Here is a 57,671-nt window from a genome sequence, read left to right on the forward strand (position 1 = left end):
TCCGCGGACGGCCGCTCCACCGGCCGGCGGAGCGGTCGTCCCGCACGGTGCGTGCCCGGTCATTTCCGCCGCACGACCACGAAGTCCGCGAGGGCCACGAGCTGTTCGCGGACGTGCGGATCCAGGTCGACCCGGTCCAGCGCGCCGATCGCGGCGGTGTGCTGCCGCTGCGCCTCCTGCGAGGTCCAGGTGCGGCCGCCGGCCTCCTCGATGAGCGCGGCGCGCTCGGCGAACTCCGTCTCGTCGAAGTCCTCGGTGCGGTCGCTCTTGGCGTCGACGGCGAGGATGGCGGCGAGCCGGTCCGAGGCGGCTCCGCCGGCGGCGAGGGCGGCGACGACCGGCAGGGACTTCTTCCGCTGCCGCAGGTCGCTCCAGGTCTGCTTGCCGGTCGCCTCCGGGTCGCCCCAGATGCCGAGCAGGTCGTCGACCGCCTGGAAGGCGAGACCGAGGTGGTGGCCGTAGGACTCCAGGCTGTCGGCGAGGTGGTCGTCGGCGCCGCCGAGGACGGCGCCGATGGAGGTGGCGCAGGCGAGCAGGGCGCCGGTCTTGTTGCCCTCCATGCGCAGGCACTCCTCGACGGTGACGCGCTCCCGGTGCTCGTAGGAGATGTCCTGGGCCTGGCCGTCGATGAGCTTGCGGGTCGCGGTGGTCAGCCGTCTCGCGGCGCGGGCCGCCTCGGGCGTGCCCATCTCCAGCAGGATCTCCCCGGCCAGGGCGAAGAGGGCGTCACCGACGAGGACGGCGAGGGCGGGGCCGTGCACCTTCCAGACGGTGTCGCGGTGGCGGCGCTGCTCGTCGCCGTCCATGAGGTCGTCGTGGAGCAGGGAGAAGTTGTGCACCAGCTCGACGGCGACGGCGCCCGGGACGCCGGTCTCCGCGGCCGCCCCCGCCGCCTCCGCGGAGAGCAGCGCGAGCGCGGGGCGGACCGCCTTGCCGCCGTCGCCCTCGGCGGGGCGGCCCTCGGCGTCGATCCAGCCGAAGTGGTAGGCGGCGACGGTGTCCATGGGCGGTGCGAGCCGGGCCACGGCGGCCCGCAGCACCGGCGTGGCGAGCGTCCGTCCGCGCAGCAGCAGCGCGGCGACATCCGCGGTGTCGATGGCGGGTTGCGCCGTATTCACTGTCTCTCCTTCGGTTCCTCTGCGGCCGTGGGTGCCGGGCCGCGCGTCTGCCTGCTCTGTCTCCGGGGGCCGCGCCCCCGGGGCCGGCACGGGGTGCGCGGGGTGCGCGGGGTGCGCGGGGTGCGCGGGGTGCGCGGGGTGCGCGGGGTGCGCGGGCCGGGGGGTCGCGGCGTGGGACGTGCCGGTCATGCGGCCCTGCCTTCCTGGGTGCGTGCCCGCGGCGTGCGCCCCGGGGACGGGGCGGGTGGGGCGGTGACGGCCGCGGTGCCGGCCGCCCCGGACGGTCCCGGGAGCCGGGCGGCGGTACGGGCTGCCGCGCGGTGCCGGTGCTCCGCCCCGTGGCGTGGTGTCGGCATCAGGCAGCCTCCTGCTGGGGGTCCACCCGGCCGGGGCCCGGGGGCGGGTCCGGGTGGGTGCGGACGGTGCGGAGGTGGCGCAGGGCCGCCGCGGCGGCGGTGGCGCCGCTGCGGGCCGCGCCCTCCATCGTGGCGGGCCACCCGGTGGCGGTCCACGCCCCCGCGAGCTGGAGTCCGGGGGCGCGGGTGCGGGCGGGCGGGCGGAGCCGTCCGGTGCCGGGGGCGGGGTCGAAGGTGGCGGCGCGCTCGCGGGTGACGAAGAAGTCGGCGACCCGGGCGTTCCGGGCGCCGGGCAGCAGCCGCTCCAGCTCGGGCAGGAAGCGGCGGCGGAGCTCCGCGACGGGCAGGTCGATGATGTCTCCGGCGGCCGACTGCGACAGGGCGAGGTACTGGGCGCCGCCGGTGAGCCCGGAGGGCTCCGTCCGGTCGAAGACCCATTGGACGGGGCTGCCCAGCGCGGCGAGGAAGGGGCGGCGCAGCACCCTGCGATCGTAGACGACATGGACGTTGAGGATCGGCGCGGTCCCGATGTCCAGCAGCCGCCCGGGATCGTCCAGGGCGCCGTCGGGCAGCAGCCGGTGCGCCTCGTCCTGCGGCACGGCGAGGACGACGGTGTCGGCGCGCAGCGTCTCCGGGCCGCCGGGGGCGGTGACGGCGACCCGCCAGCCGCCGGAGCCGGCGTCCCGGTGGTGCAGCGCGCGGGCGCGGGTGCGGAGCAGGACGCGCACGCCGGCGCCCTCCAGGGCCCGGCGGGTGCGGGTGTCGTGGAGTTCGCCGAGCGGCACCCGGGCCCGGCCGATGTCCGCCGCGCCCGGTGCGGAGAGCAGCCCGGTGCGGAAGACCATGGCGGCCAGGGCCAGGGACGCCCGGTCGGCGGGGGCGTTGAGGGTGGCGACGCCGATGAGGTCCCACAGCGCCTCCACCGCGCGGGGTGACTGGCCCTGCCGGCGGAGCCAGCCGCCGAAGTCGGTGCCGTCGAGCGCCGGGTCGGCGGGGTCGAGGCGGCGCAGGGCGAGCGCGGCCCGGGCGGCCGCGGCGCGTTCGGCCGGGGAGAGGTGCGGATAGCGGGCGAGGGAGCCGGCGAGGTGCAGCGGTACGGGCAGCGCGGAGCGGCGCAGCCGTCCGGCCCGGTTCCGGGCGGCGTCGAGGACGGGCACGTCGAGGCGGGGCTGGACGGGCGCCAGGCCGGCGGCCCCGACGCGCTCCAGGAGCGCGCGGTAGGCGGTGCAGCAGCGCAGGTGGACGTGCTGGCCGTTGTCGGCGGTGAGGTCCCCGGCCGGGGAGGAGCGGCGGAAGGAGAAGGCGAGTCCGCCGAGGCGCGGCCGGGCCTCGGTGAGGGTGACGCGGACACCGGCGTCGGCGAGGGCGAGGGCGGCGGCCGTGCCGGCGATGCCGCCGCCGACGACGACGGCGGTGCGCCCCGCGGCCCGGTACGGGCCGGGGCCGGCGGCTGGCGCGGCGGGGCCGGGCGGGGGCGGGGACGGTTCGGGGACCGGCGGGCGCATCAGGCGCGTCCTCCGGCCCGGCCGGCGCGGTGGCGGGCGGTGCGGCGGGTGATGTGCCGGGCGTCCAGGCCGGAGAGGCCGCGCACGGCGACGTACGCCTTCTCGGGTGCGGGCAGGGAGACCCGGCCGTGCAGGACGGCCTCGGGGTCGCGGGCGATGCGGTCCAGCAGCCGCCGGTAGATGCCGGCCATGGCGGCGACGCAGGCGCCGCTGCGCCGGTCGAGGAGCGGCAGCAGCCGGAAGCCCTCGGTGAACAGGGCGCGGGCGCGCCGCGCCTGGTAGTGGACGAGGCCGGTGAAGTCGGCGCCGGCCGGCGGCACGGGGGTGTGGAAGCCGGCGGTGCAGCCGAACTTGGCGAGGTCGTCGGCGGGGAGGTAGAGGCGGCCGTGGGCGGCGTCCTCGCGGACGTCCCGGAGGATGTTGGTGAGCTGGAGGGCGAGGCCGAGGGTGTCGGCGTACTCGGGGGCGCGTTCGGTCTCGCGGGCGCTGTGGCCGTGGGGGCTCGTGACCCCGAATACGCCGAGGGACAGCCGGCCGATCGTTCCGGCGACCCGGCGGCAGTACGTCCGGAGGTCGTCCCAGGTGTCGTAGGTCTCCCCGTGCACGTCCATCAGGACGCCGTCGATGAGTTCGTCGAGCGCGGCCAGGGGGATCGGGAAGCGCTCGGCGGCGTGGGCGAGGGCGACGGCGACGGGGTCGGTGTCGTCGGTGCGGACACCGCCGTCGCGCACCCGTGCGAGGAGGGCGCGGGTGTCGTCCAGGCGGGCGAGCTTGGCGGACGCGGGGAGATCGCCGTCGCCGATGTCGTCGACGCGGCGGGAGAAGGCGTACAGCGCCGACATGGCCTGCCGTTTGCCGGGCGGCAGCAGGCGGATGCCGTAGGCGAAGTTGCGGGCCTGGTGCCCGGTGACGGTCTCGCAGTAGCGGTAGGCGGCGAGCACCGGCGCCGGTACGGAGGCGGACGCGGGTGCGGATGCGGAGGCGGACGGGGTCACGGTCCGGCTCACCCCTCTCTTCGCAGTGTGGCGGCCGCCGCGCGCAGAAGGGCGGTTCGGGTGGGCCTGGGCGGTCCGGGCAGGACGTCGTGGCCGGCGGCGGCGATGGCGGCCAGCGCCGCCCTGCCGCCCGCCACGAAGCCGGCGAGCAGCAGCTTGAGCCGTCCGGAGACGCTCCCCACGAGCGGTGCGCCCTCGTCCAGCAGGGCGCGGGCGCGGTCGGCCTCGTGGCGGACGAGGGCGCGCACCCGCGCGTTGCCGGTGGGGCGGCGCAGATCGTCCTCCCGGACGCCGAAGCGCTCCATGTCCTCGGCGGGGAGGTAGACGCGGCCGCGGGCGAGGTCCTCGGCGACGTCCTGGAGGTGCTCGGTGATCTGCAGGGCGGTGCAGACGGCGTCGGAGCGGCGGACGCGTTCGGGGCTGGTCGTGCCGGTGACGGCGAGGACGAGCCGGCCGACGGGGTTGGCGGAGAGCTCGCAGTAGGCCAGCAGGTCCTCGTAGCGGGGGCAGCGGCGCACGTGCTGGTCCCGGCGGTTGGCGGCGATGAGGTCGAGGAACGGCCCGGGGGTGAGCCGGTGGCGGCGCACGGCCGGGGTGAGGGCGCGGAGCAGGGGGTGGCGCGGGCTGCCGCCGGGGGTGAAGACGCGGCGGAGGTCGGTCTCGACGGCGTCGAGCAGGGCGAGCCGGTCGCCGCCGGCGTGCGGGCCGGCGCCGAGCAGGGCGGCGTCCGTGCCGCCGGGGGCGAGGTCGCCGTCGCCGATGTCGTCGACGAGGCGCGCGTAGCCGTAGACGGCCATGAGGTCGGCGCGCCAGAGGCGGGGCAGGAAGAACGGGGCGACGGGGAAGTTCTCGTGCGCGGCCTTCTCCAGCACGGCCCCGGGGTGCGGTTCCGTGCCGGCGGTCACCGGGGCCCGCCCGGTGCCCGGCACACGGCGCCGCGGGCGGCATGCGGCGGTGTGCGCCGCGGGACGGCGGCGTCCCGGAGCTGAGGGGTTCCCGTAGCCATGGCCGTCACATCCCCTGTTCTACACCGTCCACCCAGAACATACGATTTCGGACACGCCGCTCGTGGGACGCGCCCCGGCGCCGTACGCGCGGGCCGATGCCGCGGCGTTTGGGAGGACTTGCCCGTGAATCGGCGCGGCCCAGCCTAAGGGGTGTCCTGTAATCCGCGGTGGAGCAGCGCGCGGCGTCGGATGCGGTGCATCGCAAGGCGGAGGAGCGTCCGCATACTGGATGTATGCGGACGTTCCGACAACGCGGCGTGGGGGCACCCCGGCCGGAGGCTGGGGGAGTGCCGTAGCCGGCGTCGCGCGCCCACCGGGGATTACGGGACACCCCTCAGGCGATGCGGGCCCGGCCGGCGCACCGTGGCCGGTGGTGGCGCGGGGTGTTTCGCCCTGGGCGCGAGAGGCGGGTCGGGTCCGGCGGAGCGGGGGGGCGCCGGACCGCCGGATCCGCCGGACCGCCGGGCCCTCCACCCGTCCGGACGTCAGCCGAAGAGGCCGGCCACGACCATGCGCACGGTGCGGTCGGTGAGGGCTTCCCACTGCCCGGCCGGGAGCCCGGACAGCGGCCCGTCGAGGAGCAGCTGGGCCAGGCCGTGCACGGCGGACCAGGCCGCGATCTCCGCGCCCGGGCGGGCCGCCGGGGCCATCCGCCCGGCGGCGACGGCCGCGTCGAGCGTGTCGGTGAGCACCCGGAAGGCGCTGTACCGGGGCTCGTCACCGGGCGGCGCGGACCCCGTGAAGGCCGCCCGAACGCCGTCGGCCCCCGGAGCGTCGGCCGGGATGCGCCGAAAGGCCGTGCGGTAGAGGCCGGGGTTCTCGACGGCGAAGCGGACGTAGCCGCGGCCGATGGCGGCCAGCCGGCGCTCGGCCTCCTCGCCCGGGTCGGGGAACGGCGGCACCTCGCGCACCGCTTCCAGCATGAAGGCCGCCAGCGCCTGCTGGCCGCGGGCCTTCACCTGCCAGAGCAGGTCGCCGTGGCCGGAGAAGTGCCGGTAGGCGGCGGTGGGCGAGACCCCGACGCGGCGGGCGGCCTCGCGGAGGACGACCCGTTCGGGACCGCCTTCGACGGCGAGTTCGACGGCGGCGCCGATCAGCGCGTTCCGCAGATCGCCGTGGTGGTAACCGGTCTTGCCGCCGCTGCCTTTCGTCATGCGTTCATCCTGCCCCATGTTGACAGCAGTAACATCCTCTGCCACCTTGCATGTTACTGCCGTAAACATCAGAGGGGGATTCCCGTGTTCGACCGCATCGCCGAGTTGGCCCTGCACCGGGCCAGGCTCGTCCTGACCGTGACCGCGGTGGCGGTGGTCGCCATGGCGGCGCTGGGCTTCGGCGCCTTCGGCAAGCTGCTCAGCGGCGGCTTCGACGATCCGGCCTCGCCGTCGAGCCGCGCCCAGGTCCTGATCGACGAGGAGTTCGGCGGAGAGCCCGGCCTGCTGCTGCTCGTGCGGGCGGACGGCGGCCGCATCACCGCACCCGCCGCCGAGCGCGCGGGCCGGGACCTCGCCGCCGCGCTGCGGAAGGAACCGGGGGTCTCGGGCGTCGTGTCCGCCTGGGACGGGGAGGGTTCGGCGCTCGTCTCCCGCACCGGCGACCAGGCGCTGGTCGCCGCCCGGGTCGAGGGGGACGACTCCGAGGCCGGCGAGCGCACCGCGGAACTCGTCGAGCGCTACACCGGGGACCGGGGCCCGGTCTCCGTGGAGGCCGGCGGGCGGGAGGCCGTCGGCCACGACATCTCCGGGCAGGTGTCCCGGGACCTCGCCCTGGCCGAAGCCGTCGCCGTGCCCGTGACGCTCGTGCTGCTCGTCCTCGCCTTCGGCAGCCTGGTGGCCGCCCTGCTGCCGCTGGTCATCGGGGTGATAGCGATCTTCGGCACCTTCGCCGAACTCTTCGTCCTGGGCAGCGTCACCGAGGTCTCGGTCTTCGCCGTGAACATCACCACGGCCCTCGGCCTCGGGCTGGGCATCGACTACGCGCTGCTGCTGGTCAGCCGGTTCCGGGAGCAGCTCGCCGCCGGCGCCGAGATCCCCGAGGCGCTGCACCGCACCGTGCGGACCGCGGGCCGCACCATCGCCTTCTCCGCGGCCACCGTGATCGCCGCGCTCGCCGCCCTGCTGCTCTTCCCGCCGTACTTCCTGCGCTCCTTCGCCTACGCGGGCATCGGCGTGGTGGCCATCGCGGCCGTCGCGGCGCTCTTCGTCGTCCCCGCGCTGCTCGCCGTGCTGGGCCACCGGGTGGCCCGCAGCCGCTTCCCGTGGGCACGGGGCGGCGGCGCGCACTCCGCCGTCTGGGGCCGGCTCGCGGCCGTGGTGATGCGCCGCCCCGCGCTCACCGCGCTGCCGGTGCTCGCCCTGCTGCTGGTCTCGGCCGCCCCGCTCCTCGGGGTCACCTTCGGCACCCCCGACGAGCGGGTGCTGCCCGAGGACGCCCAGAGCCGCCGGGTCGCGGCAGCGCTGGACCGGGACTTCCCGGCCGGTGACCGGGAGGCGCTGCGGATCGTCCTGGACGGAGCCGTACCGCGGCGGGAACTCACCGGCTACGCACGGGGGGTGGCCGCGCTGGACGGCGTCACCCGGGTCACCACCGCCGGCGGCTCCTACGCCGGGACCGGCGCCGGCGCGGACGCGGCCGCCGCCGGGCCGGGGAACCCGGCGCTCGGCCGGCCCGGCGTCCAGCAGCTCACCGTCGTCCACGCCCTGGAACCCCGGTCGGACGACGCCCAGGACCTGGTCCGGGCCGTGCGGGCGGTGGATTCACCCGCGGGAGCGGAGGCGCTGGTCGGCGGCGAGGACGCACGGCTCGTGGACGCCAAGCACGCGATCGGCTCCCGGCTCCCGGCCGCCGCCGGACTGATCGCCGTCACCACCTTCGTCCTGCTGTTCCTCTTCACCGGCAGCGTCGTCCAGCCGCTGCGGGCCCTGCTGCTCAACGCGCTCAGCCTCGGGGCGGCCCTGGGCGCCATGGTGTGGATCTTCCAGGACGGCCATCTGGCGGGTCTGCTGGGCTTCACTCCGCAGCCCACCGACACCTCGATGACCGTCCTGCTGTTCTGCGTCGCCTTCGGCCTCTCCATGGACTACGAGGTCTTCCTCGTCAGCCGCATCAAGGAACTGCGGGACGCGGACCCGGAGGCTGCCCCGGCCGCCGCCGTCACCGGCGGGCTGGCCCGCACCGGGCGGATCGTGTCCATGGCCGCCGGCCTGCTGGCGGTGAGCTTCTTCGCCTTCGGCACCGGTGACGTCAGCTTCATCCAGATGTTCGGACTCGGCACCGGGCTCGCCATCCTCATCGACGCCATCGCCGTACGGGGCGTCCTGGTACCGGCCGCCATGCGGCTGCTGGGCCGGTCGGCCTGGTACGCGCCCGCGCCGCTGCGCCGGCTGCACCGGCGGATCGGGCTGACGGAGGGGGAGGCGCCGCCCGGGCCCGGGGCCGCCGGGGAGTCCCGTCCGCTCACGGGGGTGCGGACGGGCTGACACGGCGGAGCCCCCGCCGGGACGGTGAACCGACCGGCGGGGGCTCCGTGGCGCGCGTGCGCGGTGTCCGGGCTACTTCCCGGACTCCTTCTCGTACGCCTTGATCACCTCGTCGGTCGGCCCGTCCATGACGAGCTCGCCGCGCTCCAGCCACAGCACCCGCTCGCAGGTGTCCCGGATGGACTTGTTGTTGTGGCTGACCAGGAAGACCGTGCCGGCCTCCTTGCGCAGCTCGCGGATACGCGCCTCCGAGCGCTTCTGGAACTTCCGGTCACCGGTGGCCAGAGCCTCGTCGATCATCAGGACGTCATGGTCCTTGGCCGCGGCGATGGAGAAGCGCAGCCGGGCCGCCATGCCGGAGGAGTACGTGCGCATCGGCAGAGTTATGAAGTCGCCCTTCTCGTTGATCCCGGAGAAGTCGACGATGCCCTGGTAGCGCGTGCGGATCTGCTCCCGGGACATGCCCATCGCCAGGCCGCCGAGTATGACGTTCCGCTCACCGGTGAGGTCGTTCATCAGGGCCGCGTTGACGCCCAGCAGGGAGGGCTGGCCGTCGGTGTAGACCTTGCCGCGCTCGGCGGGCAGCAGCCCGGCCACGGCCTTCAGCAGGGTGGACTTGCCGGAGCCGTTGGAGCCGATCAGGCCGATGGCCTCGCCGCGGTAGGCGGTGAAGGAGACGCCCTTCACCGCGTGCACCTCCCGCATCCCGGCCGGGGCCTTGCGGCGGATCAGCCGGTTGAGGGCGGCGGTGGCGCTGCCCTTGCCGCGCGGGCCGCCGTTGACCCGGTAGACGATGTGGAGCTCGTCGGCGATGACGGTGGGGACGCGCGGTGCGGGGGCGCCACCGGCGTGGGTTTCGCTCTGCTGCTCAGCCACGGCCGTAACGCTCCTCAGCCTTCCAGAAGTAGATGAACCCGCCGATGCCGGCGACCAGCGCCCAGCCGAGGGCGAGAGCCCAGACGTGGTCGGGCAGGTACTTGTTGCCGTAGCCGTCGATCAGCGCGAACCGCATCAGGTCCATATAGACGGCGGCGGGGTTGGCGAGCATGACCTCGGCCAGCCAACCGGGAGCCTCGGCTTTGGACAGCATGTAGTCCAGCGGGAACATCACGCCTGACGCGTACATCCAGGTCCGGGTGACGAAGGGCATCAGCTGGGCGAGATCTGGGGTCTTGGCGCCCAGCCTGGCCATGACCATCGCCAGCCCGGAGTTGAAGACGAACTGCAGCAGCAGCGCGGGCAGCACCAGCAGCCACGACATCCTCGGGAAGTGCCCGAAGGCGGCCAGCACGAGCACCAGGACGATCATGGAGAACATCAGCTGCTGGAGCTGCTGGAGCGAGAAGGAGATCGGGAGTGAGGCCCGGGGGAAGTGCAGCGCCCGCACCAAGCCCAGGTTCCCGGAGATCGATCGCACGCCCGCCATCACCGAGCTCTGGGTGAAGGTGAAGACGAAGACCCCGGTCACGAGGAACGGGACGTAGACGTCGCGCTCCATGTCGCCCCGCGCACCCAGCAACAGCCCGAAGATCAGGAAGTACACACCCGCGTTCAGCAGCGGTGTCGCCACCTGCCAGATCTGGCCCAGCTTCGCCTGGCTGTACTGGGCGGTCAGCTTGGCCTGCGAGAAGGCGAGGATGAAGTGGCGCCGCCCCCACAGCTGCCGGACGTACTGCAGCAGAGAGGGCCGGGCCCCGCTCACCGTCAGTCCGTACTTCGCGGCGAGCTCGGCCGGGGACAGGCCGTCGTCGGGGGAAGGCGGGGCGCTCACCGCGACCGCACCTTTGTGCGATGTCGTCTCACTCACAAGTGGAAACTTTCGCTCTCTAGATACGCAGCCAGAAGGAACAACGCAGCCATGTGGGGCCGGCCCCGGCTCGGCCCGGTCCCCGGGATACGTCCGATGCTCTCAGGGGTAGAGCTTGTCAGATGATGGGAGGCCGGCCCAGTCGGGTCAGGCGCCATACCGTACGCCACTTCATGGGACGGCGCGGTCCGCAGGGTGACCGCCAGCCCTCGGCGAAGCCCCCGAACCAGGCGCGCAGGGCCGGGCCGGACGGGCGGCGCACCAGGGTGAGCAGCAGCCACACCCCCAGGTACAGCGGTACGAGCGGCAGCGGGAGGTTGCGGCGGGCCAGCCAGACCCGGTTGCGGGCCACCATGCGGTGGTAGACCGCGTGCCGGCTGGGCGCCGTGGTGGGGTGGAAGAGCACCAGGTCGGACCGGTAGTCGATCATCCACCCCGCGTCCAGGGCCCGCCAGGCTAGGTCGGTCTCCTCGTGGGCGTAGAAGAAGTCGTCCGGCAGTCCGCCGACCTGCTGGAAGACGGCCGTGCGGACCGCGTTGGCGCCGCCCAGGAAGGTGGTCACCCGGGAGGAGCGCATCGGGTCGGAGGCGCGCAGCCGGGGGACGTGGCGGCGCTGGGTGACCCCGGTGTCGGGGTCGGCGATCCGGAAGCTGACGATGCCCAGCTCCGGGTCGGCGGCGAAGGCCCGCCGGCAGAGTTCGGCGGTGTCGGTGTTCGGCAGCAGGCCGTCGTCGTCGAGGAAGAGCAGGACGTCGACGTCGCGGCCGCCGGGCCCGAAGGCCTCGATGCCGACGTTGCGCCCGGCCGGGATGCCGACGTTCTCGGGCAGTTCGATGGTCCTGACGGTCAGGTCGGGCACCGTCAGCTCGGGCAGTGGCGAGCCGTTGCCCACGACCACGACCTCGATCGGGTCGCCGTCCTGCTTGGCGACCGAGTCGAGCAGCGCGCGCAGCTCCTCGGGGCGGTTGCCCATGGTGAGGACCACCGCCCCGAGCCTCATCGCGGGGGCGCTCACTTCAGCCTGCTGGAGGCCAGGACGGACACGAGGTGGAGCAGCGTCTGCAGCATCGCGATGCCGGCCAGGACCGCGACGCCGAGCCGGGAGAAGAACAGGTCGTCCCGGACCGCATCGAGGACCGCCAGCGCCAGGATCAGCAGGGACGCCTCGACGCCGAGCACGAGCCGGTGGAACTTGAGCGCCGCGGCCGCCCGGCGGGCCAGCGCCATCCCGGACGAGCGCGGCTCGGACGCCGCCTCCTTGACGGGCGGCAGCCCGCCCTGGTGGCGGGCGACGCCGACGAGGTCCGTCTCGGCCTTGATCAGGACGGCGCCGAGGGCGGCCAGGGTGCCGAGGAACGCCCACAGCCAGTCGATGCGCCCCTCGCCCCACAGGTCGGCGGCGCGCAGCCCGAACCCGACGAGCACGGCGGCGTCGCACAGATAGGCGCCGACCCGGTCGAGGTAGACCCCGCCGAGGGAGAACTGCTTCTTCCAGCGGGCCACCTCGCCGTCGACGCAGTCCAGCAGCAGGTAGAGCTGGACCGCCAGCACGCCGAGCACGGCACCGGTGATCCCCGGGACCAGCAGGGCCGGGGCGGCGAGGACGCCGAAGACGGTCATCACGTAGGTCAGCTGGTTGGGTGTGACCCGCGTGTTCACCAGGTGCCGGTCCACGCGCAGCGAGAGTTCGCGCATGTAGAGCCGGCCGGCCCAGTGCTCGCCGCTCCGCCGGTCCTTCACGCCCGGGGGGTGAACGACCGGGCGGAGTTCAGCTACTGATGGCTTTGGCATAGTCGGCGTAAGCGTCCCTGATCTGGTCGGTGGAGAGGTTCCGGTGCTCCAGGATCGTGTAGCGCCCGGGGCGGGTCTTGGGCGCGAACTCCACGGCCTTGACGAACTCCTCGTCGGTGAAGCCGATCTCGCCGGGGAGCACCGGCAGACCGTGCCGCCGCAGCACCTCGACCATGTGCGCGGACTGCTCGCGGGCGCCGCGCAGATGCATCGCGAAGGCGGCACCGAGCCCGCACTGCTCGCCGTGGGCGGCGGCGCGCTTGGGGTAGAGCAGGTCGAGCGCGTGGTTGATCTCGTGGCAGGCGCCGGAGGCCGGCCGGCTGTCGCCGGCGACCGACATGGAGATGCCGGTCATGACCAGGCCCTCGGCGAGCACGGTGAGGAAGTCGTCGTCCCCGCAGCCGCCGGGGTGGCGCAGTACCGCCTCGCCGGACTGCCGGGCCATGGCGGCGGCCAGGCCGTCGATCTGCTCGCCGGTCTCCCGGTGGGACAGCTCCCAGTCGGCGACGGCGGAGATGTTGGAGATGACGTCGCCGACGCCGGAGCGGACGAAGCGGATCGGGGCCTCGCGGATCACATCGAGGTCGATGACGATCGCGATGGGGTTGGGCACCCCGTAGGAGCCGCGGCCCGCGTCGTTGTCGAGGGTGGCGACCGGCGAGCAGAGACCGTCGTGCGAGAGGTTCGTCGCGACGGCGACCAGCGGGAGGCCGATCCGCGCCGCGGCGAACTTCGCACAGTCGATGATCTTGCCGCCGCCCATGCCGACGACCGCGTCGTAGTGGCCGGACTTCATGGCGTCGGCCAGCTTGATCGCCTCGTCGAGGGTGCCGCCGCCGACCTCGAACCAGGCCGCTCCCGGCAGCGCCGGCGCGAACCGCTCGCGCAGCGCCGCCCCGGAGCCGCCGCTGATCGCGATGGCCAGCTTGCCGGAGGCGGAGATCCGCTGGTCGACGAGGAGGCCCGCCAGGTCGTCCAGTGCGCCGGCGCTGATGTCGACGACGACCGGGGACGGAATGAGACGGGTCAGTACCGGCACGCGATCTCCCGTCCACGGGCGAGGTCGTCGTGGTTGTCGATCTCGACCCACCGGACATCGCCGATCGGGGCGACGTCGATGGTGAAGCCGCGGTTGACCAGCTCCTGGTAGCCGTCCTCGTAGTAGAGGTCGGGGTCCTTCTCGAAGGTGGTCTTCAGCGCGTCGGCCAGCTCGGCGGCGGCCTCGGCCTCGATCAGCGTGACGCCGATGTACTCGCCGGTGGCCTCGGCCGGCTCCATGAGCTTGGTGATGCGCCGGACGCCCTTCCCGGGGTCCGTGATGACCTTCATCTCCTCGTCGGCGAGGGACTTCACCGTGTCGAGGGCGAGGATGATCTTCTGCCCCTGTCCGCGGGCGGCGAGCAGGGTCTTCTCGACGGAGACGGGGTGCACGGTGTCGCCGTTGGCGAGGATCACGCCCTGGGCGAGGACGTCACGGGCGCACCAGAGGGAGTAGGCGTTGTTCCACTCCTCGGCCTTGTCGTTGTCGATCAGGGTGATCTTGAGGCCGTACTTCTTCTCCAGGGCCTCCCGGCGCTCGTACACGGCCTCCTTGCGGTAGCCGACGACGATGGCGACCTCGGTCAGGCCGACCTCGGCGAAGTTGCCCAGGGCGATGTCGAGGACGGTGGTGGCCTCGGGGTTGTCCGCGGGGCCCACCGGCACCAGAGCCTTGGGCAGGGTGTCGGTGTAGGGGCGCAGACGCCGTCCGGCGCCGGCTGCCAGCACGAGGCCGATCATGCGGGTTCTCCTGTTTCGTCGTGTACGGCGGGTGCTCCGGAGGAGACCCAGAAGCGGATGCTCTCGATGAGCACCGCGAGCGCGATGACCGCGGCCAGGGCGGTCAGGGCGATGGTGAAACCTGTGGCGGGGAGGAGGGCGGCGGCGGCCGTGACCGCGAGGACCCGTCCTTCCTGTCCCCCGACCGCCCGTACCAGCCAGGCCGGCGGGGCGCCGGTGCCGCCGCGGATGCGGTACACCGTGTCGTAATGATGATAGGCCGCGGCCGCCACCAGCCCGAACGCCGCGGGCAGGGCGCCGTCCGTCTCCGCGCGGGCCGCCAGCACCAGGATGGTGCCGTACTCGGCCGTGCGGAAGAGCGGGGGGACGAGCCAGTCGAGGGGGCCGGTGAGCGGCCGGGCGGTGGCGAGGCCGGACAGGGCCGCGTAGCCGAGCGCCGCGACGGCCGGCCAGGGGGCGCCGGACGGGGTGAGCGAGGCCGTGAGCAGGATCAGCGCCGTGGCGAGCAGGGCCGCGGCGGGCGCGCCGAGGAGGGCGGGCAGCGTGCGGGCCGGGGCCCGCAGGGCGCGGGCGGCGGCCTCGGCGAGCGGTCCGGAGTCGGCGAGGTCGGCCAGCGCCCGCCCGGCGCGGACGGTGCGGGGGCCGCGGCGGGCGAGGGAGCGCAGCAGCCGTCCGGCGGTGGTGTAGCAGGCGGCGAGCGCGCAGCCGACGAGCAGGACGGTGAAGACGGTGCGGGGGGTGGTGAGCGCCGTCAGGACGGCGATCAGCGCCCAGCGCTCCCCGATTGGCAGCACGATCATGCGGCGGGCCCAGACGGTCCAGCCGACGCTGTCGAGCCTGCCGGAGAACGCGGCGGCGGGGCTGGTGTTGCCGGGTGCGTCGTGGTCCGCCTCGTTGAAGGCGAAGTCGACGACGTGCCGCACGGTCTGCAGGATCATCGCGGCCAGGGCGAGGGCCCAGACGTCGTCACCGCCCCGGGCCGCGCCGAGCGCCAGGCCCGCGTAGAAGGCGTACTCCTTGGCCCGGTCGAAGGTGGCGTCGAGCCAGGCGCCGAGCGTGGAGTACTGGAGCGAGTAGCGGGCGAGCTGGCCGTCGGTGCAGTCGAGGACGAAGGAGAAGAGGAGCAGCAGCCCGGCGGCGGCGAAGCCGGGGCGGCTGCCCGTCGCGGCGCAGCCGGCGGCGATCAGCGCGGTGACCAGCGAGGCGGTGGTGACCTGGTTCGGCGTGAGGCCGCGGCGCGCGCACCAGCGGGCGAGATAGCGGGAGTAGGGGCTGACGAAGAAGGTGGTGAAGAAGCCGTCGCGGGCCTTCACGGCGGTGCGCAGCCGCACCTGCTCGTCGTCGGTCTCCGCGAGGGCGGCGAGCGCCTGCTCGCGTTCCCCGGGGCCTTCGGGCACGGTGGCGGTCAGCACGCCGAGTTCGGGCCGGTGGACCTGTTCCCCGGCGGCGGCGAGGGCGGCGGCGGCCGCGTCGGGGACGGAACCGGCCGTCGCCCGGGGGACGGCGCCCTCCCCGGCGGAGGGCGCGGCGGGCCCGGCCGGGGGCGCGGCGAGGGCGCGCAGCAGGGCCGCGCGGGCGGCGGGCTGTGCCGTGACGGCGCCGGGGACCGCGGCGGCCGGGAAGCGGGGGTCGGTCAGCGCCAGCCGCAGCGCGTGCCGGTGGGCGACGAGGCGGGTGTCCACCACGGCCACGCGTTCCCCGGCGGGGACGGCGCCGACCCGGGCGGCCAGGTCGCCGTCGTCCGCCGCCGTGACCACGGTGAAGCCCAGCGCGCGGAGGTCACTCGGCAGGTGCTCCCCGGCGACCGGCGGACCGGTGAGGATGGCGGTCGACAGACGAACTCACTCCTTGGCAGCTGGCATGACCGGGGCGCGGCACACGGGGGCCGCGGGCAGGCTCCACCCGGCTTCTCACCGTGGGTGGCACGTCGGCAGAGGCTATCCGATCGGCGGAAGCCGCCGTTCATCGGCCGTTTACCCGTGGCCGGAGGGGGGCAGGCACTTCCGGCCATCCCGGCCATCCCGGTCATACGAAGCCTCCCGGGCCGCCGGAGCCGCGGGCGCGAACGCGCAGGCCGGAGACGATGACAACGGTGTTCGGCGCCTTGTTTGCGGATACCCCCGGCCCGTAGTTCACTGGCCGGACGGTACGGCGGGGACGGCCGCCGGCGCGCGGACGGAGGGCGGTTCGATGGGGGCAGGACACGGCCACGGGCCGGCCGGCGGTGCCTCGCCGGCCCGTACGGGCACCGCCGCGGCGGCGCACCGGGGCCGGCTGCGCATCGCCCTCGGGCTGACCCTGACCGTGCTGTTCGCCCAGCTGGCGGGCGGGCTGATCACCGGCTCCCTCGCCCTGCTGGCGGACGCCGGGCACATGGCCACGGACGTCGTCGGGCTCGCCATGGCGCTGCTGGCCATCCGCTTCGCCAACCGCCCGGCGAGCGAGCAGCGCACCTTCGGCTACGCGCGCGCCGAGATCCTCGCCGCGCTCGCCAACTGCCTGCTGCTGTTCGGCGTCGGCGGCTTCGTGTTGTACGAGGGCGTGGAGCGGCTGTTCCGGCCCACCGGGGTGGAGGGCGGGCTCGCCGCCGTGTTCGGCGGGATCGGACTGGTGGCGAACGTCATCTCGCTGCTGGTGCTGATGCGCGGACAGCGCGAGAGCCTCAACGTCCGGGGGGCCTTCCTGGAGGTGCTGGCGGACACCCTGGGCTCCGTCGCGGTGATCGTCTCGGCCCTGGTGATCACCGTCACGGGGTGGCAGCGGGCGGACGCGGTGGCCTCGCTCGTGATCGGCCTCATGGTGGTGCCGCGCGCGTGGAAGCTGCTGCGGGAGGCGGTGGACGTGCTGCTGGAGGCGGCACCGCGCCATGTGGACATGGCCTCGGTGCGGGAGCACATGCTCGCCCAGCCGGGCGTGGAGGACGTGCACGACCTGCATGTGTGGACGATCACCTCGGGGCTGCCGGTGCTGTCGGCGCATGTGGTGGTCAGCCCGGAGGTGCTGGACGCGCTGGGCTACGAGAAGCTCCTGCACGAGCTGCAGGGCTGCCTGGACCGGCACTTCGACGTGGAGCACTGCACCTTCCAGCTGGAGCCGGGCGGGCACGCGGAGCACGAGGCGGGTCTGTGCCACTGAGGCCGCCGCGCCCGGTTCCCGCGTCTTCTCCGCGTCCCGTCCGCCTCTCCTCCGTTCCGTCCGCCCGGGGCGGGACCGGCACGCGCCGGGATACCCCGTCAAGAGGTGGCAAGTGGCCCTTTTGGGCATCATTCGGGTGTACCTCCGGATACCCGGCGAAGCGGGCCGGCCGGTCCGTACGGCAGACTGGTTCGTCGTAGCCGAACCGAAGGATGGCCATGCCGACCACACCAGCCACGACGGCTGAGACCCGCTCCCAGCACCCCGCCGGGGAAGCGGGACCGGTGCCGGGGGGCACCGCTGAACCGATCATGCTCGAACTGGTCGACGAGAGCGGCGTGACCACCGGCACCGCGGAGAAGCTCTCCGCGCATCTGCCGCCCGGCCGGCTGCACCGGGCCTTCTCGGTCTTCCTCTTCGACTCCGCGGGGCGGCTGCTCATCCAGCAGCGGGCGCTGGGCAAGTACCACTCCCCCGGTGTGTGGTCCAACACCTGCTGCGGACACCCGTATCCCGGCGAGGCGCCCTTCGCGGCGGCCGCCCGGCGCACCGCCGAGGAGCTGGGCGTCTCCCCGTCGCTGCTGTGCGCGGCGGGCACGGTCCGCTACAACCATCCGGACCCCGCCTCGGGTCTGGTGGAGCAGGAGTTCAACCATCTCTTCGTCGGCCTGGTCCAGGACGAGCCGCGGCCGGACCCGGAGGAGGTCGGCGAGACGGCTTTTGTCACCGCGGCCGAACTGGAACGGCTGCACCGGGAGCGGACGTTCTCGGCCTGGTTCCCGACCGTTCTCGACACCGTGCGCCCGGCCGTCCGCGAGCTGACCGGGCCGTCGGCCGGCTGGTAGGACCGCCGGCAGGGCCCTCCCGCCGCCCCCGGGACCGCCCGGGGGCGGTGGCCGGCGGGCTCCGCGGAGGGAGCGGGCCGGAGGCGCCGCTCACCCGCCGGGCGCACCGTGCCCCTCCCCTCCGGGGCCGCCGGGGAGCGGCAGCCTGACCCACACCGCCTTGCCGCCGCTCGCGGTCCGGTCGACGGCCCAGACGCCGCCCGCTTCACGGGTGAGCGCCGTGACGAGCAGCAGCCCGCGGCCGCCCGTGTCGAGCCGTCCGGCGTCCAGGGCCGCCGGACGGTAGGGGTGATCGTCCTCGACGGCCACTCTGATCCAGTCCGCACCGGTGGACACCTCGATCCCGATCTCCGGGGTCAGCAGGGCCGCGTGCCGTGCGGCGTTGGCGACCAGCTCGGTGACGACCAGCAGCACGGTGTCCATCAGCTCACCGCGTACAGGTACCGCGCGGCGCACCAGCAGATCGCGGACCGCGGAGCGGGCCCGGGGCGCCGCGGAGTCCACGCACGGTGCGGTGAACCGCCAGGCCCCCGCGTACGGGGGCTCCTCCGGCCCCTTCCCGGGTGGCGCCGGGGGTTCTCGCGGAGCGGTGGGCTCCCGTTCCGCCTCCGTTGTCCCGGGTCCGCGTTCCCCCGGCCAACGTTCCCCGGGCACACGGGGTTCGTGCGGCGCCGGTGCCTCCCGGGGCGCCCACGCCGCGCCGGGTGCTCGCGGTGCCGACCGTTCCCGTGTGTCTCCGGGCGGAGGACCGTACTGGGGCCTGGAGGGTGGATCGCGCCGCTGGGGCGGCGGGCCTCCGCCCTCGGCCCGCGCGGGCCGGTCCGCCGGCGGAGCGGGCGGCCGGCCGCTGCCCCCCGGGCTCACCGGCCGGGCGTCCGGCGCGGGCCCGTCCTGCGGCGCCCTGTCGTCGTCCGGCCGGCCGGACGGCCCGGGCCACGGACCGGAGAGCCCGGAGGCGGGGACGGGGGGTGCGCCGGGCCGCGAGGCGGTGGGCGTCTCCCGGGCCCGCTGGTGCTCCGGCCCTCCGGAGGGCGGTCCGGGCCGCGGATCGGGGTGCCCGGCGCGTCCGCCGGGTCGCTCGTACGGTGCCTCGGAGCCGCCCGGACCGGGCGTCGTCTCCGGGGGCTGCCCGTGCTGCCGCGCGGAGAACTGCCCTGGTGGTGGCAAGGGGACTTGGTATCCCGGGTCCCCGGGGTATCCCGGGTCCCCGGGGTGCCCCGGGTGCTCCCCCGGTGGCCGCCGCCGGCGCCCGCCGGCGACCGCCTCCGCGGCCGTGGGCCGGGAACGGGGGCGCGCGGGGGGAAGCGGGTGGGGACCGGGCGTCCGCGGGCCGAGCGGCTCGGGCGGCTCCGGCGGCTCTCCCGTCCACGGGGGCCCGGGCGGCTCGGGCGGTACGGCCGGCCCGGGCGGTGCCGTCGGCGCGGGCGGTGCCGTCGGCGCGGGCGGTGCCGTCGGCGCGGGCGGTGCCACCGGGACGGGTCCCGTCGGTCCGGGCGGCGCGGGCGGTCCGGGCGATCCCATCGGCCGGGGTGGTCCGGCCGGTTCCGGCGGCAGGGCCTGGCCGGGCGGCCGCTGCGGGCGGTCCGGTCCGGCCGGTGCCTCCCGTCCCGGTTCCGGCCGCGGCGGCGCGGGGGACGGGCCGTCCGCCTCCGGCCGTCCGTCGGCGGTCCGTGCCCGGTCCGGTGGTCCGTCCTCCCAGCTCTCCATCTGCCCGCCCCCTCCGGTTCGGAGAGCTTCCCTCCCGCCCCGCGGTCGTGCCGGGGCAGCCGGGCACCTCCGCGTCGCGGCTGCTTCGCTCCCGGACCGATGTTGGCAACGGAACGGTCGAATCCGGTCTGCTGCCCGGAAGTGTGCGCCGATCGACAAGTTCTGAGCGTTCCCGTCCGCCGTCGCCGTTCTCGGCGACCGCCCCGGTGCGCCCGCCCTCCGGGCCTCCGGGGCGCGGCAGAGCGTCCATACCGCCGTCGGTGGGGTTGACGAGTTTCCTGATACCGGCGGGGCGGGAGATGACCGCCACGGCGGGCGGCCCCGGCCGGCCCGATGCCGTCCGGCTCGCCCACCTCCCCGTCCCCCCGGTCCGAGGGCCCGGATAGCATCCGGCGCATGGCGCTCTCCCCCTCCGCCGGTTCCGCCGCGGGCACCGGCCCCGCGGCCCCCGCCGGCACCCTGCTGTGCGATGTCCGCGACGGCGTCGCGACCGTCACCATCCACCACCCGGCGAAGCGCAACGCGATGACCGCCGCCATGTGGCGCGACCTGCCCGTGCTGCTGGAACGGCTCGCGGCCGACGCCTCCGTACGAGTCCTGGTGCTCACCGGCTCCGGCGGCACCTTCTGCGCGGGCGCCGACATCGCCGAGTTGAGCGGCACCGGGGTCGAGAACGGGGGCGGGGACGGGGACGGGGAGCCCGCCGGCGGCGGGCCGCAGAGCCTGGCCGTGGCCGCCGAGGAGGCGCTGGCCGCCTTCCCCAAGCCGACGCTCGCCGCCGTCCGCGGCTACTGCGTGGGCGGCGGCTGCCAGCTCGCCGCGGCCTGTGACCTGCGCTTCGCCGCCGAGGGGTCCTCCTTCGGCGTCACCCCCGCCCGGCTCGGCATCGTCTACCCGGCGACGGCCACCCGCCGTCTCGCCGGACTGGTCGGCCCGGCCACCGCCAAGTTCCTGCTGTTCTCCGCCGAGCTGATCGGCGCCGACCGTGCCCTGCGCACCGGCCTGGTGGACGAACTGCTGCCGCCGGAGGAACTGGACGGGCGGGTCGCGGAGTTCGCCCGGACCCTCGCCTCCCGGTCGCTGCTGACCCAGGCCGCCGCCAAGGAGTTCGCCAACGGCGACGCCGGGCCGGAGCGGGTGGCCCACTGGGCGGAGCAGGCCCGCGGGAGCGGTGACACCGCCGAGGGCGTCAGCGCCTTCCTGGAGCGCCGCCCGCCGCGCTTCACCTGGGCGGGCTGAGCACCGGCGGCCGCCGGGCACCCGTGCGCGCCGGGCAGCCGGGGTCCGGCAGGTGCACGGCGGGCGCGGCGGGCGGAGCAGTCGGGGCAGGCACCCCGGGCCCCGCGGGCAGCGCCGGCAACCGCCCTTCCCCGGCCTCATTACCGGCGCGTAACCTGCCGCGCATGACGACGACCTCCCTGCCCCCGCGTGCCGGACGGCACTGCCACAACGCTGTCAACCCGCTGCACTCGGCGCTCTACTTCTCCCCGGACCTCGGCCGGGAGCTGGCGGCCCTCGGCCTCGGCAGCTCCCGCGCGGCCTACTTCGCGGCCCGCTCCGCCCCGATGGGCGCCGTCGGCGCGGGCACCGTCACCGCCACCTTCTACAACTTCAGCCACGACCTGGTCGCCCGGCACGTCCCCGCGATCTGGGAGACCGCGTCCCCCGAGGCGGTGCTCGCCGCCCGGCTGCGCGCCGCCGACGCGACCCTGCGCCGGCTGCTCGGCGAGGACGTCATCGCCTCGCCCGGGATGGCCGAGGCCGCGGAGCTCGCGCTGCGCGCCACCGAGGCCTGCGGGCGGTCCGGGCGGCCCCTGTACGCGGCCCACGCCGACCTGCCCGTACCGGAGGAACCGCACCTCGCCTTCTGGCACGCGGCCACGCTGCTGCGCGAGCACCGGGGCGACGGCCACGTCGCGCTGCTCGTCGGCGCCGAACTGGACCCGCTGGAGGCCCTGGTCAGCCATACGGCCAGCGGGCGGGGCATGGCACCGGCCTGGGCCCTGCGGACCCGCGGCTGGACGGAGGCGGAATGGTCGGCGGCACAGGACCGGCTGCGGGACCGCAAACTGCTCGACGCCGCCGGGGAGCTGACCGACGCCGGCACCGGGCTGCGCAAGGCCCTGGAGGAGGAGACGGACCGGCTGGACCGGGCCCCGTACGAGCACCTGGGCGCGGCCGGTGTCGAGCGGCTGACCGCCCTGGCGGTCGAGTGGCGGAACACGGCGGTGATGGCCGGCGCCTTCCCGCCCGACCTCTTCGGCAAGGGCTGAGCGGCCACGGGCACGGCGGGGCGGGCGGGCTGTCGGGCCCGGCGGGGCGCGGGCGCATTGTTTGGACCGCCGGCATCCGGTCAGACGCGGTGTACGGCCGCACGGATCAGGAGGATCCGTGCACACGGCCGCGAAGCGGACGTAGCCGTCAGAGCACGCCCGACCAGAGGAGGATCACGTGTTCCGTGCCATCGCAGACGCACTCCGGGCCGTCGGCGGCGCCCTGGCCACCGTCGTCACCCTGCCCTTCCGCGTCCTGAGCAAGCTGTTCGGCGGTGCCTCCCGCAGCACCCGCCGGGTCTGACCGCGACCGCCGCTCCCGCCGGCCGCGCCCGGCCGACGAGTCCCCGGCCCGGCTGTCCGTGCCACCTGCCACAATGCAGGCTCCAGCACGACGACAAGGCGGAACGGGATCGTGACGACGTCGATTGAGGGCAGGATCGCCGAGGAGCTCGGCGTACGGGAACAGCAGGTCAGGGCCGCCGTCGAGTTGCTCGACGGCGGCTCGACCGTGCCGTTCATCGCGCGCTACCGCAAGGAAGCGACCGAGATGCTCGACGACGCGCAGCTGCGCGCCCTCGAGGAGCGGCTGCGCTATCTGCGCGAGCTGGAGGAGCGGCGCGCCGCCGTCCTGGAATCGGTGCGGAGCCAGGGCAAGCTCGACGCCGCCCTGGAGGCGAGCATCCTCGCCGCGGAGTCCAAGGCGCGGCTGGAGGACATCTACCTCCCCTTCAAGCCCAAGCGGCGCACCAAGGCGCAGATCGCCCGGGAGGCCGGGCTGGAGCCGCTGGCCGACGGCCTGCTGGCCGACCCCTCGGTCGAGCCGAAGGCCGCGGCGGCGGCTTTCGTGGATCCGGAGAAGGGCGTCGCGGACGCCGCCGCGGCGCTGGACGGCGCCCGGTCGATCCTCACCGAACGCTTCAGCGAGGACGCCGACCTCATCGGCGAGTTGCGCGAGCGGATGTGGACCCGGGGGCGGCTGACGGCGAAGGTCCGGGAGGGCAAGGAGGAGGCGGGCGCCAAGTTCGCCGACTACTTCGGCTTCTCCCAGGGGTTCACCGAGCTTCCCTCGCACCGGGTCCTCGCCATGTTCCGGGGCGAGAAGGAGGACGTCCTCGACCTCGCGCTGGAACCGGAGGAGCCGGAGACGGCCGGGGCCCCGACGGCCTACGAGGCGGCCATCGCCCGGCGGTTCGGGATCGCCGACCGGGGCCGCCCGGCGGACCGCTGGCTGGCCGACACCGTGCGCTGGGCCTGGCGCACCCGCGTCCTCGTCCACCTCGGCATCGATCTGCGGCTGCGGCTGCGGCAGGCGGCGGAGGACGAGGCCGTGCGGGTGTTCGCGGCGAACCTGCGCGATCTGCTGCTGGCCGCCCCGGCCGGCTCCCGCGCCACCATGGGGCTCGACCCCGGCTTCCGTACCGGTGTGAAGGTGGCCGTGGTGGACGCGACCGGCAAGGTCGCCGCCACGGAGACGATTTACCCGCACGTCCCGCAGCAGAAATGGGACGCCTCCCTCGCCACCCTGGCCCGGCTGGCCCGCGAGCACCGCGTCGAGCTGATCGCGATCGGCAACGGCACCGCCTCCCGGGAGACGGACCGGCTGGCGGCCGATCTCATCGCGCGCGAGCCGGAGCTGAAGCTGACCAAGGTGATGGTCTCCGAGGCCGGGGCCTCCGTGTACTCGGCCTCCGCCTTCGCCTCGCAGGAACTGCCCGAGCTGGACGTCTCGCTGCGCGGCGCGGTGTCCATCGCCCGCCGGCTGCAGGACCCGCTGGCGGAGCTGGTGAAGATCGACCCCAAGTCGATCGGCGTCGGCCAGTACCAGCACGACCTCTCCGAGGTGAAGCTCTCCCGCTCGCTGGACGCGGTCGTGGAGGACTGCGTCAACGGCGTCGGAGTGGACGTCAACACCGCCTCCGCGCCGCTGCTCGGCCGGGTCTCCGGCATCGGAGCCGGGCTCGCCGAGAACATCGTCGCCCACCGCGACACCCACGGCCCGTTCAAGACCCGCAAGGAGCTCAAGGACGTGGCCCGGCTGGGGCCGAAGGCGTACGAGCAGTGCGCGGGCTTCCTGCGGATCCAGGGCGGGGACGATCCGCTGGACGCGTCCAGCGTGCACCCGGAGGCGTATCCGGTGGTGCGCCGGATCGTGCGGTCGGCGGACAGCGACGTGCGCGGACTGATCGGCAACACGGCCGTGCTGCGCCGGCTGCGGCCGGAGGAGTTCGTCGACGACTCCTTCGGGCTGCCGACCGTCACGGACATCCTCAGGGAGCTGGAGAAGCCGGGCCGCGACCCGCGGCCGGCGTTCCGCACCGCCGCGTTCAAGGAGGGCGTCGAGAAGATCGGCGACCTGCGGCCGGGGATGCTGCTGGAGGGCGTCGTCACCAACGTCGCCGCGTTCGGCGCGTTCGTGGACGTCGGGGTGCACCAGGACGGCCTGGTCCACGTCTCCGCGATGTCGAAGACCTTCGTCAAGGACCCGCGGGACGTGGTGAAGCCGGGCGACATCGTCCGGGTGAAGGTGCTGGACGTGGACATCCCGCGGAAGCGGATCTCGCTGACGCTGCGGCTGGAGGACGAGGTCCCGGCGCCCGGCGCGGCCCCCGCCGGAGACGGCGGCGAGCGGCGTCCGGGCCGTGCGCCCCAGCCCCGGCAGGGCCGGCCGGGCCAGGGCGGCCGGGGCGGCCGGAGCGGCGGCGCGGGCCGGAGCGGCGGCCGTGACGCGGCCCCGGCGAACGGCGCGATGGCCGACGCGCTGCGCCGCGCGGGGCTGCTCAACCCGAAGGACGGCGGCCGCTCGTAGGGGCCGGGGCACGGCGTCCCCGCCGCCGTGCCCCGCCCGCGCCCCCAGGTGCGGAATCCGGTTTCCGGAAGACAGCGGCGGCCGTTTAGCGTGGGGCTCATGCCCGACGATCTCGCAGTTCACGACACCTCCCCCGGGCCCGCCGCGGCCACCGGCACCGGCCGTGCCCCGTCCGGACGGCGGACCGGCGGGAGAGTGCGGGCGTCGGGGCTCGTCCTGGGCAGTGCCCTGTCGCTGCAGTTCGGCGCGGCGGTGGCGGCCCTGCTGTTCCCGCGGGCGGGAGCGCTGGGGGTGGTGACGCTGCGGCTGCTGTTCGGGGCCGTGGTGCTGATGGTGCTCTGCCGGCCTCGGCTGCGCGGTCACAGCCGGGCCGACTGGGGCCTGGTGGCCGCGTTCGGGCTCGCGCTCGGCGGGATGAACACGCTGTTCTACCAGGCGATCGAGCGGATTCCGCTGGGCGCGGCCGTGACCCTGGAGGTGCTCGGCCCGCTGGTGCTGTCCGTGGTGGCGTCCCGGCGCCTGGTGAGCTGGCTCTGGGCGGTCCTGGCGCTCGGCGGCGTCCTGCTGCTGGGGCGCGGGGGCTTCGACGAGCTGAACCCCGCCGGGGTCGCGTACGCCCTGGGCGCGGGCGCGATGTGGGTGCTGTACATCCTGCTGTCCGCCCGCACCGGACGCCGCTTCGCCGGCAGCGACGGTCTGGCGCTGGCCCTGGTCGTGGCCGCCGCGCTGAGCCTGCCGCTGGGGGTGGCGAGCGCCGGACGGACGCTGCTGGACCCGGTGACGCTGGGGCTGGGCGCCGCGGTGGCCCTGCTGTCCTCGGTGCTGCCGTACAGCCTGGAGCTGGCGTCGCTGCGCAGGCTGCCCGCCGCGACGTTCGCCGTGCTGATGAGCGTGGAGCCGGCGGTGGCGGCCGCGGCCGGTTTCCTCGTCCTCGACCAGGCCCTCTCGCTGGTCACCGGCCTGGCCATCGGGCTGGTGGTGGCCGCGAGCATCGGCGCCGTGCTCACTCCCCCGGCGCCGCGCACCCCGCCCGTCAGCGCTCCGTGATCCGTCCCCCGGCGACCTCGATGCGCCGGGTGACGTGGACCGCGTCGAGCATCCGGCGGTCGTGGGTGACGAGCAGCAGCGTGCCGTTGTACGAGGCGAGGGCCGCTTCGAGCTGTTCGATGGCGGGCAGGTCGAGGTGGTTCGTCGGCTCGTCCAGGACGAGCAGGTTGACGCCCTTGCCCTGGAGGAGGGCGAGGGCCGCGCGGGTGCGCTCCCCCGGCGAGAGGGTCGCGGCGGGCCGCAGAACGTGGGCGGCGGCGAGTCCGAACTTGGCGAGCAGCGTCCGGGCCTCGGCCGGGTCCAGCTCGGGGGTGGCCGCCCGGAAGGCTTCCAGCAGCGGGGTGCCGTCCGCGCCCGCACCGCCCGCACCGTTCCCGCCGCTCGCGCCGGCGCCATCCGCACCACTGGCGCCATCCGCACCGCCGGCACCGTCCGTGCCGAAGAGCCGTCCGCGTGCCTGGTCCACCTCGCCGACGACCACGCCCGGCCCGAGCGCGGCCTGCCCGGCGTCGAGCGGGAGGCGGCCGAGGAGGGCGGCGAGCAGCGTGGTCTTGCCGGAGCCGTTGGCGCCGGTGACGGCCACCCGGTCCGCCCAGTCGATCTGCAGGTCGACCGGGCCGAAGCGGAAGTCGCCGCGCCGCACCTCGGCGGCGCGCAGGGTCGCGACGACGGCGCCGGAGCGGGGCGCGGCGGCGATCTCCATCCGCAGCTCCCACTCCTTGCGCGGCTCCTCCACGGTCTCCAGACGCTCGATGAGCCGCTCGGTCTGCCGGGCCTTGGCGGCCTGTTTCTCGGTGGTCTCGGTGCGGGCGTTGCGGCCGATCTTGTCGTTGTCGCTCATCTTGCGCCGCGCGTTCTTGACGCCCTTCTCCATCCAGGCGCGCTGGGTGCGGGCCCGGGCCTCCAGGCCGGCGCGGGTGCCGGCGTACTCCTCGTACGCCTCGCGCGCCCGGCGGCGGGCGGTCTCCCGCTCCTCCAGGTAGGCCGTGTAGCCGCCGCCGAAGAGGTTCACCTGCTGCTGCGCCAGGTCGAGTTCGAGGACCTTGGTGACGGTGCGGGTGAGGAACTCGCGGTCGTGGCTGACGAGGACGGTGCCGGCGCGGAGCCCGCGGACGAAGGTCTCCAGCCGCTGCAGCCCGTCCAGGTCGAGGTCGTTGGTGGGTTCGTCGAGGAGGAAGACGTCGTACCGGCTGAGCAGCAGGGAGGCGAGGCCGGCGCGGGCGGCCTGGCCGCCGGAGAGGGTGGTCATGGGCCGGTCGAGGCCGGTGTCGAGGCCGAGGGAGGCGGTGACCTCCTCGGCGCGTTCGTCCAGGTCGGCCGCGCCGAGGGAGAGCCAGCGGTCGAAGGCGGTCGCGTAGGCGTCGTCGGCGCCCGGCCGCTCCCCGACGAGGGCCTCGGTGGCGGCGTCCAGCGCGGCCTGGGCGGCGCTCACCCCGGTCCGGCGGGCGAGGAAGTCCCGTACCGACTCGCCGGGCCGGCGCTCGGGCTCCTGCGGGAGGTGGCCGACGGTGGCGGTGGGCGGGCTGAGCCGCACCTGCCCGTCCTCGGCGGTGTCGAGCCCGGCGAGCAGCCGGAGCAGGGTGGACTTGCCCGCGCCGTTGACGCCGACGAGGCCGATGACGTCGCCGGGGGCGACGACCAGGTCGAGCCCGGAGAAGAGGGAGCGTTCGCCGTGGCCGGCGGTGAGGTTCTTGGCGACGAGGGTGGCGTTCATGAGGGTGCCGATTCTAGGGGCCGGTACGGCGCCGGCCGGACCTTCCGTCCCCGTCCGGCGCCCTCGGCCCCGCCGCGGAGCCCGTCCCGGCCGCCCCGGCCGCCGGGACGCCCTCGGTGCTCCCGCGGGCGCCTCGGCCGGGGCGCCCGCGGGGCCGGTCGGTTCAGGCCCCGTCGGCGGGCTTCTCCGGGGGGCCGCCGGGGCGGTGCGGGGCGGTGTCCGGCGCGGAGGAGCCGGCCGGGCCGGGGGCGCCGCCGCCCGCCGTCCCGGCCCCGCCGCCCGTACCGTCCCCGCGGTCCGTGCCGGACGTGCCGTCCTCGCCGTCCTCGCCGTCGCCCGGGCCGATGTGGAGCGCGAAGTCGCCGGCGTACTGCTCGTGGCCGGCGATCACGGCCGTCTCGATGGCCGCCTCGGCCCGTTCCCCGCGCACGATCAGCGGGTCCCGGCGCAGATCGCGCAGGAGGGCCGCGCACAGGCCGATCATGACGAGGGTGAAGGGCGCGGCGGCGAGGATGGTGATCTGCTGGAGGCCGGAGAGCGCGTCGTCTCCCCCGCCGCCCACGAGCAGCATGACGGCCGCGACCGCCCCGGTGACCACGCCCCAGAAGATGACGACCATCCGGTGGGGTTCGATGGAGCCGCTCTGGGAGAGGGTGCCCATCACGACGGAGGCGGCGTCCGCGCCGGAGACGAAGAAGATGCCGACGAGCACCATGACGAGCACGGCGGCCGCGGTGGCGAGGGGGAACTCCCGCAGCACGCCGAAGAGCTGGCCCTCGGGGGTCTTCTCGTCCCCGAGCCGCCCGAGTTCCTGGAAGCGCATGGCCGTGCCGCCGAAGACCGCGAACCAGACCAGGCTGACGGTGCTGGGGACGAGGATCACTCCGCCGATGAACTGGCGGATGGTGCGGCCGCGGCTGATGCGCGCGATGAACATGCCCACGAACGGCGTCCAGGAGATCCACCAGGCCCAGTAGAAGACGGTCCAGGAGGACAGCCAGCCGGCGACGTCCTCACCGCTGGCGGCCTCCGTCCGGCCGGCGAGCTGCGGCAGGTCGCGGAGGTAGCCGCCGAGGGAGGTCGGCAGCAGGTCGAGGATCAGGACGGTCGGACCGCCGACGAACACGAAGAGGGCGAGCACCACGGCCAGCACCATGTTGATGTTCGACAGCCACTGGATGCCCTTGGCGACGCCCGACACGGCGGACGCGATGAAGGCCACGCTCAGCACGGCGATGATCGCGACCAGCAGGCCGGTGCCCACCTGCCCCATCCAGCCGAGCTCGGTGAAGCCGCTGCCGATCTGCAGGGCGCCGAGTCCCAGGGAGGTCGCGGAACCGAAGAGGGTGGCGAAGATGGCGAGGATGTCGATGACCCGGCCGCCCCAGCCGTTCGCGTAACGGGAACCGATGAGCGGCTTGAAGACGGAGCTGATCAGCTGCCGGCGGCCGCGCCGGAACGTGCTGTAGGCGATGGCCAGGCCGACGACGGCGTAGATCGCCCAGGGGTGGAGCGTCCAGTGGAAGAGGGTGGTGGACATCGCGGTCCGCATCGCGGCGGCCGCGTCGGCGGGGTCGGTGCCCGGCGGGGGGTCGGTGAAGTGCGCCAGGGGTTCGTTCACCCCGTAGAACATCAGACCGATGCCCATGCCCGCGCTGAACATCATCGCGACCCAGGAGACGGTGCGGAACTCGGGCTTCTCGTCCTCGGCGCCCAGGGGGATCCGGCCGTAGCGGCTGACGGCCAGCCAGAGGGCGAAGACCACGAAGCCGGAGGCCGCCAGGACGAACGCCCATCCCGCGTTGTGCATCAGCCCTTCGAGCATCGAGCCGGAGACCCGCTTCAGGGTCTCGGTCGCCAGTGAACCCCAGAGGACGAACGCGAGCGCCAGTACGGCGCTGACGCCGAAGACGACGCGGTCGGTCCGCGGGGGGCGGCTGAGGTGGGGGCTGCCCGGCAGCAGGGCCACCACTTCGTGGACGGGCGCGGTGTGGGCGCCGCTTCCCTCCGTCCGCTGCTCGTTCTCCGACACCTCTGCACCTTTCCTCGACGATCCGGCCATGCGAACGCGGGTGTCCGATACCCGCTCATCACGCGTCGCAGTCGTCCCGGTGGCAATATGACTCCCCGTCGCCGCTTCTGTACGGAACGGTGGAACGCCGGACCTCCGCCCCGGGGCCGCCCCGGAGCGGAGGGATACCGGGCGAACCGGCCGGTCAGGGAGCGCGCCGCGCCCCGCCCGGAGCCCGCCGCCCGGCGCGGCCCGGGGCGCCGCGCCGGGCCTCGCGCCGGGCCTCCCGCGCCAGGGGCAGATAGCGCAGCCGCTCGGGGAGCAGCGGTACCAGCGTCCGGACGGCGAGGCCGAACCGGCGCAGCGCCCGCTCCTGCCGGTCCGTCCACTCCAGGCCGAGGGCCTGCCGCGCGTCCGGCGGCATCAGCCCGACGGTGAGGAAGCGGCGGACGCGGGCCAGCGGCGGCAGCAGGACGGGCCAGAGGGCGCGCAGCAGCGGCCGCAGCGGCAGGGGGCCGCCGCCGGGCGGTGGCACGGGGCGGTCCGCGGCCACCAGCTCCTCGACCACGACGGTCCGTTCCAGCTGCTCGTCGAGCATCTTGCGGTAGTACGGCCAGAACTCCTCGATGGTCTGCGGCATGTCCCGGTCGTGGATGCCGAGGATGCGTCCGACCCGGAGCCACTCCGCGTAGAGCTGCCGCTCCTGGGCCTCGGTGAAGGGGCGGCCGAGGTAGCGCTGCGCGTGCCGCTGGACGGGGAAGCCGGTGGCGTGGACCCAGGCGTAGTGGGCGGGGGTCAGGGCGTGGTAGCGGCGGCCGCGGGCGTCGGTGCCCCGGATGGTGCGGTGGAGCCTCCGCAGTCTGCGGCCCTCCTCGGCGGCCCGCTCGCCGCCGTACACCCAGAGCATCACCGAGCGCAGCGAGCGCTCACCGCGGCCCCAGGGGTCGGTGCGGAAGACGGAGTGGTCGTCGACGCCCGCGCCGACGGCGGGGTGCGCGACCTGCAGGACCAGGGCCGAGGGCAGGGACATCACCCCCCGGATGTCCCCGGCGATGCTCCACAGCACGCCGCCCACGGGCGGCGGCTCGGGGTCCGCCGTCCGGCGTACCGGCCCGGGGTCCGCGCCGGGTCCGGGGGTGCGGGGGTTCATGGCTCTCCCGTGTGTCCGGCGTCGGGGCTCCCGGCAGTCCGCAGGGGCGGCGGCACCCGTACCACCAAGATCTCATGAGGCGGGCGAAGCGGCACGGCTACCGTCCCCTGACGCACCGGAAACCGTCCCCGCCGCTCCGGGAGCGGTCACCGTCGCGAGGACTTCAGCGCCATCAGGGAGGCCCGGGTCTCCTCGTCCATCTTTTCGAGCGCGTACCGGAAGGTGTCGCGGTTCATGTCCGTGTGCCATGTGCGCAGGAACGCGGCCACCTCGTCCGGATGGACCGCGCCGGTGACCTTGAGCAGCCACCCGCAGCCCTTCTGCACGTACACATCGTCGTCGCGCATCAGCCGGGTGCAGTTGCCGAAGACATGGGACAGCGGCAGTTCGAACGTCGTCCGCCCCACCGTGCGCCGGACGAACTTCACGACGGCGACATTCGCGGCACGCCGCGCCCACGGGGACGGGGACGCGACCCAGCGCCGGGTCTGCGGGATCCGGTCGAGGTGTCCCAGGAAGAAGGGATAGAGCAGCTTCAGGCACAGGTCGTCGCACTGGGCCCAGTTCGACACATACGTTTCGAGCCAGTACTCGGAGCGCTGGAGGAGCTCGCCGCCCAGCCCGGTCCTCGCGACCCGGTGCAGGAGCGCGAATCCGAGCAGGACCTCCTCATGGTGAGAGGCGCGCGACAGCACCTCCTCCGCCAGAGCCATGCGCGTGGCCGCGGGAACGTCCCGTCTCTCACGGAACCAGTCGTTCGCGAGCTGTACGACGGAGGCGTTGCGCACACCGAGCGCGCGGATCCCCTCCGGAAAATACCGCTGCACACCGAGCGCGACATCCGCGTCGGCTCGCGCCGCGAGAGACCCCAGAAGGTCACCGGCGGCCGTTTCCACGTCCACGGCCCGGATCCTAGTCCGCGTGCGTCCGGCCCGGGCGGCCGGGCGGATCACCTGCTTCCGAAAGGTTTCACACGGGCGGTGAGACAGCAATACTGTTGAACACGACCGGCGCAGAGGAACGAGAGAGCGAGGCGCAGCCCGATGCCCCAGGAGCTGACCGTCCACGGCCTGACGGTCGACGAGCTGGCCGCCCGCGCGGGGGTGACCGTCCGCACCATCCGCTTCTACAGCACCCGCGGGCTGCTGCCGCCCCCGGAGATCGGCCCGCGCCGGGTCGGGCGGTACGGCCAGGAGCATCTGTCCCGGCTGGCGCTCATCGAGGAACTCCGGCACCAGGGCATGACGCTGGCCGCCATCGAACGCTATCTGCGCCGCCTCCCGGAGGACCTCAGCGCCCAGGATCTGGCCATGCACCGGGCCCTGGTGGCGTCCTGGGCGCCCGACGGGGCGGAGGAGGCCACCCGCGAGCAGTTGGAGCGGCGCGCGGGCCGGCCGCTGGAGGAGAGCGACATCGACCGGCTCGCCGCGATGAACGTGGCGGTGCGGACGGAGGACCCGGACGTCTTCCGGGTCGATCCCCCGCTGCTGCACCTGGGCGTCCGGCTGCTCGATGTGCCGGTCGGCCTGGAGACGCTCCTCGCGGCCCGCTCCGTCGTCCTGGAGCACACCCGGGAGGCCGCGCGGGAGCTCAGCCGGCTCTTCCGGGACGAGGTCTGGGAGCCGTACCGGGAACGGGAGGAGGACCCGGACCAGGTGGAGACGGTGCGCGTGCTGTCGGCGCACATGCAGCCGCTGGTGGTGCAGGCCCTGGTCACGGCGTTCCAGCGGTCCATGCGGGAGGAACTGCGGGACTCCTTCCCGGAGGAGTGAGCCACGCCCCCGGGCTCGCCCGCACGCCGTCCCCCGTCTCGCACAGCTGCACGGAACCGGTCACGCACCTCGCACGGTTCATATCCCTTCCGTTACGACCCACCCGTTCCGCGGTCGGCGGCCGCCCGGCCGGGAAGACTGCCGTCGGTACGACGCGGGTGGAGCCGCGGGCGGAGCCATGCGGCACGGACCGACACACGGGGGACGTACATGCCTGAACTGCCGGGCGGTCTGCGCGGCCGCGAACCCGTGCGGGAACTCATCCGCGACTGCCTGGCGCTGCCGCCGGGGGCGGACCGGCCGGTGACCGTCCTGCTGGGGCCGACCGGTATCGGCGCCACCGATCTGCACGCCTACGTCAAGGAGAGGTTCGCGCCGGACACCCCGTGCGCGTATCTCAACTTCGACGCGGCGGCCGGGCTCGACATCCGGACCGTCCTCGGCGGTCTGGCCCGGGAGCTGGAACGGAAGCTGACGAAGTACAAGGAGCCGAGCTTCCCGCGCTTCATCGTCGGCCTGCTCACGACCGGCACGCCGATGGAGGACCTGCTCCGCGCCCACTCGCGGCGCAAGCTGCCCCGGCTGATCCGCGACGAACTCCGCAACCGCGAGGGCCGCTACGGCAGCTTCCTCGGCCAGCTGGCGGAAGTCCTGGCGGAGGCGCTGGACGCCCCGCCCGGTGTCTCCGACGCCGCGGCCGCCGTGCTGTCCTCCGTCACCCCGCGCACCGGGCAGCTCCCGTGGCGGGCTCTGAACCGCGGCATCGGCTGGTACGGCGACGGGCGCATCCCGCCCTGCGCGGACCCGGCGGACGCGCTGGTCGAACTCAACTCCTGGCAGCACCGCTCCGACGACGGCCGGGAGAACGGCCCCCGGGACGTCGAACGCGTCCTCCTCCGCGCCTTCCTGGCCGACCTGCGCGAACACGCCAAGGGGTGGCTCAACCACCGCGCCTTCCTGCTGCTGCTCGACAACTGCCATACGGAGACCGGGCGGAGATTCCTGGAGCTGCTGCTGGAGGCACGGCACGAGGACAAGGCCGCCCGGCGCGGCTGCGACCCGCTGGTCACCCTCGCCAGCGTGCACCGCTGGCTGCCCGAGTGGGGCCCCGCCACCGGCGTCCAGTGGGCGCTGCGGCCGCAGGACTCCGATCTGGCCTCGCTCGCGCAGTGGGAGGCGGGGCGGGGCAGTGAGAGCTCCGACGACTTCTGGTGGTACCCGCTGGAGCTGCGGCCGCTGCGGCTCGCCGACACCCGGGTGCTCAGCGCCGGGGCACCCCGCCGGCCCGACATCGTCCCCGGGGTGCAGCGGCTCACCGGCGGGCTGCCCTGGGCCGTCCGGCACACGGTGAACACCCTGCTCCGCGCGGCCCGGGAGCACCCCGCTCCGGAGGAGGACCCCTACGCCTGCCTGCGCCGGGTGCCGGGGCTGCCCCCGGCTCCCCCGGTGCCCGGCCCCGACGCCGGGGCCCCCACCCTGGCCCAGGCCTCCCTGGGCTACCTCCTGGAGGACCTGGCCGACGAGCCGGGGAGCGACCGCCGCGCCGTGCTCGTGCGCTGGTCCGCCGCCCGCGATCTCTCCGTCTGCGCCCAGGTGTTCGGGACGGGGACCGGCGACCACGGCGAGCCGCTGCCGGGCCTGCTCCGGGAGCGCTGGCTGCTCGCGGCCGAGGACGGCCGGCTCGTCCTCCACCCGTGGCTGCGCCGGCTGCTGCTGTGGGAACTGGCGGCCGACGAGGAGATGTGGCGGGACAGCCACGCACGGCTCGCCGCGCACTTCCGGACCGGGCGCGAACGGCCGTCCGAGCTCACGCCCGGCACGGACATGGAGCTGGAGGAGATGTACCACCGGCTGGCGCTGGGCGAGACGGAACCGGTCGCCGCCCTGCTGGCACGCCGGTTCACGGAGCGCGGCAGCGAGGACTTCATCCGCGACCTCGACCTGGTGACCTCCGCGCCCAACCGGCTGGACAAGGCGGTCCCGCCGCTGCGGCTGCTGGAGTCGCTCACCACCGGGAGCGACACACCGGCCATGTCGCCGGAGGCGGTGATCCGGCGGCTGGTGGTGGCCCGGTGGATCTGGAGCGACCCGCTGAGCGACCCGGGCCGGCGGCTCAATGCCGTGATCGCCGGCAACTACGACCATCTCGCCGCGATGCGCAGTTCGGGGATCGTCCCGCTCTACGACGAGGCGGTGCGCTACCGGCAGTGGCGCGACGAATGACACCCGCCCGCGGCAGGGCGGTCACGGGCACGGACGGGGCAGGACGTGGGGAGTGGGGGACATGGAGATGTGGCGGCCGACCCGCCCGGTGGTGCACTGGGCCGTCGGCATCCTGGTGACGGCGCTGGTCCTGGGGCTCGGGGTCCCGCAGCTGTACGGCTGGTGGCAGAAGCGGGAGGCCCGGTGCGCGGAGGGCGTGGAGAGACGCGGCCCGGACGAGGAGTGCGTGGGCGCGACGGACGGCGTCACGGACCCGGACTTCGCCTTCGCCGGGCATCTGAAGGACATCCAGCGGAAGATCGGGGACGAGAACCGGGCGGTGATGGAGAAGGAGAAGAACTACGTCACCATCGCCTACATGACCTCGCTGACCGTCGAGAAGGACGACAGCAACTCCCGGGACGCCATCCGGCGGCAGCTCCAGGGCGCCTATCTCGCCCAGATCCGCGCCAACAGGCGTGACCTGTCCGGCTCGCCCAAGATCCGGCTGCTGGTGGCCAACACCGGCAGCGGCGCCGAGCACTGGCGGTACACGGTGGACCGGCTCATCGCGCTGAGCCGGGCCGAGCGGCGCGAGGAACGGGTGCTGGCGGTGACGGGCCTCGGCCCCAGCACCACCGAGAACAGGGAGGCCATGGGCCGGCTCTCCGAGGAGGGCATCGCCATGGTGGCCAGCACCATGAGCGCGACCAACCTCACCGGGATCGCCGGGCTCGTCCGGGTCGCGCCGACGAACCGGGACGAGGCGAGGGCCGCGTCCGCGTACCTCAAGAAGCGGGGGTACGAGGACGCCGTCATCGTCGAGGACGAGGCGAAGAAGAACCTCTACGCCAGGACGCTCGCCGAGGAGTTCCGCAAGGTGTTCCCCGACAAGGAGCACACCCTCCCGGAGGAGAACGCGGTGTACGACGCCTCGCAGCCGGACAGCTGGGAGGGCGAGCTGCGCTGGATCGTCCAGAACCTCTGCGGCGAGGAGCCCGACGTCGTCTACTTCGCGGGCCGGGGCAAGCACCTCATGTCGTTCATCAACAAGCTCGCCAACCGCAAGTGCCAGCAGCGGGACTTCACCGTGATGACGGGCGACGACACCACCAATCTCACCACCGACCAGCTGCGGGAAGCGGGAGAGAAGGGCGTCGAGGTGTACTACACCGGGCTGGCCCACCCGGACATGTGGGAGGAGGACAGGACCGCGGTGTCGCGGCCGTCGGCCGCGTTCTTCCAGGAGGGCGGCTGGATGAGCAAGCAGTTCCCCGACGAACGGCGCGACGACGCCCAGGCGATGATGGCCCACGACGCGGTGCTCACCGCGATCACCGCGGTCCGGATGACCTCCCTCGACGGCAGCGTGCTCAGCGGAAAGGCGGTGGCGCGGAGGTTCCGGCAGCTGCGCGGCCGGGACCAGGGCGTGGAGGGGGCCAGCGGCTTCCTCTCCTTCCGCAACAACGGCGACCCGATCGACCGGGCCGTCCCCGTGCTGAAGCTGGGGCCGAACGGGCACTTCGCCCTGGACGACGTCCTCCGCGGCGACACCCGCTGAACGGCCGGGGGACGGCCGGGAGACGGCCGGGGCGCGACCGGGGAACGCCCCGGGAACGCCAACGCCCTTACGGGGCGGGCCCGGTGGAGGAGTCCACCAGGCCCGCCCGCGCGCCGCTCCCCTGCCCGGGAGGGCGCGGTCCCGCTGCCGCGCGGCTCAGCCGCGCGGGCCGTCGGTGAAGATCTCGCCCTTCTCCGCCTTCTCCAGCAGCAGCGCGGGGGGCGCGAAGCGCTCGCCGTACGTCTCGCGCAGTTCCCGCGCGCGGGCCACGAAGCCGGGCAGGCCGCCCTCGTAGCCGTTGATGTACTGGAGCACGCCGCCGGTCCAGCCGGGGAAGCCGATGCCCAGGATGGAGCCGATGTTGGCGTCGGCGACCGAGGTGAGCACGCCCTCCTCCAGGCAGCGGACGGAGTCGAGCGCCTCCGAGAAGAGCATCCGCTCCTTCATGTCCTCGAACGGGATCTCCGCGTCCGGCCGGGTGAAGTGCTCGCGCAGGCCCGGCCAGAGACCGGCCCGCCTGCCGTCCTCGTAGTCGTAGAAGCCTCCGCCGCCGCTGCGGCCGGTGCGGCCGAACGCGTCGACCATGCGGTCGATGACGGCGTCCGCCGGGTGGGGTTCCCAGCTGCCGCCCGCCTCCTCCGCGGCCCGCCGGGTCTCCTCGCGGATCTTCCGGGGCAGGGTGAGGGTCAGTTCGTCCATCAGGGAGAGCACCCGGGCCGGGTAGCCGGCCTGGCCCGCGGCCTGTTCGACGGAGGCCGGGTCGATGCCCTCGCCGACCATGGCGACGCCCTCGTTGATGAACCGGCCGATGACCCGGGAGGTGAAGAAGCCCCGGGAGTCGTTGACCACGATCGGGGTCTTGCGAATCTGCCGCACGAGGTCGAAGGCGCGGGCCAGCGCCTCCTCGCCGGTCCGCTTCCCCTTGACGATCTCGACCAGCGGCATCTTGTCGACGGGCGAGAAGAAGTGCAGGCCGATGAAGTCCTCCGGCCGCTTCACGCCCTCGGCGAGCAGCGAGACGGGGAGGGTGGAGGTGTTGGAGCAGAGCAGCGCGTCGGGCTCGACGATGTCCTGGATCTCCTGGAAGACCTGGTGCTTGAGCTCCGGGTTCTCGAAGACCGCCTCGATCACGGCGTCGCAGCCGGCCAGCGCCCGCGGGTCGGCGGCCGGGGTGATGCGGGCCAGCAGCGCGTCCCGCTCGGCCTCGGTGGTGCGGCCGCGGGCGACGGCCTTCTCCAGCAGACCGGCGGAGTACGCCTTGCCGCGCTCGGCCGCCTCCAGCGAGACGTCCTTGAGGACGACCTCGATGCCGGCGCGGGCGCAGGAGTAGGCGATGCCCGCGCCCATCATCCCGGCGCCGAGCACGGCGGCCCGGCGGACGGTGCGCGGCTCGGGGCCGTCCGGGCGGCCGGCTCCGGAGTTGACGGCCTGGAGGTCGAAGAAGAACGCCTGGATCATGTTCTTCGCGGTCTGCCCGGTGGCCAGCTCGGTGAAGTAGCGGGCCTCGATGACCTGGGCGGTCTCGAAGTCCACCTGGGCGCCCTCGACGGCGGCGGCCATGATGTTGCGCGGCGCCGGGTAGGGCGCGCCGTTCAGCTGCTTGCGCAGATTGGCCGGGAAGGCGGGCAGGTTGGCGGCGAACTTCGGCGTGGAGGGGGTGCCGCCGGGGATGCGGTGGCCCTTGACGTCCCAGGGCTGCCGCGACTCGGGGTGGGCGTCGATGAAGGCGCGGGCCCGCGCGAGCATGTCCTCCTCGCTCGCGGCCACCTCGTGGACGAGGCCGGCCTCCAGGGCCCGCGCCGGGTTGTACTGGCGGCCCTCCAGCAGCACCTTCAGCAGGGCGTCGGTGATGCCGAGCAGCCGCACGGTGCGGACGACACCGCCGCCGCCGGGCAGCAGGCCGAGGGTCACCTCGGGCAGCCCGAACCTGGCCTTGGGGTTGTCGAGCGCGACGCGGTGATGGCACGCGAGGGCGATCTCCAGGCCGCCGCCGAGCGCGGCGCCGTTCAGGGCCGCGACGACCGGCTTGCCGAGGGTTTCGATCCGGCGCAGGTCGCGCTTGATGCGCATACCGGAGTCGAACGCCTGCTGGGCCCGGTCGGGGGTGATCCGGCTGAGGTCGCGGAGGTCGCCGCCGGCGAAGAAGGTCTTCTTGGCCGAGGTGACGATCACGCCGCGGACGGAGTCGCGCTCGGCCTCCAGGCGGTCGGCGACGGCCGTGAGGGAGTCGCGGAAGGCGGCGTTCATGGTGTTGGCGGACTGCCGGGGGTCGTCCAGGACCAGGGTGACGACACCGGTGCCGTCCTGTTCCCAGCGGATGGTGGTGGGCTCGCTCATGGTGTTCGCAGTCTCCGTGGAGGGGGTCGGGAAGGGCCGGTTCCGGGGGCGCTCAGAGGCGTTCGACGATGGTGGCGATGCCCATGCCGCCGCCGACGCAGAGGGTGGCGAGCCCGTACCGCTGCTCACGGCGCTCGAGTTCGTCGACGAGGGTGCCGAGGATCATGGCGCCGGTGGCGCCCAGCGGGTGGCCCATGGCGATGGCGCCGCCGTTGACGTTGACCTTCTCGATGTCCAGGTCCATGTCCCGGACGAAGCGCAGGACGACGGCCGCGAAGGCCTCGTTGATCTCGACGAGGTCGATGTCGCCGATGCTCAGCCCGGCCTTGGCGAGCGCCTTGCGGGCGGCGGGCGCCGGGCCGGTCAGCATGATCGTCGGGTCGGCGCCGGAGACGGCGGCGGAGACGATCCGGGCGCGCGGGGTGAGGCCGTGGCGGCGTCCGACCTCCTCGCTGCCGATGGCGACGAGCGCGGAACCGTCCACCATGCCGGAGGAGTTGCCGGCGTGGTGGACGTGGTCGATCTTCTCGACCCAGTGGTACTTCTGCAGCGCGACGGCGTCGAAGCCGCCCATCTCGCCGATGTCCGCGAAGGACGGCTTGAGGGAGGCCAGGGACTCGGCGGTGGTGCCGGAGCGGATGTGCTCGTCGTGGTCGAGGACGGTCAGGCCGTTGCGGTCCCGGACGGGGACGACGGAGCGCTGGAAGCGGCCGTCCTTCCACGCCTCGGTGGCCCGCTCCTGGGAGAGGGCGGCGTAGGAGTCGACGTCGTGCCGGGTGAAGCCTTCGACGGTGGCGATGAGGTCGGCGCCGATGCCCTGCGGGACGAAGCCGGTCTCGTAGGCCGTCATCGGGTCCATGGCCCAGGCTCCGCCGTCGGAGCCCATCCGGACCCGGGACATCGACTCGACGCCGCCGGCCAGGATCAGGTCCTCCCAGCCGGAGCGGACCCGGGCGGCGGCCTGGTTGACGGCCTCCAGACCGGAGGCGCAGAAGCGGTTCTCCTGCACGCCGGCCACGGTGTCCGGGAGCCCGGCGGCGATGGCGGCGATCTTGGCGATGTCGGAGCCCTGGTCGCCGATGGGGCTGACGACACCGAGCACGATGTCGTCGATGGCCGCCGGGTCCAGTCCGGGGAACCGGTGGCGCAGCTCGTGGATCAGGCCCACGACCAGGTCGATGGGCTTGGTGCCGTGCAGGGCGCCATTGGCCTTGCCGCGGCCGCGCGGGGTGCGGATCGCCTCGTAGACGTACGCTTCGGTGCTCAACGTCGGCAGCCTTTCCATACTGTTCGATGCTCGATGCCGTGCCACCCGGGGCGGGCGGCGGGGGTGGTGCGGTCGTCCGGGGGTGGGGAGTGCGGTGCGTGCCGTTCCGCCGGTGGTGCCGTGCGGATGCTGCCGCACGGACCGCCGTCAGCCGAGGACCGACCGGCCGATGATCTCCTTCATGATCTCGGTGGTGCCGCCGTAGATGGTCTGGATGCGGCCGTCGGTGAACGCCTTCGCGACCCGGTACTCGGTCATGTACCCGTAGCCGCCGTGGAGCTGGAGGCAGCGGTCGGTGACCCGCTTCTGGAGTTCGGTGGCCCACCACTTGGCCATCGAGGCGTGCACGGCGTCGAGCTGCCCGGCCGTGTGCTCCTCGATGCAGCGGTCGAGGAAGGCGCGGGTGACGGCGCACTCGGTGGCCATCTCGGCGATCTCGAAGCGGATGTGCTGGAGCTTCGCCAGCGGCCGGCCGAAGGCCTCCCGCTCCTTGACGTACCGCTTGGTGATCTCCAGCAGTTCCTCGGCGCCCGCGATGGCGGCGACGGCGATGCTCATCCGCTCCTGGGCGAGATGGGTCATCAGATGGAGGAAGGCGCCGTTCTCCTCGCCCAGCAGGTTCTCCTTGGGGACGCGGACGTCGTGGAAGAACAGCTCGGCGGTGTCCTGCGCCTTCTGGCCGATCTTGTCGAGATTGCGGCCGCGCTCGAAGCCCTCCATGCCGCGTTCGACGACGAGCAGGCTGAGGCCCTTGGCGCCGCCCTCGGGGGTGGTGCGCGCCACCACGATCACGAGGTCGGCGAGGATGCCGTTGGAGATGAAGGTCTTGGAACCGTTGAGCACCCAGTGGTCGCCGGCGTCGGTGGCGGTGGTGCGGATGCCCTGGAGGTCGGAGCCGGCGCCGGGCTCCGTCATCGCGATGGCCGTGATGATCTCGCCGCTGCAGAAGCCGGGCAGCCAGCGCCGCTTCTGCTCCTCGGTGGAGAGGGCGGTGAGGTACGGGCCGATGATGTCGTTGTGCAGGCCGATCGCCAGGCCGGAGGCACCGGCCCGGGCGAACTCCTCGGTGAGGACGGCGCTGTGGCGGAAGTCGCCGGCCCCGCCGCCCCCGTACTCCTCGGGGACGGCGAGCCCGAGCAGCCCCTGCCGGCCGGCGGCGAGCCAGGCGGAGCGGTCGACGACGCCCTCCCGCTCCCAGCGTTCGTGGTGCGGTTCCACCTCCTTCTCCAGGAAGGCGCGGACGGTCCCGCGGAAGGCCTCGTGCTCGGCGGTGAAGACGGTGCGCTTCAACGCGCGCCTCCTGACGGGGTGGTGGGAGCCGGGCCGGCGGTGAGGCCGGGGACGTCCCAGTCGGCGGCCACCTCGGCGGTGTGGGCGCCGGGCAGCGCGGGGGGTGTGCGGACGGCGCCGGGGGTCGCGGAGAACCGCGGCGCGGGGGCGGGCTGGGTGATGCCGCCGTGGTCCGTGAAGGTGGAGCGGGCGGCGAGATGCGGGTGGCGCGGGGCCTCGCGCAGGGACAGCACGGGGGCGACGCAGGCGTCGGAGTCCGCGAAGACGGCCGTCCACTCCTCGCGGGTGCGGGTCCGGAAGCGGTCGGCGACGGCGGCGCGCAGCGTCTCCCAGTCGCCCGGGTCGCCGCGGCCGGGTGCCTCCTCGCCGAGGCCGAGGAGGCGGGTGAATTCCTCGTAGAAGCGTTCCTCCAGGGCGCCGACGGCCATCCAGCCGCCGTCGGCGGTCTCGTAGACGCCGTAGAAGGGGGTGCCGCCGTCGAGCAGGTTGACGCCCCGGCGGTCCTGCCAGGCGCCGGCGGCCAGCAGGGCGTGGATCATCGTGGTGAGGTGGGCGGTGCCGTCGGTGATGGCCGCGTCGACCACCTGTCCGGTGCCGGTGGTCCGCGCGTGCTGGAGGGCGGCGAGGACGCCGACGACGAGATAGAGGGAGCCCCCCGCGTAGTCGCCGAGGAGGTTGGCGGGCACGGCGGGCGGGCCGCCGGCCGCACCGATCATGCCGAGGGCCCCGGTGACGGCGACGTAGCCGATGTCGTGCCCGGCGTGCGGGGCGAGCGGGCCGTCCTGGCCCCAGCCCGTCATCCGGCCGTACACCAGGCGGGGGTTGCGGGCCAGGCAGTCCTCCGGGCCGACGCCGAGGCGCTCGGTGACACCGGGCCGGTTGCCCTCCAGCAGGATGTCGGCCCGGGCGGCGAGGCCGAGCACGGCCGCCCGCCCGGCCCCGGTCTTGAGGTCGAGCAGGACGGAGCGCTTGTTCCGGTTGGTGAGGTCGTACGCCGGGTCGATGCCGAGCCCGGCACCGCCGGGGCGGTCGACGCGGACGACGTCGGCGCCGAGATCGGCGAGGAGCATGGCGGCGAAGGGGCCCGGGCCGATGCCCGCCAGCTCCACCACGCGCACGCCCGTCAGCGGACCGTTCCCGGTGACTGCCATCGAGACCCCGACCCCAAACGTTGGTGATGCCGCCCTGGTGTGCCGCCGTGGTGGTGCGGTGACTGCCGCGGCGGTCCGGCATGACACCATCGATGTAACACCACTGATGCTAAGAACGTGTTCCAGTTCGCACAAGCCCTCCGGGCCGGGAAAAACGTGGGACGCGGCGGCCGGGTGGCCGCCGCGTCCCGGCAGTGCTCGGTGCCGTCTCCCGGCAGTGCTTCGCCGCGTGTCGCGGGTGCTCAGCTCCGCACCGGCTGGCGGTACTCCCGCAGCGGAGGCGCCGTGCGGCTCGCGGTGAACTCGGTGATCCGGTACTCGCAGACCTCCTCCTGGGCGAAGGGGTCGCTCGCCGCGATGGCCTCCACCCGGTCGCGGTCGGCACCCACGGCGAGGATCACCCCGCCGTCACGCGGTTTCTTGGGGCCGGAGGCGATGAACTCCCCCGCCTCGAACTGCTCGTCCACCCAGGCCATATGGGCCTCGCGGAGGGCCTCGATCCGGTCGGCGGGCGCGCAGTAGGTCAATTCGAGTACGAACATGGCCTCACCCTACGCACGCCACCGGGTGCGGGCGGCACCCCCCGCACCGCGGCGGGCGGAGGCCGGGACGGCGCCGTTGCGGCGGCCCGGACAGCGGTCCGGGCGGGACGGCCCGGCGGTCCGGACGTACGTCCGCAGGCCGGCGCGGCGGGTGCGGGGCCACGGCGGCGGGGAGCGGTGCGGCACGGGAGGGCCCGCCGGTCCGGCGCTCAGACCGGGGCGGTGTCCGCGAGGGCGGTGGCGAGGGTGCGGCGGCAGAGGGAGTCGGCCCGCCGGGTGGTCTCCGGCAGCCGGTAGCGCGGGGTGAGCCGGAGGGTGTGGGCGACGGCGTGGTCCAGGCTGATCCCGTGGCCCACCGAGACGAAGACCGGCTTGACGCCCTCCCGGGTGCGCAGCGCACGCCCCACCTCCTCCTCGCCGTCGAGCAGCGGCGAACTCGCGCCCCGCTCGGGGCCGGGCGGTGCGAAGGCGAAGCCGAACGGGGTCTTGGCGACGCCGAAGGACGGGATGCCGGTCAGCACGCCGAGGTGGGCGGCGAGCCCCAGCCGCCGGGGGTGGGCCAGGCCGTAGCCGTCGCAGACGACCAGCGCGGGCGGTTCGGACAGCCGTTCCAAGGCGTCGAGAACGGGCGGGAGTTCGCGGAAGGCCAGCAGCCCGGGAATGTACGGGAACGCGGCGTGGCCGGTGGCGGTCGCCTCGTCGAGCGGCTCCAGCGTCTCCGCGTCCAGGACGACGGCGGCCGCGGCGAGCCGTCCGGTCGCCTCGTCATAGGCGACGTCCACGCCCGCGATCGCCGGAACCTCGCCCGGTGCCGGGCCGGGGCCGGCCGTGTCGGCCCGTTCGCGCAGCCGGTTCTGCTCGGCCACCGCCTCGGCTTCCGTGGCGGGCCAGTTCCCGGCCGTCCGTCGTGATCGCATGGGGTCCGTCCTCCGGCTCGCCGCCCGGTGCGGGACCGGGGTTCCGCTCAGCGGGTGGTTCGGGCCGCATCCTGCCACCGCGGGGGTGCCGGGCGCCGCGGGGCGGCGGGGAACGCGCCGGTCAGCCGCCCAGCGTCCACAGGGTGAGGGTGTAGACCATGAAGATCACCCAGAGCACCGCGGCGGCGCCGCCGAGCGCCAGGGCCGCCTTCATGGCGCCCGCGACGGCCTGCCCGCCGCCGTACGGAAGAGCCTCGCCGCCCTGCGGGCGGTAGTGCGGCTGGAACTGCTGGACCCGGGTGTTCGCGATCTTCTCCATGCCTCACATCCTGTCCCCTGCCACTGACACCACACATGAGTGCGCGTACTCAGCGGAGGTACTCACACCCGTCCGTACGAGCGGCCCCGGCGGACCGCCGACCGGCCCGCACGGGTTCCCGGCAGGTGCAGAACGCGGCCTCCGGGGAACCCGCTGCCGCATGACAGATCTCCCCGGCACGCACGAGTCGTACTGGATCGACACCACCCCGCAGACCTCCCACCCCTCCCTGGACACGGACCTGGAGACCGACGTCGCCGTGATCGGCGGGGGCATCGCCGGGCTGTGCACGGCGTGGGAGCTGGCCCGCGCGGGACTCGGTGTCGTCGTTCTGGAGGCGGACCGCATCGCCACCGGTGTCACCGGCTACACGACGGCCAAGGTCTCCGCCCTGCACACCCTGGTCTACGACCGGCTGCGCACGACGCGCGGCGCCGACGGCGCCCGGCTGTACGCGCGTTCGCAGACGGACGCGGTGGAGCACGTCGCCGCGACGGCGGCCGAACTGGGCATCGACTGCGATCTGGAACGGCTGCCCGCGTACACCTACGTCCGGGACCCGGCGGCCGCGGCGCAGGTCGAGGCGGAGGCGCGGGCGGCCGCCGAGGCCGGGCTCCCCGCCTCCTACGTCACGGAGACGGGCCTGCCCTTCCCCGTCGCCGGTGCCGTGCGGGTCGACGGCCAGGCGCAGTTCCACCCGCGCAAGTACCTCCTCGGGCTGGCGGAGGACTTGCGGGCCCGGGGCGGACGGATCTTCGAACGGTCCCGGGTCACCGGGCTGCGGGAGGGGACGCCCTGCCGGGTCACGACGGAGGGCGGGGCGACCGTGACGGCGCGCGATGTCGTGGTCGCCACGCACTACCCGGTCTTCGACCGCTCCCTCGGCTTCGCCAAGCTCTCCCCGCACCGCGAACTGGTGGTCGCCGGCACGCTCCCCGCGGACCGTGACCCCGCCGGCATGTACATCACCCAGGAGGAGAACAAACGCTCGGTACGGACGGCGCCCGGACCGGACGGGCGGCGGCTGCTCGTCGTCACCGGCGAGAGCTTCCTGCCGGGCACGGCCGACGCGGGCGAGCGGTTCCGGCGGCTGGCGGACTGGACGGCCGAGCACTTCCCCGGCACGGAGATCTCCCACCGCTGGGCCGCGCAGGACAACGACCCCACCGACACGGTGCCCATCGTCGGCCCGCTCCACCCGGGCGCCCGGCACACCTACGTCGCCACCGGCTTCGGCGGCTGGGGCATGAGCAGCGGGGTGATGTCGGGCCGGCTGCTGTCGGCGCTCATCCGCGGCGAGACCCCGGAGTGGGCCGCGCTGTACGACCCGCGGCGGCTGATGAGCACCGTCCGGGAGGGCGGCGGCTTCCTCAGGCACCAGGCGACCGTGGGACGGCACTTCGTCGGCGACCGGCTGAGGACCGCGCACACCGACTCGGTGGACGACATCCCGCCCGGCGCGGGCGCCGTCGTCCGCAGCGGCGGCCGCAGCTGCGCCGTCTACCGGGACGAGGAGGGCGCCGTGCACGCCGTCTCCGCGCGCTGTACGCACCTGGGCTGCCTGGTGGCCTTCAACGCCGGCGAGCGGGCCTGGGAGTGCCCCTGCCACGGCTCCCGGTTCGGGGTGGACGGCCAGGTCATCCAGGGTCCGGCGAACCGGCCGCTGGCTCCCCGCGACGTTTAGCCGTGACGGCCGGGGTACCCGGTGACCGTGTTGTTTCTGAAGCCCCCAGGGGTTTATGCGCCGCAGGATGACACGTCCTGCCTCACCGCCGCTCTCCGCGAGGAAACGTTCGCCCCGGGCGTCCGGGTGCTCGACCTGTGCACCGGCACCGGAGCCCTCGCCGTGGCGGCGGCCCGGCGCGGAGCCCGTGTGACCGCCGTCGACACGTCGGTCCGCGCGGTGCTCACCTGCCGCCTCAACGCCCGCCTGGCGGGCGTACGGATCAGGGCCGTCCGGGGCGATCTGCTGTCGGCCGTCGGAGGGGAACGGTTCGACGTCATCCTCAGCAACCCCCCGTATGTGCCGTCACCGCACCCGCGCCTCCCCCGCCGCGGCCCGGCACGCGCCTGGGAGGCCGGGCACGACGGGCGGGCGCTGCTCGACCGGATCTGCGCCGAGGCACCGGGGCGGCTGCGTCCCGGCGGCATCCTGCTCCTCGTCCAGTCGGCGCTCAGCGGTGTCACACCGACGCTGGACGCGCTGGTGCGGGCCGGTCTCGACGCGCAGGTGACCGAACGCCGGTACGTCCCCTTCGGGCCGCGGCTGCGGGAGCGGGCCGAGTGGCTGCGCGGCCGGGGGCTGCTGCCGCCCGGCGAGGACAAGGAGGAACTGGTGGTGATCCGCGGTGAAGCCGCCCTCTGAGCCGGACGGAGCGACCGCCGGCCCCGGAGCCACGGGTGGACCCGTCACCGGAGCCGGAGCCGGACCCGGACCCGGAGCCGCCGCCGGACGCACCGGTGCTCCGGCCGGCACCCGCACCGGGGCCGGCGCGGCCGCGGAGGTCCCCGCCGCGCGCGAGGCCCGCCGGGTGAGCCTGGTGCGGGGCGGCCCGATGCTGGTGGAGGGCCCGGTGGAGGTGGTGCTGGAGGACGGCAGCACCGAGCGCTCGGACCGGTTCACCGTGGCGCTGTGCACCTGCCGCCGCAGCCGCCGCTTCCCCTGGTGCGACACCAGTCACCGCCGACGGGTCCGCGGTACCGCGGACGAGCACGGCGACTCCCCCGGCGGAGGCTCCGGCTCCCCCGGCGAAGGCGGGTCCTCCTCCGCCGGCTGAAACCCTCCGCTCAGGCCTCCGCTCGGGCGGGTGCCGGAAGCGAAACCCTCCGCTCAGGCCTCCGCTCGGGCGGGTGCCGGAAGCGGGCGCTCAGGCGGCTGCCGGCACCGGCGGCGGGGCGGGGAGCGGCTCGCGCAGGGAGGTGCGGCCCGCTTCCCAGGCCGCCAGCAGCCGGGCGCCGAGCCGGTCCTCCAGGAACCCCGTCGAGGCGGCGCCGAAGGCCACGTCCGCGTCCAGGCCCGGCTCCTCCTCCAGCAGCCCGCCCACGACGTCCCGGCGCACGATCTGCTCGTGCACCGCGTCCGCCTCGACGTGCTCGGTGTAGAAGTGCACGGCGGCCGGGCCCGCGCCCGCCCGTTCGAGCGCCCTGGCCAGCCGGCGCGAACCGGGCGAGGAGGTGATCTCCACGGCCGCGAAGTGCCCCACCAGCGCCCCGCGCAGCGCCCGGTGGAGGCCGAACAGGGACATCTGGTTGACCACCGCGAGCATCGGCGCGGGCGTGACGTCCAGATAGCGCCCGTAGGCGGGGTCGAGGCCCAGGTCGGTCATCAGCTCGGCGAAGAGCCGGGCGTGCACGCGGTCGGCCCGGCCCCCGCCGAACTCGTCGAACTCGACGGCGACCATGGCGGCCTTCGCCCGGCCCGTCAGCCGGGGGATGACCCAGGCGTGCGGGTCGGCCTCCTTGAGGTGGTAGAGCGAGCGCTGCGCGGCGTACTCGCGCAGCTGCCACAGCTCCCCGGACTCCTGGAGGCGGTGGCTGACGCCGTCGCCGTCCACGGGCTCGACGAGCAGGGCGTCCAGAGCCGCAGCGGCGCTCTCCGGGCGGGGGGTGTCCGCGCGCAGGGCGGTCAGGAAGCGTTCCTCCAGAGCCCGGCGGAGACGGAGGAGGTCCGGGTCCCACTCCCAGTGGCCGCCGACCCCGGCGAAGCCCCGGTAGTGCAGTTCGTAGGCGAGGTAGAGGGCGAGCTGGAGATCGTCGCCGTAGGGGTCGGCGGCGGTGACGGCCGGTCCGCCGGGCAGGTCCGGGGAGCCGCCGGTGAGCAGGGCTGTCACCGCGGCCGACAGGTCGCCGCGCGGCGCGGGCAGGGCCGGTGCGCCGGCCGAGGTCCCGGCTCCCCCGTCGCTGCCGGCCCCGGTGCGGCCGGCGGTGCCGGGGGTCGTCGTCGCTCCGGTCGCCATGGCTCCGGGCCTCCTCTTCCCTCGTCCCCGGGGACCGTCCGCCCCGGGGCACATCCGGGTCGTTCGAGTGCCCTCCGCCGCCTCGGTCATGCGTTTGCGGAGACCGCGGAAAGGGGGAGTGACAGAGGTCACGCTGCCGATCCGCACACTGAGAGGGCCGCCGGATCGTCATAGAGAGTGTCAGCCGTCTTCCGAACACCTCTCAGGAGGCAGGAGTTGTCCCCTGTCATCGACCGAGCCGTACAGGCCGGCCTCATCACGTCCGACGGGCAGGTGATGGACGTTCCCGCGGCGCTGCGCTACCGGCGCGACGATCCGCTCGCCGTCCGTGCCTGTTTCCCGCCGCGCGCCTCCCTCGGCGGTGCGGACGTGACCTGGGTGTTCTCCCGGGATCTGCTGGCCGCCGGGCTGCTGGAGCCGGTCGGGGACGGGGATGTGCACGTACGGCCGTTCGGGCCGCTGGTGACGGTGCTGGAGTTCCACGCGGCCGCCGGGACGGCGCTGGTCCGCATGGACAGCGCGGATGTGCGGAGCTTCCTGGAGCAGACGTACGCCCTGGTGCCGTTCGGCCGTGAGGAACTCCATCTCGATCTCGACGGCGACCTGGCCGCCCTGCTGCGCGAGGCCTGACACCCCGCCCGCCCCCACCGGGCGGCGAACGGCCCCGAGCCACCGGCGCGGGCCACGGGACACCGGCGGGGCCGCGTTCCGCCGCGGCCGGTCAGCCGCCGGCCGCGGACGCCGCCGCGGGCTCCTCCGGGGCGGCGACGGCCGCGGCGAGCCCGGCCCGCACCTCCGCGACCGCCCGCACGGGCGCCACCGCGGCCGGCCCTCCGGCCGGGCCGCACTGTCCCGCGCGCCGCGCCAGTTCGCCGAGCCGCCGCCCGCGGGTGGTCCGCTCCTCCGCGGAGACCACCCCCGGCAGCCCGGCCGCCGCGGCCAGGACGGCCAGCGCCGCCTCCTCGGGCGCCACCCGCGCCACCGGCTCCCGGCCGTGCAGTACGCGCCGCGCGTCCGCCCGCAGAGCCCGCGCCGCCTCCTCGTCCACCAGGGCGTACTCCCGGGGCGGCAGCAGCCCCAGCCACCGCCGGGACACCACGCGCAGGGCGCCCTCCTCGGCGAGCCCGGCCTGTACGGCGTCCAGGGTGGTGCCGGCGTGCCGGGTCACCCAGTCCCGCCAGCCGTGCGGCGGGGACTCGGTGATCAGCTCCAGCAGATCGTCGAGTGCCGGATCGTCCGTCCGGGCGTCGAGGTCCGGTGTGACGACTCCGCCGTCGTCGGTGAGCAGCCCCCGCCGGGCGAGTTCGGTCAGCGCCCCGGCCCGCACCAGGGGCGGCAGCCGGTCCGGGCCGTCCGCGCCGTCCGGGCCGCCGGTCCCGGGGCGGACGCTCTCCGGAGCCCGGGCGAGCAGGCAGAGCCGGGCGGCGAGGGAGCGGGGGGAACGGGAACCGGGTGTCACCGGGGTCACAAGGGCCTCCTGCGGATCGGGCGGCCGGTGCGGCCGGTGGCGGTGGCGAGCGCCGCGGACGGCCGGCGACGGGGCCCCGGGCCGGTCGGCGGGGGTCCCGCGGACCCCTCGCGGGCCGGTCCCGGCCGCACGGGCGGCAATTCCGTTGCCGCCGCCCGGCCGTCTCCGTACCGTGGTCACCGGCCCTGTTGTCGGTGGACGGAGAAGGCGTTGCTCGTCTGAGGTCATGGGACACCGTGTGCCACGCCCCGGCCGGAAGGCCGGACCGGCGTGGGCCGTTGTGCGACCTCGGCACCGAGCCGTCCGTCCCGACCGGGGCTTCTTCTCTGGTTGTTCTCTGGTGCCCCTCTTCCGCCACGGCATTCCCGGTGTCTCCTCCGCTGCCCCGCACCCCGCACCCCGTGCTCCCCGGCGACCAGGAGGCCCCGTATGGCACCGTCCGCTCTCTCCGTCAACTGTTCCGGTCTCTCCTTCACCTGGCCGGACGGCACCACCGTCCTGGACGGCCTCGATCTCGCCGTGGGACCGGGCCGCACCGGCATCGTCGGGCTGAACGGCTCCGGCAAGTCCACCCTGCTCCGCCTGATCGCCGGTGAGCTGCGGCCGTCCGGCGGCACGGTGCGGGTCACCGGCGAGACCGGCTACCTGCCGCAGAACCTCACCCTGGACACCGCGCTCCGCGCCGACGTGGCGCTCGGCATCGCCGTCCCCCGGGCCGCCCTGCGCGCCATCGAGGCCGGCGACCCGAGCGAGGAGCACTTCACCGCCGTCGGCGACGCCTGGGACATCGAGGAACGGGCCCTGGCCACCCTGGACCAGCTCGGCCTGGGCCACATCGGTCTCGACCGCACCGTCGGCGAGCTCTCCGGCGGCGAGTCGGTGCTGCTGCGGCTGGCGGCCCTGCTGCTGCGGAAGCCCGGCGTCCTGCTGCTGGACGAGCCCACCAACAACCTCGACCTGCGCGCCCGGCGCCGGCTGTACGCGGCCGTGTCCTCCTGGCGGGGCGTGCTGATCGCCGTCAGCCACGACCGCGAACTGCTGGAGCTGGTCGACCGGATCGGCGATCTGCGCGAGGGCGGGGTGCACTGGTACGGCGGCGGCTTCTCCGCCTACCAGGAGGCGCTGACGACCGAACAGGAGGCCGCCCGGCGCTCCCTGCGCGCCGCGGAGGCCGATGTGCGGCGGCAGAAACGGGAGCTCGCCGAGGCCCGGGAGAAGCTGGCCCGCCGGGTCCGCTACGGCAGGAAGATGTACGAGAACAAGCGCGAGCCCAAGATCGTGATGAATGCCCGCAAGCGCGCGCAGCAGGTCTCCGCCGCCAAGCACCGCGGCACCCACACCGCGCGGCTGGAGGACGCGCGCGAACGGCTGGACGAGGCCGCGGACGCCGTGCGGGACGACGCCGAGATCCGCGTCGACCTGCCGCACACCGCCGTCCCGCCGGGCCGCACCGTGCTCACCGTGCGGGAGGCGGAACTCCGGTACGGCGCGCGGGTACCGGAGTTCACCGTGCGCGGCCCCGAGCGGATCGCGCTGACCGGCGGGAACGGCGCGGGCAAGACCACCTTGCTGCGGACCATCGCGGGCGAACTGGAGCCGGTGCGCGGCGAGGTGCGGACCGAGGTGCCGTCGAGGTTCCTGCCCCAGCGGCTGGATCTGCTCGACGACGGGCTGAGCGTCGCGGAGAACGTGGCCCGGCACGCCCCCTCGGCCACCGGCAACCGGGTCCGGGCCCGGCTCGCCCGCTTCCTCTTCCGCGGCGCCCGCGCCGACCAGCCGGCCGGCACCCTCTCGGGCGGCGAGCGCTTCCGCGCCACCCTGGCGGCGCTGATGCTGGCCGAGCCCGCGCCGCAGCTCCTGATGCTGGACGAGCCGACCAACAACCTCGACCTGTCCGGCGTCGAACAGCTCACGGCGGCACTGGAGTCGTACGAGGGCGCCCTGATCGTGGCCGCCCACGACCTGCCGTTCCTGCGGAGCCTGGGCATCACCCGCTGGCTCCGCCTGGACGGCGAACTGACGGAGACGTCCCCGGAGGAGGTCTGAGAGGGGTGCGGGCGGCGGGTTCGGCGGGTTCGGCGGGTTCACCGGCCGTAACACCACTCCCGCCACCCGACATTACGGGATCTACCCTCCGATTAGCCGCACCCCCCTGGTCCCCGGCTTCCCCCAATGCTTAACCTACGGTTTCGTAACCTACGGAGCCGTAGGTGATCCGCACGTCTCCAGGAGCTCGTTGTGACCCAGACCCCCGCCCCCCTCGCCGGCTCCGAGGGGTGGAGCGACGCCAAGCTGCTGTACGCGCTGGAGGAGGTCGTCGAGGACGAACTCAACCGGCACCTCAAGGTCGCCAAGGACTGGATGCCGCACGAATACGTGCCGTGGAGCGACGGCCGCAACTTCGACGGCCCGCTGGACGGCGAGGCCTGGGCCCCGGAGCAGTCCAAGGTCAGCGACATCGGCCGGATCGCCCTCGTCGTCAATCTGCTCACCGAGGACAACCTCCCCAGCTACCACCACGAGATCGCCACCCTCTTCGGCCGCGACGGCGCCTGGGGCACCTGGGTGCACCGCTGGACCGCGGAGGAGGGCCGGCACGGCATCGTGATGCGCGACTACCTGCTGACCTCCCGGGCCGTCGACCCGGTGCAGCTGGAGGAGTTCCGCATGGCGCACATGTCGGAGGGGTTCGAGTCCGACAACCGGCACAGCATGCTGCACTCCGTCGCCTACGTCGCCTTCCAGGAGCTGGCCACCCGGATCTCGCACCGCAACACCGGCCACCACTCCGGTGACCCGGTCTGCGACCGCATGCTCTCCCGGATCGCCACCGACGAGAACCTGCACATGGTCTTCTACCGCAACCTGCTCGGCAAGGCGTTCGAACTGGCGCCGGACCAGACGATGGAGGCCGTCCGCGACGTCGTCGTCAACTTCCGGATGCCCGGCCACGGGATGCCCGGGTTCGAGCGGGCCGCCGCGCAGATGGCGATCGGCGGCATCTACAACCTCCGCATCCACCACGACGACGTGCTCCAGCCGGTGCTGCGCTTCCTCAAGGTGCTGGAGATCTCCGGGCTCGGCCCCGAAGGGCTCAAGGCCCAGGAGGAGCTGGGGATGTACATGGGCGGTCTCGACGAGCAGGCCACGAAGTTCGACGAGCGGCGCGAGGCCCTGCTCGCCCGCCGCGCCGCCCGCAAGGCCTCCTGAGGCCCCGACCGGCCTTCCCGGCTCCGGCCCCGGCCGAGGGCCGGGCGGGGCCGGCAACGCGTCGGGCCCGGTGCGCTGTGCACACCGGGCCCGACGTTCTGGTAGCGGGGACAGGATTTGAACCTGCGACCTCTGGGTTATGAGCCCAGCGAGCTACCGAGCTGCTCCACCCCGCGTCGTTGGACCCGACTCTACGCGGTGCCGGCCCCCGTGCAAAATCGGTGACGCGGCCCGCACCGGCCCGGTACTCCGCCGGTGCGGGCCGCGGCTCTCAGGACGTACCGCTGCCGCCGCTTCTGCGGGACTTGCGCAGCCGGCGCCGCTCCTTCTCGGAGAGACCTCCCCAGACGCCGAACCGCTCGTCGTTCTCCAGGGCGTACTCCAGGCACTCCACCCGTTCCTCACACGCCCGGCAGACCTGCTTGGCCTCCCGGGTGGAGCCGCCGGGGACCGGAAAGAAGAAGTCGGGCCCGGTCTGCGCGCACAGCGCGCGCTCCCGCCAGCCGGAAGCGTGCTCCGCCGGCCCGATGAACTCGATCAACATGCAGGTCATGCTGGTGCGGGCGGATCAACGTTCGCTGAACGAGAGGTCAACGCGCCCGCGCCCGGCGCCTGTTGGCGCGGCGCCCTGCCCGTCTCACCGACCCGCGTGGGAGGTTACCGGTCCGGCCCCGGCGTTCGGCGCCGGTGCGCCGCCGCGGCGCGTCGGCCGGCACGCCGGCCCCGGGCCCGGGCCCTGCCGAACCGCCCGGACCGGCCGGCCGCGCCCCGCTGCCGGCCCCTCCCCCGCCCCGTGCGAGCGGCCCGTACGCCACGCGGCCGTACGCCGGGGGCCGCCCCGCCCGGGGGTCAGGCCGACTCCCGGCGCACCAGCTCGGTCTGCAGCAGGATCGACGGCGGCAGGCCCGCTTCGCCGGAGAGCTGGGCGAGCAGGCGCCAGGTCATGGTGCGGCCGAACTCCTCGATCGGCTGCCGGACGGTGGTGAGCGGCGGCGAGGCGGTGGCCGCGATGTCGAGGTTGTCGAAGCCGACGACGGCGACGTCCTCCGGGATACGCCGGCCGGCTGCCTGCAGCGTCTGCAGGGCGCCCACGGCCATCAGGTCCGAGGCCGCGAAGACCGCGTCGAGGTCCGGGTGGGACTCCAGGAGCCGCCGCATGGCGGCCGCGCCGCCCTCGACCGTGAAGTCGCCGTGCGCGACCGCGTCGGTGGGAAAGCCCGTGCCGGCCATGCCGCGGCGCCAGCCGCTGAGCCGGTCCATGCCGACCGCCATGTCGGCCGGTCCGGCGATGGTGGCCACCCTGGTCCGTCCGGTGTCGATGAGGTGACGGGCCGCCAGGCAGGCGCCGTTGAAGTTGTCCACGTCGACGTACGGGGCGTCGACCCGGACCAGCGGCCGGCCCCCGAGGACGACGGGCAGGCCCGCCTCCACCAGCAGGCTGGGCAGCGGGTCCTCGCCGTGCAGGCTGACGACGAGCGCGCCGTCGACGTGGCCGCCGCAGAGGTAGCGGGCGAAGCCGTCCTCGTCCTGCTCGTTGGTCATCAGCAGCACCAGCTGGAGCTGGCTGCCGGAGAGGCCGCTGTAGATGCCGCGCAGTACCCGGGCGAAGAAGGGGTCGCTGAGCACGAAGTTGCCGGGCTCGGACATCACCAGGGCGATGGAGCCCGTTCTCCTGGTCGCCAGGGACCGGGCGACCTGGTTGGCGCGGTAGCCCAGGACCTCGACCGCGTGGGCCACCTGCTCCCGGGCCTTCTCGCTGACGTAGGGCAGGCCGTTGATCGCCCGGGAGGCCGTGGCACGGGAGACCCCGGCGGCCCTGGCGACCTGTTCGAGAGTGGGGCTCGTGCTCGGGCCCGGCCGTCCCAGAGGCTGAGCCCCTGCTGATTCAGTCACCGGCTCTCCGCGTGTGGCAGGGTCGCGCGCCGCGCGCGGCGGCCCGCGCCGGGGACGGCGGCCCCGGCGACGGTCCGGGCGGCGCGCCCGGGGCGGCCCGCGGGGGCCGCGCGGTGCGGGATTCCGCGGCTCCGCCGCGCGGGGGCGGTCCGCCGGGCGCCGCCGCGAACCCGCGGCAGACCGCGGGCGGCCATGCCGGTTCGCTGCTTCGTGCTGGACACTCCCCCACCCCCACTGACGCCGTCCGATTCCGGTGACCGCCGGGCGACGCCTCGCCGGCAGCGCACTGGAAGCGCTTTCAGACTACCCACGGAACAGGAGGACCGCCAGGGAAGGGAGGGCTCCCCCGGTCCGCCGGCCGCGCGGGGCGGCCGTCCCCGGGAAGCCGCCGTGCGCGCCGCGGCCCCCCGGGCCCCGCGCGTCACGCGGGGTCCGGGAGCACGGCGGACGGTGCCGTCCGCGGATCCGTCCGCGGGCCATGGGTCAGCAGCCGATCGGCGCGGTGCCGACCGCGATGTCGTCGTACCAGAGGGTGTCGTCGCCGTTGCCGTAGCTCTCCCAGCCGAGTCGCAGGTCGGTGAGGGAGGGGCGCCAGTTGGGCTTGTTGAGCCACTGCCGGTCGATGTCATGGGTGGGCGTGCCGTCGATGACGAGGCCCTCGACGACCGAGCCGTTCACCTTGGTCTCCAGAGCGGAGCCCTCGATGCCGAACTCGACGCAGGTCCATTCGTTCACGGGCAGCGGCATGCTCTTGGACACCCCGACGGGGCTCTGCTCCGGCAGGGTCGCGTCGTCGGACTCGCGGTTCCACTGCAGGGCGCCGTTCTGGCCGCCCATCCGCAGGTCCTTGCCGCCGTCGTTCGCGTCCTTCATGGCCGCGAACGTCACATGGGCGGCGGGCAGCGCGGTGGTGTGCCGGACCCAGAAGCGGACGTGCAGCGAGGAGCTCCCGGCCACCTCGTCCAGCGGGGTCGAGGCGAACATGTGGTTGCAGTAGCCGGCGCCGCCGTCGATCCGGAGCGACTTGCTCCCGGTGTGCGCGGTGCCGGAGTCGACCGTCGCGGTGCCGGTGCCGGTGCAGTTGGCGGCCCCGGCGGTCCAGCGGCCGGAGGGAGCGGTACCGGTCTGCGACTCGAAGTCCTCGCAGAAGCCGGAGGCGTCGCAGGCGGCCGCGGGCCGGTCACCGGCGGACGGGCCCGCGGCGGAGGCGCTGCCCGTGGCACCGGCGGCGGTGAGCGCCAGGACGGTCGCCGACGCGGCCAGGATCTGCCGGCGGCGGGCGGGAAGCGGGCTCCGCGGCGGTGCGGAACCGGCGGGCGGGGGTGCGGAGGCCGGCAGGCCGGGTGACGAGGACGAGCGTGAAGTCGTAGGCAAGGACATGGGTCCCGACCCTCCTCGGTGAAAGGTGAGGTGGCGGCGGAGAGATCAGCGTCGCGGGGGGGGCCTCCCCAGGCCCCCCCCGCGACGGGCGGTGATTCATCCACCGCGGGGCGGGCGCGCGCGGATCCGCTGGACGCCGCGGCGCGCGGGAGGAACGCATTGCCGCCGGCGTCGACGCGCCCGTGTGGTGTGTGGCGGCCGGGCCCCGGGGGGGGCCGGCCGGGTGGCCGCGGCGGGCCGGGCCGGGGCCCGGCCCCCGCGTCCGGATCATCCGAACAGGGCGTCGTGCGCGGCGAACGCCGTGGCGATCTCCGTCTGGGCCCAGTAGCGGTGGTACGTGAACTCCGGCGCGGAGCCGCCGTTCAGGTACTGCTGCACCTTCGGGAAGTCGGGGTCGCTCTCGTAGAAGGAGCGGATCGACAGGAAGGTGGAGTCCGAGTTGATCTCGTCACCGTTGGGCATGGTGCCCGTCCAGCCGTTGGGGATGTAGAGCTTGTCCTCGCCGGAGGTGACCTCGAACCGGTTGTAGTCCTTGCGGACCTCGGGGATCGCGATGCCCAGGTCGTCCTTGTGCGCGAGCATGCCGTCGAGCAGGCCCTCGCCGGCTTCCCTGGCCTCCGCGTCGCCCGAGCCGGCCGCGTAGTACAGCAGGGTCTTGGCGAACGAGGCGGCGACACCGACGTCGTTGGTGTGGTTCAGGACCTCGACGTGCAGACCGCTGTTGCTGCCCGGGTTGGAGGCGTTCCAGGTGTCGGGCTGGCCGCTCCACTCCAGGTCGGACGGGATCTGGTAGTCGCCCGTGCCGTCGATCGTGGAGTTCTCCAGGGCCCAGTCGACCCACTTGTCCATGATCTTCCCGGCGCGCTCGTCACCGGTCTCGGCGTACAGCTCGGCCGTGCGCTGCAGGCCCCAGACCTGGAAGCCGAACCACCGGTTGGACGGCGGGTCGTGCCAGACGGGCTGCCAGTCGTAGTACATGCCGTAGAAGGTGGAGGCGTTCGACGGCGGGCTGGCGTACTGACCGTCCCAGCTGTTGGTGGCACCACCCGCGATGCCGCCCTCGGAGGACTGCAGCCACTGCAGGAACTCCAGCTGCCGGTCCAGGCTCTTGGCCCAGTCGGCCTGGCCCGAGGAGGACTTCGGCCTCATGTCCGGGTCCTCGGCCAGGGCGTAGGCGGCCATCGGGTTCTGGTAGCCCTGGTGGGCCGCGCCGTCACCGATGCGCCAGGCCCACGGGTACTGGGCGTCCTGGTTGGCACCGCCCCAGGCGTAGTACCAGGACATCAGGTAGTGCGCGCTGTCCTTGCCGCTGCCCGCGGGGCAGGACGGGCTGGTGCAGTTGCCGATCTTCTTGAAGTACTTGTCGAACATGGCGTAGCGCAGGTAGTCGCCCATCTTGACGGCCTTGTCGACCACCTCGGAGACCTCGCCGGCCTTGCCCTGCTCCTCGGCGTACTTCTTGGCCTGGTAGGCCACCTGCACCGCACGCGCGTCGGCGTCCGGGGCGTTGGTGTACTTCCACTGCTTGGCGTACTCCGCGTCATCGGTGAACAGGTCGAGGAACCCGTTCTCACCGCCGTGCGCGAAGGTGTCGCAGGACGGCTGCGTCACCGTCTCCCAGACGGACTCCTGCGAGCCGCGCTGGAAGGTGTTGATGAACGCGGGCGCCGTGTCGCCGTCGCCGCAGAAGCCGAAGCCGTACGTGTTGTCCACGTCCAGCAGCCAGTGCATGCCGTAGATCTCGTCGGTCCCGTAGGCCGACTTGAGCTCGCCGGCGATGGGGTCCTGGCCGACCGGCACATCGGAGTCGAGCTGCGCCGGGTACTCGGTCGGGCTCGGGTGCTCCGGCGCGTAGGTGGCCGGGGAGCTCGCGTCGTA

Annotated in this window: 47 protein-coding genes and 1 tRNA gene (1 of these 48 running past the window's edge); 17 read left to right on the plus strand and 31 right to left on the minus strand. The window is 74.5% G+C overall.

The genetic code is table 11. From position 1 onward, the window contains the following. Positions 1-59: 59 nt before the first annotated feature. The 5 genes from LIX60_RS04690 to LIX60_RS04710 all read right to left on the minus strand — a co-directional run bounded on the left by LIX60_RS04690 (position 60) and on the right by LIX60_RS04710 (position 6,135). A complete protein-coding gene (locus LIX60_RS04690; RefSeq protein ID WP_227957327.1) occupies positions 60-1,118 on the minus strand; it encodes a polyprenyl synthetase family protein in 1,059 nt (352 codons plus the stop codon). 355 nt (positions 1,119-1,473) lie between these two features. Next, positions 1,474-2,979, minus strand: coding sequence for a hydroxysqualene dehydroxylase HpnE (gene hpnE, locus LIX60_RS04695; protein WP_227957328.1), 1,506 nt, complete (start codon positions 2,977-2,979; stop codon positions 1,474-1,476). Then, positions 2,979-3,986, minus strand: a complete 1,008-nt coding sequence (gene hpnD, locus LIX60_RS04700) for a presqualene diphosphate synthase HpnD (RefSeq protein ID WP_374117794.1) — start codon at positions 3,984-3,986, stop codon at positions 2,979-2,981. The genes hpnE and hpnD overlap by 1 nt, the downstream gene beginning before the upstream one ends. After that, positions 3,983-4,879: a squalene synthase HpnC gene (hpnC, locus tag LIX60_RS04705; protein WP_227957329.1), complete on the minus strand. Its 897-nt coding sequence runs from the start codon at positions 4,877-4,879 to the stop codon at positions 3,983-3,985. Before hpnC ends, hpnD begins: the two co-directional genes overlap by 4 nt. A 587-nt stretch (positions 4,880-5,466) precedes the next feature. Continuing rightward, the gene (locus tag LIX60_RS04710; protein WP_227957330.1) at positions 5,467-6,135 is read right to left on the minus strand and encodes a TetR/AcrR family transcriptional regulator; all 669 of its coding nucleotides are present in this window, start codon (positions 6,133-6,135) and stop codon (positions 5,467-5,469) included. A gap of 84 nt (positions 6,136-6,219) precedes the next feature. Here LIX60_RS04710 and LIX60_RS04715 point away from each other — a divergent pair, with 84 nt between their 5' ends. Next, on the plus strand, positions 6,220-8,460 hold the full coding sequence (locus LIX60_RS04715; protein WP_227957331.1) for an MMPL family transporter: 2,241 nt from the start codon (positions 6,220-6,222) through the stop codon (positions 8,458-8,460). Positions 8,461-8,532: 72 nt separating this feature from the next. On the opposite strand, the gene LIX60_RS04720 is transcribed toward LIX60_RS04715, so the two are convergent. The 7 genes from LIX60_RS04720 to LIX60_RS04750 all read right to left on the minus strand — a co-directional run bounded on the left by LIX60_RS04720 (position 8,533) and on the right by LIX60_RS04750 (position 15,672). Continuing rightward, complete coding sequence (locus tag LIX60_RS04720; protein ID WP_227957332.1) at positions 8,533-9,336, minus strand: ABC transporter ATP-binding protein; 804 nt, start codon at positions 9,334-9,336, stop codon at positions 8,533-8,535. Continuing rightward, positions 9,329-10,267, minus strand: coding sequence for an ABC transporter permease (locus LIX60_RS04725; RefSeq protein ID WP_227957333.1), 939 nt, complete (start codon positions 10,265-10,267; stop codon positions 9,329-9,331). Before LIX60_RS04725 ends, LIX60_RS04720 begins: the two co-directional genes overlap by 8 nt. A 118-nt stretch (positions 10,268-10,385) precedes the next feature. Continuing rightward, positions 10,386-11,267 (minus strand): glycosyltransferase family 2 protein, encoded by an 882-nt coding sequence (locus LIX60_RS04730; RefSeq protein WP_227957334.1) that lies wholly within the window; start codon positions 11,265-11,267, stop codon positions 10,386-10,388. An 11-nt stretch (positions 11,268-11,278) separates the two neighbouring features. Beyond that, positions 11,279-12,058, minus strand: a complete 780-nt coding sequence (locus LIX60_RS04735; RefSeq protein ID WP_050931028.1) for a CDP-alcohol phosphatidyltransferase family protein — start codon at positions 12,056-12,058, stop codon at positions 11,279-11,281. Beyond that, positions 12,036-13,097, minus strand: coding sequence for an iron-containing alcohol dehydrogenase family protein (locus LIX60_RS04740; RefSeq protein WP_019710766.1), 1,062 nt, complete (start codon positions 13,095-13,097; stop codon positions 12,036-12,038). Before LIX60_RS04740 ends, LIX60_RS04735 begins: the two co-directional genes overlap by 23 nt. Continuing rightward, positions 13,085-13,837 carry a sugar phosphate nucleotidyltransferase gene (locus tag LIX60_RS04745; RefSeq protein ID WP_227957335.1) on the minus strand — a complete coding sequence of 251 codons (753 nt, stop codon included), beginning with the start codon at positions 13,835-13,837 and terminating at the stop codon, positions 13,085-13,087. The genes LIX60_RS04740 and LIX60_RS04745 overlap by 13 nt, the downstream gene beginning before the upstream one ends. Next, positions 13,834-15,672 (minus strand): DUF5941 domain-containing protein, encoded by a 1,839-nt coding sequence (locus LIX60_RS04750; RefSeq protein ID WP_227962619.1) that lies wholly within the window; start codon positions 15,670-15,672, stop codon positions 13,834-13,836. Before LIX60_RS04750 ends, LIX60_RS04745 begins: the two co-directional genes overlap by 4 nt. Before the next feature lie 355 nt (positions 15,673-16,027). Here LIX60_RS04750 and LIX60_RS04755 point away from each other — a divergent pair, with 355 nt between their 5' ends. Beyond that, entirely contained in the window at positions 16,028-16,972 is a 945-nt protein-coding gene (locus LIX60_RS04755) for a cation diffusion facilitator family transporter (RefSeq protein ID WP_227957336.1), read from the plus strand. Positions 16,973-17,190: 218 nt separating this feature from the next. Continuing rightward, the gene (gene idi / locus LIX60_RS04760) at positions 17,191-17,817 is read left to right on the plus strand and encodes an isopentenyl-diphosphate Delta-isomerase (protein ID WP_043465176.1); all 627 of its coding nucleotides are present in this window, start codon (positions 17,191-17,193) and stop codon (positions 17,815-17,817) included. Positions 17,818-17,907: 90 nt separating this feature from the next. Here the strand turns inward: idi and LIX60_RS04765 are convergent, their stop codons facing one another. Beyond that, the gene (locus tag LIX60_RS04765) at positions 17,908-18,321 is read right to left on the minus strand and encodes an ATP-binding protein (protein WP_308101091.1); all 414 of its coding nucleotides are present in this window, start codon (positions 18,319-18,321) and stop codon (positions 17,908-17,910) included. Between the two features lie 1,599 nt (positions 18,322-19,920). Between LIX60_RS04765 and LIX60_RS04770 the strand changes: the two genes are divergently transcribed. From LIX60_RS04770 to LIX60_RS04785, 5 genes are all read left to right on the plus strand, one after another. Beyond that, positions 19,921-20,763, plus strand: coding sequence for an enoyl-CoA hydratase/isomerase family protein (locus LIX60_RS04770; protein ID WP_227957337.1), 843 nt, complete (start codon positions 19,921-19,923; stop codon positions 20,761-20,763). Positions 20,764-20,927: 164 nt separating this feature from the next. Next, entirely contained in the window at positions 20,928-21,797 is an 870-nt protein-coding gene (locus LIX60_RS04775; RefSeq protein WP_227957338.1) for a hypothetical protein, read from the plus strand. Positions 21,798-21,975: 178 nt separating this feature from the next. Next, positions 21,976-22,101: an LPFR motif small protein gene (locus LIX60_RS31390; protein ID WP_019710773.1), complete on the plus strand. Its 126-nt coding sequence runs from the start codon at positions 21,976-21,978 to the stop codon at positions 22,099-22,101. A 111-nt stretch (positions 22,102-22,212) separates the two neighbouring features. Beyond that, the gene (locus LIX60_RS04780) at positions 22,213-24,606 is read left to right on the plus strand and encodes a Tex family protein (RefSeq protein WP_227957339.1); all 2,394 of its coding nucleotides are present in this window, start codon (positions 22,213-22,215) and stop codon (positions 24,604-24,606) included. A gap of 99 nt (positions 24,607-24,705) precedes the next feature. Next, positions 24,706-25,653, plus strand: a complete 948-nt coding sequence (locus LIX60_RS04785; RefSeq protein WP_227957340.1) for a DMT family transporter — start codon at positions 24,706-24,708, stop codon at positions 25,651-25,653. Here LIX60_RS04785 and LIX60_RS04790 read toward each other — a convergent pair. From LIX60_RS04790 to LIX60_RS04805, 4 genes are all read right to left on the minus strand, one after another. Continuing rightward, complete coding sequence (locus LIX60_RS04790; RefSeq protein ID WP_227957341.1) at positions 25,640-27,367, minus strand: ABC-F family ATP-binding cassette domain-containing protein; 1,728 nt, start codon at positions 27,365-27,367, stop codon at positions 25,640-25,642. The two genes, LIX60_RS04785 and LIX60_RS04790, sit on opposite strands and share 14 nt — an antisense overlap. Positions 27,368-27,530: 163 nt before the next feature. After that, positions 27,531-29,399: a BCCT family transporter gene (locus tag LIX60_RS04795; RefSeq protein ID WP_227957342.1), complete on the minus strand. Its 1,869-nt coding sequence runs from the start codon at positions 29,397-29,399 to the stop codon at positions 27,531-27,533. A gap of 184 nt (positions 29,400-29,583) precedes the next feature. Next, the gene (locus LIX60_RS04800; protein ID WP_227957343.1) at positions 29,584-30,528 is read right to left on the minus strand and encodes an oxygenase MpaB family protein; all 945 of its coding nucleotides are present in this window, start codon (positions 30,526-30,528) and stop codon (positions 29,584-29,586) included. A gap of 146 nt (positions 30,529-30,674) precedes the next feature. Then, positions 30,675-31,430: a DNA alkylation repair protein gene (locus LIX60_RS04805; RefSeq protein WP_227957344.1), complete on the minus strand. Its 756-nt coding sequence runs from the start codon at positions 31,428-31,430 to the stop codon at positions 30,675-30,677. 141 nt (positions 31,431-31,571) lie between these two features. Here LIX60_RS04805 and LIX60_RS04810 point away from each other — a divergent pair, with 141 nt between their 5' ends. The 3 genes from LIX60_RS04810 (at position 31,572) to LIX60_RS04820 (ending at position 36,063) form a co-directional block, all read left to right on the plus strand. Further along, complete coding sequence (locus LIX60_RS04810) at positions 31,572-32,300, plus strand: MerR family transcriptional regulator (protein ID WP_227957345.1); 729 nt, start codon at positions 31,572-31,574, stop codon at positions 32,298-32,300. Between the two features lie 210 nt (positions 32,301-32,510). After that, on the plus strand, positions 32,511-34,523 hold the full coding sequence (locus LIX60_RS04815; protein WP_227957346.1) for a hypothetical protein: 2,013 nt from the start codon (positions 32,511-32,513) through the stop codon (positions 34,521-34,523). A 61-nt stretch (positions 34,524-34,584) separates the two neighbouring features. After that, on the plus strand, positions 34,585-36,063 hold the full coding sequence (locus tag LIX60_RS04820; protein WP_227957347.1) for an ABC transporter substrate-binding protein: 1,479 nt from the start codon (positions 34,585-34,587) through the stop codon (positions 36,061-36,063). A gap of 156 nt (positions 36,064-36,219) precedes the next feature. Here LIX60_RS04820 and LIX60_RS04825 read toward each other — a convergent pair whose 3' ends face one another. The 7 genes from LIX60_RS04825 to LIX60_RS04855 form a co-directional block, all read right to left on the minus strand. Then, entirely contained in the window at positions 36,220-38,400 is a 2,181-nt protein-coding gene (locus LIX60_RS04825) for a 3-hydroxyacyl-CoA dehydrogenase NAD-binding domain-containing protein (RefSeq protein ID WP_227957348.1), read from the minus strand. Positions 38,401-38,452: 52 nt separating this feature from the next. Beyond that, entirely contained in the window at positions 38,453-39,667 is a 1,215-nt protein-coding gene (locus LIX60_RS04830; RefSeq protein WP_227957349.1) for an acetyl-CoA C-acetyltransferase, read from the minus strand. Positions 39,668-39,814: 147 nt separating this feature from the next. Beyond that, positions 39,815-40,957, minus strand: a complete 1,143-nt coding sequence (locus LIX60_RS04835) for an acyl-CoA dehydrogenase family protein (RefSeq protein ID WP_227957350.1) — start codon at positions 40,955-40,957, stop codon at positions 39,815-39,817. Continuing rightward, entirely contained in the window at positions 40,954-42,108 is a 1,155-nt protein-coding gene (locus tag LIX60_RS04840; protein WP_227957351.1) for a CaiB/BaiF CoA-transferase family protein, read from the minus strand. The genes LIX60_RS04835 and LIX60_RS04840 overlap by 4 nt, the downstream gene beginning before the upstream one ends. A 242-nt stretch (positions 42,109-42,350) precedes the next feature. Further along, entirely contained in the window at positions 42,351-42,650 is a 300-nt protein-coding gene (locus LIX60_RS04845; protein WP_019710787.1) for a YciI family protein, read from the minus strand. 209 nt (positions 42,651-42,859) lie between these two features. Next, complete coding sequence (locus tag LIX60_RS04850) at positions 42,860-43,567, minus strand: endonuclease V (RefSeq protein ID WP_227957352.1); 708 nt, start codon at positions 43,565-43,567, stop codon at positions 42,860-42,862. Positions 43,568-43,688: 121 nt separating this feature from the next. Next, positions 43,689-43,886, minus strand: a complete 198-nt coding sequence (locus LIX60_RS04855; RefSeq protein ID WP_125624295.1) for a hypothetical protein — start codon at positions 43,884-43,886, stop codon at positions 43,689-43,691. 160 nt (positions 43,887-44,046) lie between these two features. On the opposite strand from LIX60_RS04855, the gene LIX60_RS04860 reads away from it, so the two are divergent. The 3 genes from LIX60_RS04860 (at position 44,047) to LIX60_RS04870 (ending at position 46,663) form a co-directional block, all read left to right on the plus strand. Then, the gene (locus LIX60_RS04860) at positions 44,047-45,570 is read left to right on the plus strand and encodes an FAD-dependent oxidoreductase (RefSeq protein WP_227957353.1); all 1,524 of its coding nucleotides are present in this window, start codon (positions 44,047-44,049) and stop codon (positions 45,568-45,570) included. Positions 45,571-45,597: 27 nt separating this feature from the next. Next, positions 45,598-46,251: a HemK2/MTQ2 family protein methyltransferase gene (locus LIX60_RS04865; RefSeq protein ID WP_227957354.1), complete on the plus strand. Its 654-nt coding sequence runs from the start codon at positions 45,598-45,600 to the stop codon at positions 46,249-46,251. 190 nt (positions 46,252-46,441) lie between these two features. Continuing rightward, positions 46,442-46,663: a CDGSH iron-sulfur domain-containing protein gene (locus LIX60_RS04870; protein WP_265585121.1), complete on the plus strand. Its 222-nt coding sequence runs from the start codon at positions 46,442-46,444 to the stop codon at positions 46,661-46,663. Between the two features lie 90 nt (positions 46,664-46,753). Here the strand turns inward: LIX60_RS04870 and LIX60_RS04875 are convergent, their stop codons facing one another. Beyond that, positions 46,754-47,842 (minus strand): iron-containing redox enzyme family protein, encoded by a 1,089-nt coding sequence (locus tag LIX60_RS04875; protein ID WP_227957356.1) that lies wholly within the window; start codon positions 47,840-47,842, stop codon positions 46,754-46,756. Positions 47,843-48,058: 216 nt separating this feature from the next. On the opposite strand from LIX60_RS04875, the gene LIX60_RS04880 reads away from it, so the two are divergent. Continuing rightward, positions 48,059-48,472, plus strand: a complete 414-nt coding sequence (locus tag LIX60_RS04880; protein ID WP_043471725.1) for an SsgA family sporulation/cell division regulator — start codon at positions 48,059-48,061, stop codon at positions 48,470-48,472. A 91-nt stretch (positions 48,473-48,563) separates the two neighbouring features. Here LIX60_RS04880 and LIX60_RS04885 read toward each other — a convergent pair whose 3' ends face one another. Next, a complete protein-coding gene (locus LIX60_RS04885; RefSeq protein ID WP_227957357.1) occupies positions 48,564-49,310 on the minus strand; it encodes a GPP34 family phosphoprotein in 747 nt (248 codons plus the stop codon). A gap of 429 nt (positions 49,311-49,739) precedes the next feature. On the opposite strand from LIX60_RS04885, the gene LIX60_RS04890 reads away from it, so the two are divergent. Both LIX60_RS04890 and LIX60_RS04895 read left to right on the plus strand, forming a co-directional pair. After that, positions 49,740-51,356: an ABC-F family ATP-binding cassette domain-containing protein gene (locus LIX60_RS04890; RefSeq protein ID WP_227957358.1), complete on the plus strand. Its 1,617-nt coding sequence runs from the start codon at positions 49,740-49,742 to the stop codon at positions 51,354-51,356. 192 nt (positions 51,357-51,548) lie between these two features. Further along, the gene (locus LIX60_RS04895) at positions 51,549-52,520 is read left to right on the plus strand and encodes an acyl-ACP desaturase (RefSeq protein ID WP_227957359.1); all 972 of its coding nucleotides are present in this window, start codon (positions 51,549-51,551) and stop codon (positions 52,518-52,520) included. Positions 52,521-52,619: 99 nt separating this feature from the next. Here LIX60_RS04895 and LIX60_RS04900 read toward each other — a convergent pair. The 5 genes from LIX60_RS04900 to LIX60_RS04920 all read right to left on the minus strand — a co-directional run. After that, a tRNA-Met gene (locus tag LIX60_RS04900) sits at positions 52,620-52,696 on the minus strand. A gap of 95 nt (positions 52,697-52,791) precedes the next feature. Further along, positions 52,792-53,064 (minus strand): WhiB family transcriptional regulator, encoded by a 273-nt coding sequence (locus LIX60_RS04905; RefSeq protein WP_019710803.1) that lies wholly within the window; start codon positions 53,062-53,064, stop codon positions 52,792-52,794. A gap of 305 nt (positions 53,065-53,369) precedes the next feature. Then, positions 53,370-54,413, minus strand: a complete 1,044-nt coding sequence (locus LIX60_RS04910; RefSeq protein WP_227957360.1) for a LacI family DNA-binding transcriptional regulator — start codon at positions 54,411-54,413, stop codon at positions 53,370-53,372. 483 nt (positions 54,414-54,896) lie between these two features. Next, positions 54,897-55,793 (minus strand): hydrolase, encoded by an 897-nt coding sequence (locus tag LIX60_RS04915; protein ID WP_227957361.1) that lies wholly within the window; start codon positions 55,791-55,793, stop codon positions 54,897-54,899. 267 nt (positions 55,794-56,060) lie between these two features. Beyond that, on the minus strand, positions 56,061-57,671 hold the 3' portion of the coding sequence (locus LIX60_RS04920; RefSeq protein WP_227957362.1) for a glycoside hydrolase family 48 protein. 1,002 nt of this gene lie beyond the right edge of the window; 1,611 of the gene's 2,613 nt are visible here — the last part of the coding sequence; its start codon lies beyond the right edge, outside the window — the gene reads right to left on this strand; its stop codon occupies positions 56,061-56,063.

The organism is Streptomyces sp. S07_1.15 (genome assembly GCF_020739505.1).
In the GTDB taxonomy this organism is placed as follows: domain Bacteria; phylum Actinomycetota; class Actinomycetes; order Streptomycetales; family Streptomycetaceae; genus Streptomyces; species Streptomyces xinghaiensis.

Excerpts from the sequence above, each read along its gene's own strand:
- LIX60_RS04735 (WP_050931028.1), bottom strand. The coding sequence starts at position 12,058 with ATGCCAAAGCCATCAGTAGCTGAACTCCGCCCGGTCGTTCACCCCCCG.
- hpnE (WP_227957328.1), bottom strand. The coding sequence starts at position 2,979 with ATGCGCCCGCCGGTCCCCGAACCGTCCCCGCCCCCGCCCGGCCCCGCC.
- LIX60_RS04800 (WP_227957343.1), bottom strand. The coding sequence starts at position 30,528 with ATGAACCCCCGCACCCCCGGACCCGGCGCGGACCCCGGGCCGGTACGC.
- LIX60_RS04755 (WP_227957336.1), top strand. The coding sequence starts at position 16,028 with ATGGGGGCAGGACACGGCCACGGGCCGGCCGGCGGTGCCTCGCCGGCC.
- LIX60_RS04905 (WP_019710803.1), bottom strand. The coding sequence starts at position 53,064 with ATGTTGATCGAGTTCATCGGGCCGGCGGAGCACGCTTCCGGCTGGCGG.
- LIX60_RS04790 (WP_227957341.1), bottom strand. The coding sequence starts at position 27,367 with ATGAACGCCACCCTCGTCGCCAAGAACCTCACCGCCGGCCACGGCGAA.
- LIX60_RS04820 (WP_227957347.1), top strand. The coding sequence starts at position 34,585 with ATGGAGATGTGGCGGCCGACCCGCCCGGTGGTGCACTGGGCCGTCGGC.
- LIX60_RS04875 (WP_227957356.1), bottom strand. The coding sequence starts at position 47,842 with ATGGCGACCGGAGCGACGACGACCCCCGGCACCGCCGGCCGCACCGGG.
- idi (WP_043465176.1), top strand. The coding sequence starts at position 17,191 with ATGCCGACCACACCAGCCACGACGGCTGAGACCCGCTCCCAGCACCCC.
- LIX60_RS04730 (WP_227957334.1), bottom strand. The coding sequence starts at position 11,267 with ATGAGGCTCGGGGCGGTGGTCCTCACCATGGGCAACCGCCCCGAGGAG.
- LIX60_RS04775 (WP_227957338.1), top strand. The coding sequence starts at position 20,928 with ATGACGACGACCTCCCTGCCCCCGCGTGCCGGACGGCACTGCCACAAC.
- LIX60_RS04710 (WP_227957330.1), bottom strand. The coding sequence starts at position 6,135 with ATGACGAAAGGCAGCGGCGGCAAGACCGGTTACCACCACGGCGATCTG.
- LIX60_RS04850 (WP_227957352.1), bottom strand. The coding sequence starts at position 43,567 with ATGCGATCACGACGGACGGCCGGGAACTGGCCCGCCACGGAAGCCGAG.
- LIX60_RS04840 (WP_227957351.1), bottom strand. The coding sequence starts at position 42,108 with ATGGCAGTCACCGGGAACGGTCCGCTGACGGGCGTGCGCGTGGTGGAG.
- LIX60_RS04890 (WP_227957358.1), top strand. The coding sequence starts at position 49,740 with ATGGCACCGTCCGCTCTCTCCGTCAACTGTTCCGGTCTCTCCTTCACC.
- LIX60_RS04845 (WP_019710787.1), bottom strand. The coding sequence starts at position 42,650 with ATGTTCGTACTCGAATTGACCTACTGCGCGCCCGCCGACCGGATCGAG.
- LIX60_RS04745 (WP_227957335.1), bottom strand. The coding sequence starts at position 13,837 with ATGATCGGCCTCGTGCTGGCAGCCGGCGCCGGACGGCGTCTGCGCCCC.
- LIX60_RS04785 (WP_227957340.1), top strand. The coding sequence starts at position 24,706 with ATGCCCGACGATCTCGCAGTTCACGACACCTCCCCCGGGCCCGCCGCG.
- LIX60_RS04870 (WP_265585121.1), top strand. The coding sequence starts at position 46,442 with ATGCTGGTGGAGGGCCCGGTGGAGGTGGTGCTGGAGGACGGCAGCACC.
- LIX60_RS04860 (WP_227957353.1), top strand. The coding sequence starts at position 44,047 with ATGACAGATCTCCCCGGCACGCACGAGTCGTACTGGATCGACACCACC.
- LIX60_RS04815 (WP_227957346.1), top strand. The coding sequence starts at position 32,511 with ATGCCTGAACTGCCGGGCGGTCTGCGCGGCCGCGAACCCGTGCGGGAA.
- LIX60_RS04855 (WP_125624295.1), bottom strand. The coding sequence starts at position 43,886 with ATGGAGAAGATCGCGAACACCCGGGTCCAGCAGTTCCAGCCGCACTAC.
- LIX60_RS04810 (WP_227957345.1), top strand. The coding sequence starts at position 31,572 with ATGCCCCAGGAGCTGACCGTCCACGGCCTGACGGTCGACGAGCTGGCC.
- LIX60_RS04770 (WP_227957337.1), top strand. The coding sequence starts at position 19,921 with ATGGCGCTCTCCCCCTCCGCCGGTTCCGCCGCGGGCACCGGCCCCGCG.
- LIX60_RS04915 (WP_227957361.1), bottom strand. The coding sequence starts at position 55,793 with ATGTCCTTGCCTACGACTTCACGCTCGTCCTCGTCACCCGGCCTGCCG.
- LIX60_RS04825 (WP_227957348.1), bottom strand. The coding sequence starts at position 38,400 with ATGAGCGAGCCCACCACCATCCGCTGGGAACAGGACGGCACCGGTGTC.